The following is a 56,946-nucleotide window of genomic DNA, read 5'->3' as shown; positions in this document are numbered from 1 at the left end:
CAACCTCCTCGGCGACTACGCGGGCGGCTCCCTCTACCTGGTCGTCGGAGTCCTCGCCGCCCTGCACCACGCGCGTGCGACGGGCACGGGTCAGGTCGTGGACGCCGCGATCGTCGACGGCACCGCCCACCTCTCCTCGATGATCCACGGCATGCTCGCCGCCGGCGCCTGGCAGGACCGGCGCGGCGCCAACCTCCTCGACGGCGGCTGCCCCTTCTACGGCACCTACGAGACCGCCGACGGCCGGTACATGGCGGTCGGCGCCCTGGAGCAGCGCTTCTACACCGAGTTCATGGAGCTGCTCGGCATCCCCCGCCTGGCGTCCGCCCGCGACGACCCGGCCCGCTGGCCCGAGCTGCGCGCGGCCGTCACCGACCGGTTCGCCTCCCGCACCCGCGACGAGTGGACCTCCGTGTTCGCCGGCTCCGACGCCTGCGTGGCCCCCGTCCTCACGCTGCGCGAGGCACCGCACCACCCCCACCTCGCCGCCCGCTCCACCTTCACCGACCACGACGGCCTCACCCAGCCGGCCCCCGCACCCCGCTTCTCCGCGACCCCCACCGCCGTCCGCACCGGGCCCGTGCTGCCCGGCGCCGACACCGACGCCGTGGCCCGCGACTGGGACCTGCCCTGCGAGGGCGAACCGGCGCGTGCCGGGGAGCAGACCCGTGTCCCTCACCCGAACAGCCCTGTGAACAACCCTCAGTGAAAGGCCTGCCAGTGACCACCGAAGCGTACGTGTACGACGCGATCCGCACCCCGCGCGGACGCGGCAAGGCGAACGGCGCCCTGCACGGCACGAAGCCCGTCGACCTGGTCGTCGGCCTCATCCACGAGATCCGCGCCCGCTTCCCGGACCTGGACCCCGCCGCGGTCGACGACGTCGTCCTCGGCGTCGTCGGTCCCGTCGGCGACCAGGGCTCCGACATCGCCCGCATCGCCGCCATCGCCGCGGGGCTGCCGGACACCGTGGCCGGCGTCCAGGAGAACCGCTTCTGCGCCTCGGGCCTGGAGGCCGTCAACCTGGCCGCCGCCAAGGTGCGTTCCGGCTGGGAGGACCTGGTCCTCGCGGGCGGCGTCGAGTCCATGTCCCGGGTGCCGATGGCCTCGGACGGCGGCGCCTGGTTCAACGACCCGATGACCAACCTCGCCACCAACTTCGTGCCGCAGGGCATCGGCGCCGACCTGATCGCCACCATCGAGGGCTTCACCCGCCGCGACGTCGACGAGTACGCCGCCCTCTCGCAGGAGCGCGCGGCCGCCGCCTGGAAGGACGGCCGCTTCGAGCGCTCCGTCGTCCCCGTGCGGGACCGTGCGGGCCTCACCGTCCTCGACCACGACGAGCACCCGCGCCCCGGCACCACCGCCGACTCCCTCGCGGGCCTCAAGCCGTCCTTCGCCGACATCGGCGAACTCGGCGGTTTCGACGCCGTCGCGCTGCAGAAGTACCACTGGGTCGAGAAGATCGACCACGTCCACCACGCGGGCAACTCGTCCGGCATCGTGGACGGCGCCTCCCTGGTTGCCATCGGCTCCCAGGAGGTCGGCGACCGGTACGGCCTGCGCCCGCGCGCCCGTATCGTCTCGGCCGCCGTGTCCGGCTCCGAGCCCACCATCATGCTCACCGGCCCCGCCCCGGCCACCCGCAAGGCGCTCGCCAAGGCCGGGCTCACCATCGACGACATCGACCTGGTCGAGATCAACGAGGCGTTCGCCGCGGTGGTCCTGCGCTTCGTCAAGGACATGGGTCTCTCCCTCGACAAGGTCAACGTCAACGGCGGCGCCATCGCGCTCGGCCACCCCCTCGGCGCCACCGGCGCGATGATCCTCGGCACGCTCGTGGACGAACTGGAGCGCCAGGACAAGCGGTACGGCCTCGCCACCCTGTGCGTGGGTGGCGGCATGGGCATCGCCACGATCGTCGAGCGCGTCTGATCCCCTCCCGACGGATTCCCTGGAGCACACCCTCATGAGCACCGAGCCCACCACCATCCGCTGGGAACAGGACGACACCGGCGTCGTCACCCTCGTCCTCGACGACCCCGGCCAGTCCGCCAACACCATGAACCAGGCGTTCCGCAGGTCCCTCGCGGCTGTCACCGACCGCCTGGAGGCCGAGAAGGACTCCATCCGCGGCGTCATCGTCACCTCGGCCAAGAAGACCTTCTTCGCCGGCGGCGACCTGCGCGACCTGATCCGCGTCACCCCGGAGACCGCCCAGGAACTCTTCGACGGCGGCATGGCCATCAAGCGCGACCTGCGCCGCATCGAGACCCTCGGCAAGCCCGTCGTCGCCGCCATGAACGGCGCGGCCCTCGGCGGCGGCTACGAGATCGCCCTCGCCTGCCACCACCGCGTCGCCCTCGACGCCCCCGGCTCCAAGATCGGCTGTCCCGAGGTCACCCTCGGCCTGCTCCCCGGCGGCGGCGGAGTCGTCCGCACCGTCCGCATGCTCGGCATCACCGACGCGCTGCTCAAGGTGCTCCTCCAGGGCACCCAGTACAACCCGCGCCGCGCCCAGGAGAACGGCCTGGTCGACGAGGTCGCCGACAGCCGCGAGGACATGCTCGCCCGGGCCCGCGCCTTCATCGACGCCAACCCGGAGTCGGCCCAGCCCTGGGACAAGCCCGGCTACCGCATCCCCGGCGGCACCCCGTCGCACCCGAAGTTCGCGGCCAACCTGCCCGCCTTCCCGGCCAACCTGCGCAAGCAGACGGCCGGCGCTCCCTACCCGGCGCCGCGCAACATCATGGCCGCCGCCGTCGAGGGCTCCCAGGTCGACTTCGAGACCGCCCAGGTCGTCGAGGCCCGCTACTTCGTCGAACTGGCCGCCGGTCAGACCTCGAAGAACATGATCCAGGCGTTCTTCTTCGACCTCCAGGCCGTCAACTCCGGCGCCAACCGCCCTCGGGGCATCGAGTCCCGGAAGGTCACCAAGGTGGCCGTCCTCGGCGCCGGCATGATGGGCGCCGGCATCGCCTACTCGTGCGCACGCGCGGGCATCGACGTCGTGCTCAAGGACGTCGCGCTGGAGGCCGCCGTGAAGGGCAAGGGCTACTCCGAGAAGCTGTGCGCCAAGGCGGTCGCCAAGGGCCGCACCACCCAGGAGAAGGCCGACGCCCTGCTCGCCCGCATCACACCGACCGCCGAGGCCGCCGACCTCGCCGGGTGCGACGCGGTCATCGAGGCCGTCTTCGAGGACACCTCGCTCAAGCACAAGGTGTTCCAGGAGATCGAGAGCGTCGTGGCCCCCGACGCCCTGCTCTGCTCCAACACCTCCACGCTGCCCATCACCGCGCTGGCCGAGGGCGTCGAGCGCCAGGGCGACTTCATCGGGCTCCACTTCTTCTCGCCGGTCGACAAGATGCCGCTCGTCGAGATCATCAAGGGCGAGCGGACCGGCGACGAGGCGCTCGCGCGCGCCTTCGACCTGGTCCGGCAGATCAACAAGACGCCGATCGTCGTCAACGACTCGCGCGGCTTCTTCACCTCCCGGGTCATCGGCCACTTCATCAACGAGGGCGTGGCGATGGTCGGCGAGGGCGTCGAGCCCGCATCCGTCGAGCAGGCGGCGGCCCAGGCGGGCTACCCCGCCAAGGTGCTCTCCCTGATGGACGAGCTGACGCTCACCCTCCCGCGGAAGATCCGCAAGGAGACCAGGCGGGCCGTGGAGGAGGCCGGCGGCACCTGGACCCCGCACCCCGCCGAGGCCGTCATCGACCGCATGGTCGACGAGTTCGAGCGCCCCGGCCGCAGCGGCGGCGCCGGGTTCTACGAGTACGGCGAGGACGGCAGGCGCGCGGCCCTGTGGCCGGGCCTGCGGGAGCACTTCACGAAGCCCGGGTACGAGATCCCGTTCCGGGACATGCAGGAGCGCATGCTCTTCTCGGAGGCCCTCGACACGGTCCGGCTGCTGGAGGAGGGCGTCCTGACCTCGGTCGCCGACGCCAACATCGGCTCCATCCTCGGCATCGGCTTCCCCGGCTGGACCGGGGGCGTCCTGCAGTACGTCAACGGTTACGAAGGCGGCCTGCCCGGCTTCGTGGCACGCGCGCGCGAGCTGGCCGACCGCTACGGCGAGCGCTTCACGCCGCCCGCGCTGCTGGTGGAGAAGGCGGACAAGGGGGAGGTCTTCACCGACGGCCGCTGAGCAGCGCCTCAGTCCGGGGCGGCGCGGTCGTCCTCGGCCGGGGCGGCGGGCCAGTCCTCGCCGCCCCCGTCGATCCACTCCCGGATCTCCTCCCGCAGCGACCGCTGGAAGGTGGTCAGCAGCGCCTGCACGACGAGCGGGTGCATGTGCGCGGAAAGGGACCGCACGTCCCGCGCCCCGCTTTCGGCGACCGCGTCGCGCAGCAGTCGCGACAGGTCCCGCGCGGCGGCGCGGGAGTGCTCCAGGAGAGCGGTGCGGGCCGCGAGCACCGTCTCGGGGGAGAAGGGCACGTCGAGCAGTTCGACACCGAGCCGGAGCAGCCCGGCGTCGACCCGGTACAGATCGCCGTCCGGGACGTCCGCGTCCCGGACGACCACGTCCATCGCCGCCAGCCGGTCCACCTCCTCGTCGGTCAGCGGCCGGCCCGCGCGCCGGTCGAGTTCCCCCCGCGAGACGCTCTCCACCGTCTCCGGCGCCCAGGAGGCCACCACCGCGCGGTGCAGCGCCAGGTCGTGCTCGCTCAGGTCGGGCGGCAGCTGCGCCAGGTACCGCTCGATCGCGGCCAGGGTCATCCCCCGTTGCTGCAACTCCTCGATCAGTGCCAGCCGCGCCAGGTGCTCCCGGCCGTAGTGCCCCACCCGGCGCGCCCCGATCACCGGCGGCGGCAGCAGCCCCTTGGTGCCGTAGAAGCGGACCGTGCGCACGGTGACGCCGGCCCGCGCGGCCAGCTCGTCGATCGTGAGCGTCGGCTCCCCGGCGTCGGTCGTCGTCATGTGCAGCAGTATCGCTGTCTCACCAGTGCTGTGAACCCTCTTGCGCACCGGGTGGAGACCGCCGGTGGATCTTGTGAGAAGTCACGCTGTGTGACATGAGCCACCGCATGGCGACGCAGCGTCGTGGGAAGGTGCTGCCTTGGTCTGTGCCGCGAAGGGTGGTGCGGGCCTCGTCACTGTACGGACGACCTGGGCGTATCCCGCCCGGGCGCACCAGAGAGTGGAACCACCCGTGAGCAAGGACGCCGTCGACACGGCACAGGTCGCCGCCCATCCCCAGGCGACCGGGACCATCCCCGCGGACGCGGGCGACGCCGGATACAGCAAGGGCCTCAAGGCCCGTCACGTGAACATGATCGCGATCGGCGGCGCGATAGGCACCGGCCTCTTCCTCGGCGCCGGCGGCCGCCTGCGCGACGCGGGCCCGGCGCTTGCGATCGCCTACCTCGTCGCGGGCGTCTTCGCCTTCTTCGTCGTCAGGGCCCTCGGCGAGCTCGTGCTCTACCGGCCCTCCTCCGGGTCCTTCGTGTCGTACGCGCGCGAGTTCCTCGGTGAGAAGGGCGCCTACGTCGCCGGCTGGATGTACTTCCTGAACTGGTCGACCACCGGCATCGCCGACATCACCGCGATCGCGCTGTACACGCACTACTGGAGTATGTTCACGAGCATTCCGCAATGGGTGCTCGCCCTGATCGCCCTCGCGGTGGTCCTGGCCGTCAACCTCATCTCGGTCCGGATCTTCGGCGAGATGGAGTTCTGGTTCGCGATCATCAAGGTCGCCACCCTCGTCGGCTTCATGCTGATCGGCATCTTCCTGCTGGCCACCCAGCACGACGTGGGCGGCCAGACCCCGGGCGTCGGCATGATCACCGACCACGGCGGCATCCTCCCGCACGGCGTGATGCCCGTGGTCCTCGTCATGCAGGGCGTGATCTTCTCCTACGCGGCCCTGGAACTGGTCGGCGTCGCGGCCGGCGAGACCGCCGAGCCGGAGAAGATCGTCCCCCGCGCGGTGAACTCGATCATGTGGCGCGTCGCCCTGTTCTACGTCGGCTCGGTCGTCCTGCTGGCGCTGCTGCTCCCCAGCTCGCTCTACTCGGGCGACCAGAGCCCCTTCGTCACCGTCCTGTCGAAGATCGGCGTCCCCGCCGCCGGCGACGTGATGAACCTCGTCGTCCTCACCGCGGCGATGTCGTCCCTAAACTCCGGCCTCTACTCCACCGGCCGCATCCTGCGCTCCATGGCGATGTCCGGTTCTGCGCCCAGGTTCACCGGCGTCATGAGCCGCAGCCAGGTGCCCTACGGCGGCATCCTGCTGACCTGCGCGGTCTGCGTCCTCGGCGTCGGCCTGAACTTCCTGGTGCCGAGCAAGGCCTTCGAGATCGTGCTGAACGTCGCCTCGCTGGGCATCATCAGCACCTGGGTGATCATCATGGTCTGCCACCTGGTCTTCGTCCGCCGGGCGCGCGCCGGCCTGGTCGAGCGACCGCACTTCCGCCTGCCGGGCAGCCCGGTCACCGAGATCGTCACGATCGCCTTCCTGCTCGCCGTGATCGGCCTGATGTGGAACGACCACGAGGTCGGCCGCAAGACCGTGCTGCTCGTCCCCGTGATCGCGGTGATGCTGGTGGCGGGCTGGTTCGGCGTCCGACGCCGGGTGGCGCAGAACGCCGGACTGCAGAAGCCCGGCGGGCCCACCGGGTAGCGGAACCCACCGGGCCGGCGGCCGCTGTCGGTGGTGGCCCTTACGGTGGCGTCATGTCGGAGATCAGGTATGTCCGGGGTGACGCCACCGTTCCGTCGGTCAAGGGCGTCGTGGTGATCGCCCACGTCTGCAACGACCTCGGGGGCTGGGGCAAGGGGTTCGTCCTGGCCCTGTCCCGCCGCTGGCCGGAGCCGGAGGCGGCCTACCGCGCCTGGCACCGCGACCGCGCGTCCAACGACTTCGGGCTGGGTGCGGCCCAGTTCGTCCAGGTCGAGCGGTACGTCTGGGTGGCCAACCTGATCGGCCAGCGAGGCACGAGGACCGGCAGCAAGGGCGTCCCCGTGCGCTACGACGCGATCGACACGGCGCTCGGCCGCCTCGCCGACAAGGCGGCCGAGCTGGACGCGTCCGTGCACATGCCGCGCATCGGCTGCGGTCTGGCCGGCGGCAAGTGGTCCCGGGTCGAACCGCTCGTCACCGGCCGTCTGGCCCGGCGCGGCATACCCGTGACCGTCTACGACCACGGGGACGCCGCCTGAGGACCGTTCGCCGGCCCTGCTCGGGCCGTCAGTGGCCGTGCACGTCGTTCGTCGCGGCGATCCTGCGCCACGAACGGGGCTGCGCCGGCGTGGCCGGGGCCGGCGCGAGGGAAACCGCGCGTGCCGCCGGGGCGTCCGGCCTCGACGGCTGGAACAGCCACGTGTCGAACAGCGCGGCCAGCGGCTTGCCGGAGACCTCCTCGGCGTACCGCCGGAAGTCGGCGACCGACGCGTTGCCGTGCGCGTACCGCGCGGGCCACCCCTTCAGGACGGCGAAGAAGTCCTCGTCCCCGATCTCGTTGCGCAGCGCCTGGACGGCGAGCGCGCCCCGGTCGTAGACCGCGAGGCCGAACTGGTTCTCCGGTCCGGGGTCACCGGGCCGCACCGTCCAGAACGGGTCGTCGGCCGGGTGCGAGGCGTACGTGTAGTCGGCCAGTTCCTGCGCCGTGCCCTCGCCCTCGTGCTCGGACCACAGCCACTGGGCGTACCGCGCGAAGCCCTCGTTGATCCAGATGTCCTTCCAGCCGCGCACGGACACCAGGTCGCCGTACCACTGGTGGGCCAGCTCGTGCACGACCACGGACACGTTCGACCCGTTCGCGAACTGCCGCGGGCTGTAGAACGGCCGGGTCTGCGTCTCCAGCGCGTACCCGGTGTCCGTGTTCGGCACGTACCCGCCGAGCGCGTTGTAGGGGTAAGGCCCGAAGTAGCCGGTCAGCCAGTCCGCGATCTCCCCGGTCCGCTCCACACTGGCCCGCGCCGCGCCGTCGTCGGCGCCCAGGTCCTTGCTGTACGCGTTGACGACCGGGATCCCGCTCTCGGTGGTCCCGGTGGTGAGGTCGAATCTCCCGACCGCCAGCGTGGCGAGATACGTGGCCTGCGGCTTGTCGGAACGCCAGTTCCAGCGGGTCCAGCCGAGTCGTGAACTCGTCGACTGGAGGGTCCCGTTGGAGATCGCCTGGGTGCCGTCCGGCACCTGCACGGACACGTCGTAGGTGGCCTTGTCCCGCGGGTGGTCGTTGCTGGGGAACCACCAGGCCGCGGCCTCGGGCTCGTTCGCGGCGACGCCGCCGTCCGGGGTGCGGTGCCAGCTGGTGAAGCCGAAGGCCTTCTTCGAGGACGGCACGCCGCTGTAGCGGACGACCACGGTGAGGGCCGTCCCCTTGGCCGGCGGCTTCGCCGGGGTGATCTCCAGCTCCTGCTCGCCGGAGGTCCTGAACGACGCCTTCGCGCCGTTCACCCTTACCTCGCCGACGTCCAGCAGGAAGTCCAGGTTGAACCGCGACAGGTCCTCGGTGGTGCGGGCCAGGATCGTGGCCGTCCCCTCCAGGCGGTCCGTGGCCGGCTGGTACTTCAGGCGCAGGTCGTAGTGGGAGACGTCGTATCCGCCGTTGCCGTAGGCCGGGTAGTAGGGGTCGCCGATGCCCGGAGCGCCGGGGGAGGGGGCCGCCGCCGACGCCGGGATCGCCAGCATGAGGGAGGCGGCGCCCAGTGCGCCCGGCACGATGATTCTGCGGTGCACGAAGGCTCCAAGTCGTAGGGTCACGAAGTCCGTTCGCAGCCTATGCAGCCCCTGTGGACACCGTCATGTCCACGGCCACCCCTGTCACACGATCGCCATCCGGCCGACATGAGTCACCCGTTGCCCTCTTCTGCACGGGAGTTGACCGATGTACCGTCCGCGCATGCCGATACGCACGCGCTTCACGATCTGGAGAACGCTCGCGACGGCGGCCACGGCCGCACTCCTGGCAACCTTCCTCACGCCGGCCGCGACGGCGCACCCCGCACCGCGGCAGAGCGAACCCGTCTACTCCTACGCGAACGCCGTTCGCGAGGCCGTCTGGGTGGACACCGGGTACGACGGGGACGGCGACGGCGAGGACGACCGCGTCGCCGTCGACATCGTCCGCCCGCGCGAACCCGCCCAGCGGGGCCGGAAGATCCCCGTCATCATGGACGCCAGCCCGTACTACTCCTGCTGCGGACGCGGCAACGAGAGCCAGAAGAAGACGTACGACGCGGACGGCGACGTCGTCGGCATGCCGCTGTACTACGACAACTACTTCGTGCCCCGCGGCTACGCCTTCGTCGGCGTCGACCTGGCCGGCACCAACCGCTCGGACGGCTGCGTCGACGTCGGCGGACGTTCCGACGTCCGGTCCGCGAAGGCCGTCGTCGACTGGCTGAACGGCCGAGCGAAGGCGTACACCGGCCGCACCGGAGGCGAGCGCGCCGAGGCGACGTGGACCAACGGGAAGACCGGCATGATCGGCAAGAGCTGGGACGGCACCATCGCCAACGGCGTGGCCGCCACCGGCGTCGAGGGCCTGGAGACCATCGTCCCCATCGCCGCCATCTCCTCCTGGTACGACTACTACTTCAGCCAGGGCGCCCCGCTCTACGACTCCGGTCCCGACTGGCTCTCCGACTACGTCAACAGCCCCGACGCCCGCGCCCGCTGCGAGGCCGTCCAGCAGCGACTCGTCGCCGGCGCCCCGCGCAGCGGCGACCTGACCGGGCTGTGGACCGAGCGCGACTACGTGAAGGCCGCGAGCAAGGTGAAGGCCAGCGTGTTCCTCGTCCACGGCATGCAGGACCTCAACGTCCGCATGCAGCACGTCGGCCCGTGGTGGGACGCCCTCGCGAAGCACGGCGTCGACCGCAAGATCTGGCTCTCCCAGACCGGTCACGTCGACCCCTTCGACTTCCGCCGCGCCGACTGGGTCGACACCCTGCACCGCTGGTTCGACCACGAACTCCTCGGCCACGACAACGGCATCGACCGCGAGCCCATGGCCGACATCGAACGCGGGCCCGACCGGTGGGAGACGTCGCGGACCTGGCCGCCGCGCACCACGGCCACCACGACCCTGCGCCCGGCCGACGGCGCGCGCCCGGGTGTCGGCACCCTCGGCCTGGACCGCGACCGCGGCACCGAGACCTTCACCGACGACCCGGCGCTGAGCGAGACCGACTGGGCCGCGCACATCGACGCGTCCACACCGGCCAAGGCCGGCTTCGTCACCGGACCGCTCACCCGCGACCTGCGCCTGTCCGGCGCCTCCGAGGTCACCGTCACCGCACGGTCCAGCACCCCGACCGCCCACCTGTCCGCCGTACTCGTCGACCTCGGTCCCGACACCATCCGCGACTACGCGGCCGAGGGCGAGGGCATCACCACCCTCACCGACCGCACCTGCTGGGGGCCGCGGACCACGGGCGACAGCTCCTGCTACCTGGAGACGGCCGCGAGGACCACCGATGTGGACCACACCGTCGTCAGCCGCGGCTGGGCCGACCTCGGCAACCACGCCTCCGCGTGGCACGGCCGCCCGCTCACCCCGGGCAAGGCGTACACCATGACGCTCGACCTGGCGGCCACCGACCACGTCGTCCCGGCCGGTCACCGTCTCGCCCTGATCGTCGCGGGCACCGACAAGGGCCTCATCGACCCGCCCGCCGACACGCCGACCCTCACCCTCGACCTCTCCCGGACATCGGCCCGCGTACCGTTCGTCGGCGGCCCCGACGCCTTCGCCCGGGCGACCTCCGGCACGGCCGCCGCCACCGCGGCACCGGCTCCTCTCGACGGCGTGAACCCGCCGCCGCACACGACCCACCGCGTCCCGAAGGGAGCCCGATGAACCGGCTGCGCACCCTCACCGTGACCACCGCGGCCCTCGCCGCGTCCCTCCTCACCGCACCCGCCCACGCCACCGAGGCCGCGCACCACCCGCCCCGCACCGGCTTCGAGCGGAGCAACGGCGCCCGCTGGACCACCCAGGCGGAGGAGCAGGAACTGCTGGCCGCCGCCGACCGCGCGAGCGGCCGGGTCGACGTCGACCGCATCGGCACCACGAAGCAGGACCGGCCGCTGCGCCTCGTCACCATCGGCAGGCCCGCCGCGCCGAACACGGTGCTCCTCGTGTGCAGCCAGCACGGCGACGAGCCCTCCGGCCGCGAGGCGTGCCTGTCCACGGTCCGCGACCTCGCGTATGCCACCGACCGCCGGACCCGGCACTTCCTGGACCGCACCACCGTGCTCGTCGTGCCCACCGCCAACCCCGACGGCCGGGCCGCCGACACCCGCGGCAACAGCGACGGCGTCGACATCAACCGCGACCACCTCGCCCTGCAGACCGCCGAGGCCCGCGCCCTGGCCGCCGTCGTCCGCGACCGGCGCCCCGACGTCCTCTACGACCTGCACGAGTACGGCGCCACACCCCCGTACTACGACAAAGACCTCTTCGACCTCTGGCCCCGCAACCTCAACACCCACCCACGGGTCCACGACGAGGCCCGCACGCTGTCCGGGGCGTACGTCCGTCCCGCCGCCGGGGAAGCCGGATACTCGACCGGCACCTACGGCATCTGGACCGACCCGGTCACCGGCGACCCGGTCAAGCAGACCGCCGGCGACGGCCAGGAACGCATCCTGCGCAACATGTCCGGCGTGAAGCACTCGGCCGGCCTGCTCATCGAGAGCCGCGTGGACGCGCTCACCGACGCCGAACAGGCGGACCCCGCACTGAACAACCGGCGCCGGGTGCACTCCCAGCTCGCGGCGCTCGACGGCATGTTCCGCTTCGCGGACCGGCGGCGCGGACAGGTGGAGGCGGCCACCGACGCCGCCCGCCGGGCCGGTCTCACCGACACCGGGCCCGTGTACGTCGGCGGCGCCGACAACGACCCGGCCGAACCCGCCGAGGTGATCCAGGACCCGCCCTGCGGCTACCGGCTGACACCTGCCCAGTACAAGGACATTCGGGACGAGCTGGCCCTGCACGGTGTACAAGTGCGTTCGGCAGGGGAGAAGGGCGCCTACGTACCGCTGCGCCAGCCGCTGCGCGCCCTGGTGCCGCTGCTCCTCGACGAGCGGGCGGCGTACCGCCTGACGGTGGGTGAACCCGACGCCCACTGCTGAGGAGGTGACGTCCGCGTCGCACGTGGTAAGGGCGTGGCGGAGGACTATTCTCGGCCTCACCGACTTGAAAGGTGCCGTCTGTGACGCAGGACCCAAGTGACAAGGAACAGCACGAAAGAGGGACACTACCGGGGTCCGAGGCGGGCCTGCCGGGGCACGAGCGCAAGCCGCGGACCGACCGCGTCGTCTTCGGCGTCACCGCGGCGCTGACCCTGGCCTTCGTCGTCTGGGGCGCCGCCGGCACCGATTCGCTGGAGGACGCCTCCGGCACCATGCTCAGCGGTCTGATCCACAACGGCGGCTGGGCGTTCGTGCTGGCCGCCTCCGGATTCGTCGTCTTCGCCCTCTGGCTCGCGGCCAGCCGGTACGGCCGCATCCACCTCGGAGCCGAGGGCGAGGAACCCGAGTTCCGGACCGTGTCGTGGATCGCCATGATGTTCAGCGCGGGCATGGGCATCGGCCTGATGTTCTGGGGCGTGAGCGAGCCGCTGGCGCACTTCGACACGGCCCCGCCCGGCACCGACCCCGCCGACACCGGCGACCGCATGACGACGGCCATGGCCACCACCCTGTTCCACTGGACGCTCCATCCGTGGGCGATCTACGCGGTGGTCGGTCTCGGCATCGCCTACAGCACGTTCCGCAGGCGTCGCCGGCAGACCATAAGCGCCGTCTTCACGCCGCTCATCGGGGAGAAGCACGCCAACGGCGCGGGCGGCCGGGTCATCGACATCCTCGCCATCATCGCGACGATCTTCGGCTCCGCGGCCTCGCTCGGCCTCGGCGCGCTCCAGATCGGCTCGGGCGTGGAGCAGCTCGACTGGATGGACAAGGTCAGCACCGGACTGCTCGTCGGCATCATCGCGGTGCTGACGGTGGCGTTCGTGGCCTCCGCCATCTCCGGCGTCGAGAAGGGCATCCAGTGGCTGTCCAACATCAACATGGTGCTGGCACTGCTCCTGGCCGTGTTCGTGTTCGTGGCGGGTCCGACCATCCTCATCCTCGACCTGCTGCCGACCTCGGTCTTCGGCTACCTCGGCGACCTGCCCGCGATGGCGGGCCGCACCGAGATCAGCGGTGGCGAGGGCGTCGCGGACTGGCTGGGCAGCTGGACGGTCTTCTACTGGGCGTGGTGGATCTCCTGGACGCCCTTCGTCGGCATGTTCATCGCCCGCATCAGCCGGGGCCGGACCATCCGCCAGTTCATCGGCGGTGTCATCCTCGTCCCCAGCACGGTCAGCCTGATCTGGTTCGCGATCTTCGGCGGCTCGGCGATGCGGCTCCAGGAGCAGAACCGGCTCGGCGACGAGACGACCCCGGAGGGCAGGCTCTTCGCCGTGCTCCAGGAGTACCCCATCGCCACGGCCACCAGCCTGCTGGTGATGATCCTGGTCGCCATCTTCTTCGTCTCGGGCGCCGACGCGGCCTCCATCGTGATGGGCACCCTCTCGCAGAAGGGCGCACTCGAACCCAGCCGCTGGACGGTCGTGTTCTGGGGTGTCGTGACCGGTGCGGTCGCCGCCATCATGCTCCTGGTCGGCAGCGGCGAGGGAGACGCGCTCACAGGTCTCCAGAACCTCACGATCCTCGCGGCGGCGCCCTTCGTCATCGTGATGATCTTCATGTGCGTCGCCCTCATGCGCGACCTGCGCCGCGACCCCCTCATCGTGCGCGGTGAAATGGCCGCCGAGGCCGTCGAACTGGCCGTCATCGAGGGCCACAAGCGGTACGAGGGCGAGTACGAGATCCGCATCGGACCCGGCGCCGGTACGGACGTGGAGGGAGACCCGATCGGCGAGCACCACCACAAGTGACGGAAGGCGAGACCGAGGGCGGGCCCCGCGAAGGGGCCCGCCCCCGCCCGTGTCAGGGGGTGGCCAGCCCGGCCGCCTCCTGCGCGCAGCCCCAGGCCACGGTCACCCCGGCGCCGCCGTGACCGTAGTTGTGCACCAGCAGCCGCCCGTCCGGCAGCGTCTCGCGCTCCAGCCGTACCGCGTCCCGGGCCGGTCGCAGCCCCACCAGGTGCCCGAGCACCCGCGCCGCGGCGATCTCGGGCCGCAGCGCAGCGCACCGCCGCACGATCGCCTCCGCGATCCGCGGATCGGGATCGGTGGACCACGCGTCCTCCTCGGCCGTCCCGCCCAGCAGGAGCCGACCGGGCTGCGGCATGAAGTACGTCGTCTCCCCGGAGTCCGCGTCGGCCGAGACCAGCCAGGTGTGGATGCCGGGATTCTCCACGACGACCAGTTGCCCGCGCACCGGACGCACGGCCGGGTCCGGCACCAGCTCCCGGGCGCCGAGGCCCGTGCAGTTCACCACGACCGGGGCGTCGGCCTCGGCCAGTGAGGCCACCGGGCGCCGCTCCACCACACCGCCCGCCGCCACCAGCCGCTCCCGCAGCCACGGCAGATGAGTCGACATGTCGATGAGCGGCAGCCGCGCCCACAGCCCGGGCCCCGCGTACTCCTCGGCCCGCGCCGCGCGCAGCCCCGGCAGCCGGGCCGCCGCCCACGCGCCCACCGCCTCGGGCCGGGTCTCGCCGAGCACCCCTTCGACCATGCGTACGCCGGTCTCCGCGGGCCGCGCCGCCAGCTCCTCGTACACGTCCAGGGAGCTCAGCGCCCACGCCCGCGCCAGCGCGACCGGTTCGATCCGGTACGGCCACCACAGCCCGCCCGCGACCACCGAGGTGGTCCGCTCGACGGGGTCCCGCGTCCACAGCCGCACCCGCCTGCCGCGCTCGGCGAGTACGACGGCCGTCGTCAGCCCGGTCACCCCGCCGCCGACCACGACGACTTCGTCATCCAGTTCGGTCTCCACACGGGGACGGTAGCGGAATGCCCGATGCCGGGCTCGGAACGGTCCAGGCCCGGGAATACTCACCGCATGGCTGCCGAGTACACGCCCTTCGGTCTGGCCCCGGCGACGCGCGCCGGTGCCGTCCGCGCCGACGGCGACGTCCAGGTCCACCGCGACTTCGTGGACTTCGTCGTCGACGGACGGCCCCTGCTGTTCCGGCTCTCCGACCTGGACGCCGTCTCCCCGCTCGCCTCCGACGTGCCGCCCGCGATCTTCGCCGCACAGGTGCGCGGCCTGCTCCTGGAGACCGAGGCGCCGCTGCCCGGCGGCCGCTACGTGATCTACGGCTGCCCCGAGTGCGAGGACCTGGGCTGCGGCGCGGTGACCGCCGTCATCCTGCGGGACGGCGACGACTTCGTCTGGCGGGACTTCGCCTGGCAGACCGGCGACCACGCCGACCTGGAACGCAACTCCTACCGGGGCATCGGCCCCTACCGCTTCGCGGGCGCCGAGTACCGCGCCGCCCTCGCCGCCCTGCTCGACGGCCCCGCGCGGTCCCGCCGCCGGGTCCTGCTGATCGACGCCCGCACCGCCCTCATGGCCAGGCCCGCCGCCGCGCTGCGCGCCATCGGCATCGGCGCCGACATCGCCCAGGACGCCGGCGCCGTCCCGGCCGACGAACTGCGCACCTACGGCGCCGTCGCCTTCGGACGCGCGGTCACCGAGGAGGCGCGGGCCGCCGTGCGCCGGGCCTTCGCGGACGCCGGCGCGGACGTGGCCGAGGTCGCCGGGCTCGCCCCGATCGTCCCGCTGCTCGTCGCGCAGGTCGAACACGCCCTGGACCGCGGGCCGGCCGAGCGGCGCCGGCTGACCCGCCTGACCGCCACCCGCACCGCCGCGGACGTCGAGGTCACCTCGGCCTGCCGGGTCCGGCTCACCGCGTACCGCCTCGACCGGCTCCACCGCACCCACGTCCACGAGGTCTTCGACGGCGTCCTCGAACCGGGCGGCCACCGGCTGGCGCTGGACGCGAAGGCGGTGAAGGGCGAGGCCTTCGTGGTGGCGCGGGCCTCGGGAAACGTGCTGGTGACGGCGGTGGCGCAGCCAGAACCGGGCTGATCCGCTACCGCGCCGCCGTCAGGGCCTGTCCGGCGTTGACCGCCTGCCCCGCGACGACGGGAAACTCCGGACAGGCCCTAGGATCGTGGGCCTGATGACTGCCACCCTCGTCGCCAAGAACCTCGCCGCCGGCCACGGCGACCGCTCCCTGTTCACCGGGCTCGACCTCGTCGTCGCACCCGGCGACGTGATCGGCCTCGTCGGGGCCAACGGCGCGGGCAAGTCCACCCTCCTGCGGCTGCTCGCCGGGCTGACCGCGCCGGAACAGGGCGAACTGCGCCTGTCCCCGCCGGCCGCCACCGTCGGTCACCTCCCGCAGGAGCCGGAGCGCCGCCCCGGCGAGACGGTCCGGGGCTTCCTCTCCCGCCGCACCGGCGTCACCGAGGCCCAGCGCGCCATGGACGAGGCCACCCAGGCCCTGGTCGACGGAGCCCCCGGCGCGGACGACGCCTACGCGACCAGCCTGGAGCGCTGGCTGTCCCTCGGCGGCGCCGACCTCGACGAGCGCGCCGAGGAAACCGCCGACGCACTGGGCCTCACGGTCGGCCTCGACCAGCCGATGACCTCGCTCTCCGGCGGCCAGGCGGCCCGGGCCGGCCTCGCCTCCCTCCTCCTGTCCCGCTACGACGTCTTCCTGCTCGACGAGCCGACCAACGACCTCGACCTGGACGGCCTGGAGCGCCTCGAACGCTTCGTCACCGGCCTGCGCGCGGGCACCGTCGTCGTCAGCCACGACCGCGAGTTCCTCACCCGCACCGTCACCAAGGTCCTCGAACTCGACCTGGCCCAGCGGCAGATCAATCTCTACGGCGGCGGCTACGAGGCCTACCTGGAGGAGCGGGACGTGGCCCGGCGGCACGCCCGTGACGAGTACGAGGAGTACGCCGACAAGCGGGCCGCCCTCCAGGACCGGGCCCAGACGCAGCGCTCCTGGATGGACAAGGGCGTCAAGAACGCCCGGCGCAAGGCGGGCAGCGACAACGACAAGATCGGCCGCAAGTTCCGCAGCGAGGCCAGTGAGAAGCAGGCCGCCAAGGCCCGCCAGACCCAGCGCATGATCGAACGCCTGGAGGTGGTGGAGGAGCCGCGCAAGGAGTGGGACCTGCGCATGGAGATCGCCTCGGCGCCCCGCTCCGGCGCGGTCGTGGCCACCCTGCGCGACGCCGAGGTACGGCGCGGCGCGTTCGTCCTCGGCCCGGTCTCCCTCCAGGTCGACTGGGCCGACCGGGTGGCGGTGACCGGGGCGAACGGCGCGGGCAAGTCCACGCTGCTCGGCGCCCTCCTGGGCCGGGTCCCGCTCGACGCCGGACACGCGGCGCTCGGCTCCGGCGTCCTGCTGGGCGAGGTCGACCAGGCCCGCGAGCTGTTCCACGGGCCCGAGACCCTGCTGGACGCCTTCCGCACCGGCGTTCCCGGGACCGAGCCGGCGGACATCCGCACCCTCCTGGCCAAGTTCGGCCTCAAGGCGGACCACGTCATGCGCGCCGCGTCGACGCTCTCACCCGGCGAGCGCACCCGGGCGGCCCTCGCCCTGCTCCAGGGCCGGGGCGTCAACCTCCTGGTCCTGGACGAGCCGACCAACCACCTCGACCTGCCGGCCATCGAACAGCTGGAGTCGGCCCTCGACGCCTACGAGGGCACGCTCCTGCTGATCACCCACGATCGTCGCATGCTGGACGCGGTACGGGTGACGCGCCGCCTGGAGGTGGCGGACGGCAAGGTGACGGAGACGTCGGCCTGAGCGGCCCGCCCCCGCCACCGCGCCGGGGGCTACGCCAGCCCGGCCCGCCGCAGCGCGTCGGCCATCGCCCCGTTGGACGGAGCGGGCGCGGCCGAGGACCGGCCCTTTCCGCCGCCGCCGGAGCCCTGCCGCTGCTGCCGCTGCCTGGGCGGCCTGCCGCCCCCGCGCTCCTTCTTCTGCTCGCCCTGCGGGGCGGCCTCGTCGTCGAGCCGCATCGTCAACGAGATCCGCTTGCGCGGAATGTCGACGTCCAGCACCTTGACCTTGACGATGTCGCCGGGCTTGGCCACGTCCCGCGGGTCCTTCACGAACGTCTTCGACATCGCGGACACGTGGACCAGGCCGTCCTGGTGCACACCGACGTCCACGAACGCCCCGAACGCGGCGACGTTGGTGACGACGCCCTCCAGCACCATCCCGGACGACAGGTCGGACAGCTTCTCCACGCCCTCCTTGAAGGTGGCTGTCTTGAAGGCGGGCCGCGGGTCGCGCCCCGGCTTCTCCAGCTCCCGCAGGATGTCGGTCACCGTCGGCAGACCGAACGTCTCGTCCACGAAGTCCGCCGGCCTCAGCGACCGCAGCACCGACGTGTTGCCGACCAGGCCGGCCACCTCCTGTCCGGCGGTCTTCACCATCCGGCGCACCACCGGGTACGCCTCGGGGTGCACGCTGGACGCGTCGAGCGGGTCGCTGCCGCCGCGGATCCGCAGGAAGCCCGCGCACTGCTCGTACGCCTTGGGCCCGAGCCGCGAGACCTTCTTCAGCTCGGTCCGGGACGTGAACGGACCGTTCGCGTCGCGGTGCGAGACGATGTTCTCGGCGAGGCCGGAGGTGATGCCGGAGACGCGGGAGAGCAGCGGGGCGGACGCCGTGTTCACGTCCACGCCCACGCCGTTCACACAGTCCTCGACCACCGCGTCCAGGGAGCGTGAGAGCTTCACCTCGGACAGGTCGTGCTGGTACTGGCCGACGCCGATGGACTTCGGGTCGATCTTCACCAGCTCGGCCAGCGGGTCCTGGAGGCGGCGGGCGATCGACACGGCGCCGCGCAGTGAGACGTCCATGTCCGGCAGCTCCTGCGAGGCGAAGGCGGAGGCCGAGTACACGGAGGCGCCGGCCTCGGACACCATCACCTTGGTGAGCTTCAGCTCGGGGTGCTTGGTGATCAGCTCCCCGGCGAGCTTGTCGGTCTCGCGGGACGCCGTGCCGTTGCCGATGGCGACCAGGTCGACGGAGTGCTCCTCGGCGAGCCGGGCCAGCTTGGCGATCGCCTCGTCCCACCGGTTGGCGGGAACGTGCGGGTGGATCACGTCGGTGGCGACGACCTTGCCGGTGGCGTCGACGACGGCGACCTTCACCCCCGTACGGAAGCCGGGGTCCAGGCCCAGCGTCGCGCGGGTGCCCGCCGGGGCGGCCAGCAGCAGGTCGCGCAGGTTGGCCGCGAAGACGTTCACCGCCTCGTCCTCGGCGGCCGTGCGCAGCCGCAGTCTGAGGTCGATGCCGAGGTGCACCAGGATGCGGGTGCGCCAGGCCCAGCGGACGGTGTCGGAGAGCCACTTGTCGGCGGGCCGGCCGCGGTCGGCGATCCCGAACCGGCTCGCGACGATGCCCTCGTACGAGGACGGGCCGTCGGAGGCCTCCTCGGGTTCCAGGACGAGGTCGAGCACGTCCTCCTTCTCGCCGCGCAGCATGGCGAGGACGCGGTGCGAGGGCAGCGCGGTGAACGGTTCGGCGAAGTCGAAGTAGTCGGCGAACTTGGCGCCGGCCTCCTCCTTGCCGTCCTTGACCTTGGCGGCGAGCCGTCCGCGCCCCCACATCCGCTCACGCAGCTCACCGATCAGGTCGGCGTCCTCCGAGAACTTCTCGGTGAGGATCGACCGGGCGCCGTCGAGGGCGGCCTGGGTGTCCGCCACGCCCTTGCCGGCGTCGACGAACGCGGCGGCCGCGGCGTGCGGGTCGACGGACGGGTCACCCAGCAGGCCCTCGGCCAGCGGCTCCAGACCCGCCTCCCGCGCGATCTGCGCCTTGGTGCGCCGCTTCGGCTTGAACGGCAGGTAGACGTCCTCCAGGCGGGCCTTGGTCTCCGCCGTGCGGATGCGCGCCTCCAGCTCCTCGGTGAGCTTGCCCTGCTCGCGCACCGAGTCGAGGATCGCGGTCCGCCGCTCCTCCAGCTCCCGCAGATAGCGCAGCCGCTCCTCGAGCGTGCGCAACTGCGCGTCGTCGAGCATCTCGGTCGCTTCCTTGCGGTAGCGGGCGATGAAGGGCACCGTCGAGCCGCCGTCGAGCAGCTCCACCGCGGCCTTCACCTGCCGCTCCCGTACGCCGAGCTCCTCGGCGATCCTGCTCTCGATGGACCCTACTGCCATGGACCCGCTGGACCCGGGTGTCGTCACGATCCCGTACCGCCTTCTCACTGAGGTTGCGCGGCAATTGTGGCAGGTGGCGCCGACAATCGGGGATCAGGGCGCCGTCCCGGCCGGTCGGAACCGCCCGCCACCGGGGGCGCGGCTCAGGCCTTCCGGCCGCGGGCGGTGGACGACGCCCCGCCGAAGAGCCGGGCCAGGGCCCGGAAGGGAAGCGTCACCACGGTGGCGACTGCGCCACCGATCTGGCGCAGCACGTCTGCGATGGCACGGAACACGAGAAGCCCCTTTCGTCTCCCGGCCCCTGCGGCCGGGAGGTACGGGTACCTCCGGACCGGCCCGCCATGCCTGTGCGCGCGCCCGGGCGTGTCCTCAGCCCTTGCCGAAGAGATCCGCGGGGTAGGCACCCGCGCCGAGTGCCGCGCGCGCGAAGGGCGTTGCGAGTTCCGTCAGACGCGCCACGCCCTCCTCGCCGAGGTGCGCGTAGGGCGCGGTGTCGAGCCGGTCCGTCTCCCGCTCGATCTCGTCGCGCAGCTCCGCTCCCCGCCCGGTCAGCTCGCCGGCGTCGTCGATCAGCCCACGCCCGCGCAGCCGCTCCCGCGCCGCGTCCCACTCCTCCTGGGTCCAGCCGCGGGTGGACAGGACCCACTTCGGGGCCATGCCGCGACCGGTCGCGGTGTGCGTGACCAGCGCCTCCAGACCGTCCAGGTCCGCGGCCATCAGCGCGGCCAGGTGGCCGTCGCCCCGGTACTCGCGCAGCAGGGTCGCCGCGTGCCAGAACGCCAGGTGCGGCGCGTCGGGCACCGGCAGGTCCGCGTGCGCCGAGTAGAGCGGACGGCCGCCGCGCGAGCAGCCCTCGGCGGCACGCAGGGCCAGTTCGGCCGCCTCCGCCATCTCCGCCGAGGCCAGGACCGCCTCGCCCAGCAGGCGGCGCAGCGTCGCGTCGACGGCACGCGAGCGCGCCGCCAGGGCCTGCTCCGGCGTGACCGTCGCCCAGACGGCGGGCACGTGCCGGGCGACCAGCTCGTACTTGTAGTTGTAGAAGGCGGCCGTCACCGCGCCGGCCCCGGCCGCGCCCAGCGCGGCGGCGCGCACCGCGAAGTTGACGGCCCGGGGGTCGGTGACCCCGAGGGCCGCCAGTTCCCGGCCGGTGTCGGGCGAGAAGTAGTGCGTCGAGTGCAGCGAGTTGAGCGTGTTGTGGCAGCGGCGTGCGGCACGGGTGTCGATGGCGGCAGTTGTCATGCCACGCACGTTACCAACCGCTCAGTACGGTCTCCACGGGTGAGCGTGGATGGCAGGAAAGGTGGGATCCTCGTCATTGCGGCCATCGCGAGGTGGGCGAAGAATCGGGGCATGGCGCAGCGAACCGTCCTCGTCGTCCTCTTCGACCAGGTACAGAGCCTCGATGTCACCGGCCCCGTGGAGGTCTTCGCGGGCGCCGAGCGGCACACCCCGGGGACGTACCGCATCAGCACCGCCTCGCTGGACGGCGCTCCCGTGCGCACGTCCAGCGGTCTCACCGTCGTACCGGACCGCTCGCTCGCCGACGTGCCGGACCCGGACACCCTGGTCGTGCCGGGCGGACAGGGCACCCGGAGTCCCGACCCCCGGCTGACCGACTGGCTGCGCGCACACGGACCGCACGTCCGGCGCCTGGTCTCCGTCTGCACCGGGGCGGCCCTGCTCGCCGGGGCGGGCCTCCTGGACGGCCGCCGCGCCACCACCCACTGGGCCTACTGCGACCGGCTCGCCCGCGAGCACCCGGCGGTGGACGTCGACCCCGACCCGATCTACGTCCGCGACGGCCACGTCGCTACGTCCGCCGGCGTCACCTCCGGCATCGACCTCGCCCTCGCCCTGGTGGAGGAGGACCTGGGCCGGGACACCGCCCTGACCATCGCCCGCCATCTGGTGGTGTTCCTGCGCCGCCCGGGCAACCAGGCCCAGTTCAGCGCCCAGCTCGCCGCCCAGACCGCGTGCCGGGAACCGCTGCGGGAACTCCAGCGGTGGATCACCGAACACCCCGGCGCCGATCTGGGCGTGGAGACCCTCGCCGCCCGGGCCGGCCTCTCGCCGCGCCACTTCGCCCGCGCCTTCCGGGCGGAGACCGGCACGACGCCCGGCCGCTACGTCGACCGCGTCCGGCTGGAACACGCCCGCAGGCTCCTCGAGGACACCGGCGACGGAGTCGAGCAGGTCTCCCGGGCCAGCGGCTACGGCACCCCGGAGGCCATGCGCCGTGCCTTCGTCAAAAGCCTCGGCACCTCACCGGCGGAGTACCGCCGCCGCTTCCGTCCCGCGCCGGCCCACTGAGGCCCCAGCGCCCCGGCACCCGCCGACCGACCGCGAAAGGAACCCCGTGCAGATCGCCATCGTCCTCTTCGACCGCTTCACCGCCCTGGACGCCGTGGGCCCGTACGAGACCCTGGGCCGCCTCCCCGACGCGGAGACCGTCTTCGTCGCCGAACGGACCGGCCCCGTGCGCAACGAGAGCGGCAACCTCGCGCTCACCGCCGACCGCGCCCTCGCCGACGTACCGAGCCCCGACATCGTCGTCGTCCCCGGCGGCCCCGGACAGACCCCGCAGATGGAGAACGAGACCCTCCTGGCCTGGCTGCGCACCGCCGACGCCACCAGCACCTGGACCACCTCCGTGTGCACGGGCTCCCTGCTGCTGGCCGCCGCCGGGCTGCTGCGCGGGCGCCGCGCCACCTCGCACTGGCTGGCCCTGGACCACCTCACGCGCTTCGGCGCCGAGCCGACCGGGGAGCGGGTGGTCACCGACGGCAAGTACGTCACCGCGGCCGGTGTGTCCTCCGGCATCGACATGGGTCTGACACTGCTCGGCCGGATCGCCGGCGACGACCACGCGCGCGCGGTCCAGCTGCTGACCGAGTACGACCCCCAGCCGCCCTACGACGCCGGGTCGCCGGAGAAGGCGCCCGCGCATCTCGTCGAGGAGTTCCGCGGCCGGAGCCGGTTCATCCTGACGTAGGCCCGTTCCAGCCGAACCGCGGCGGCCGGCGCTCCAGGAAGGCGGCGACCCCCTCGGCGGTGTCGCCGCTGCCGCGTGCCTGCTCGGCCCAGTGGGCGTCCCGGTCCGTGCGGCCGTTCGCGAACTCCTTCGCCGCGGCCTGCGTCAGCAGCGAGCGGGACGCCAGCACCCGGGTGAACTCCGCGACCCGCTTGTCCAGCTCGCCCTCCGGCAGCACCTCGTCGACCAGGCCGCTGCGCAGGGCCCGCGCCGCGTCGATCAACTCCCCGCTGAACAGCAGGTACTTCGCGGCCGCCGGACCCGTCAGCGCGACGAGCCGCCGGGTCGCGGACGCCGGATACACCACGCCGAGCTTGGCCGGGGTCACACCGAACAGCGCCGACTCCTCGGCGAAGCGCAGGTCGCAGGCGGCCGCCAACTGGGCCCCGCCGCCCACGCAGTGACCGCGGACCGCCGCGAGCGTCGGCTTGGGGAACGCGGCGAGCGCCTCCTCGGCGAGCACCGCCAGCCGCTGCGCCCGCTCCGGCGACTCCCGCAGCGTCGAGATGTCGGCGCCCGCGCAGAACGTCCCGCCCTCACCGGTGAGCACCAGCACCCGTACCGCAGGATCCGCGGCCAGGTCGTCCAGCAGCGGCGGCAGCGCGCGCCACATCGCGGCCGTCATGGCGTTGCGCTTGGCCGGGTGGTGGACGACGACGGTGGCGACCGAGTCGGCGACCCCGTGCAGCAACTGCGGCTCCATGGGCCGGATGCTATCCGGCGACTCTCCCGGTCCGAGCAGGCGGGCAAGCGGGGACAGGAACGGTCCCAGGAGCGACCGTGTCTTCCGCAGGCGGTCAGAACCGCTCGATACCTGCTGACTTGTGTTCAGTTCTCCGGTGCGGAGCGACGCGTTGCCAACACTCGGGGTGTGGTGACTATCGAGCCCAAGGGTGGCGACCGGACGATGGACGAGACCGGGCCCGCCGGGCCGCTGCCGTACGAAGGGGTCTGGCGGTTCACCGCCCCCGCGGTGGACGCCTCCGTGCCGCAGGCCCGGCACGCCGTGCGGGACCTTCTCGTGCGCCAGGGCGTGCCGGTCTCCGAAGACGTGGCCCAGGCGCTGCTGCTGATCGTCTCGGAGCTGGTCACGAACGCCGTCCGGCACGCGGCGGTGCTGTCCCCGGTGCTCGCCGTCGAGGTCGCCGTCGGGCCCGAATGGGTGCGGGTGGCCGTGGAGGACGACCACCCCTACCGCCCGACCGCCCTGGAGACCGACCACGCGCGGACGGGCGGGCGCGGACTGCTGCTGGTCCGCGAGCTGACCCGGGAGTCGGGCGGAGCCTGCGACGTGGTCCACACGACGACCGGCGGCAAGGTGATCTGGGCCGCGCTGCCGCTCAAGCACGCCCTGCCGTAGGGCTCACCAGCCGGCCGACGGGCCCGTCAGCTCGCGGACGGCCGGACGGGCGGCGTCCAGCACGGTCATGAACCACGCCGAATAGGTGTCCCGCCCGTGCCGCTCGGACAGCTCGGCGGGCGAGACGAAGGCCGTCCCGGCGACCTCCTCGGGGTCGGGCCGCAGCTCCGCCTGGACCAGGCCGACGAAGAGGTGGTTGTACTCCTGCTCGACCAGCCCGGAGGCGGGGTCGGGGTGGTTGTAGCGCACCGTGCCGGCCTCCGCGAGCAGGGACGGCGAGACGCCCAGCTCCTCGTACGTCCGCCGGGCCGCCGCCGCGAACGGCGCCTCTCCGGGGTAGGGGTGGCCGCAGCACGTGTTGGACCACACACCGGGGGAGTGGTACTTGCCGAGCGCTCGCTGCTGGATCAGCAGCCGGCCCCGCTCGTCGAAGAGGAACACGGAGAAGGCGCGGTGCAGCTGCCCAGGTGGCTGGTGCGCGGAGAGCTTCTCCGCGGTGCCGATCGTCACGCCGTTCTCGTCGACCAGTTCCAGCAAAATCGCGTCTGCGGTGCCGCTCGACGAACTGTGCGTCGCGGTGGCAGGAGTGATCGGCATACCCATCCTTCACATCGGTCCTCGCGCCCCAAGTGTGCCGTACGAATACGGCGCTCCCGGGACTTACCGGCGTACCCGCATGTCCCACGCGCCGCCGTGGGAGGGGCCCGATGGGTGATCGTGCCCGGCAGCGCCGTCCGGGAACCTCCGCGGCGGGGCCACGAGGGGTGGCACGGGGGTACCGGGAGCGACCGCACGGCGGATCGGGGCCCTCGACGGCGCGCTTCCGCCCGCACGCGCCCCCCCGGATCCTCAGCGTGCCCTCAGTGGCACAGGCGCGCCTCGTGCTCGGCGTGCCCGCCGGGTTCCAGCTGGAAGGTGCAGTGCTCCACGTCGAAGTGGTCGCCGAGGCAGCCCTGCAACTCGTGCAGCATCTTCTCGTGGCCGATCGCGCTCAGCGTCTCGCCGCTCACCACCACGTGCGCCGACAGCACCGGCAGACCCGAGGTGATCGTCCAGGCGTGCAGGTCGTGCACGTCCTCGACGCCGTCCAGCGCCAGTATGTGGGCGCGCACCTCGGCGATGTCCACGCCCTTGGGGGCCGCCTCCAGGAGCACGTCCAGGGTCTCGCGCAACAGCCGCAGCGTGCGCGGCACGATCATCAGACCGATGACCAGCGACGCGATCGGGTCGGCCGGCTGCCAGCCCGTGGCCAGGATCACCAGCGCCGAGACGATCACCGCGAGGGACCCCAGCGCGTCGGCCGCCACCTCCAGGAAGGCGCCGCGCACGTTGAGGCTGTCCTTCTGGCCGCGCATCAGCAGCGACAGCGACACCATGTTCGCCACCAGGCCGATCGCGCCGAAGACGACGGTCAGTCCGCCCTGGGTGCCGGCGGGTGTGACGAACCGCTCGATCGCCTCGTACAGCACGTACCCGCCCACGCCGAGCAGCAGCAGACAGTTGGCCAGGGCGGCGAGGATCTCGGCGCGGGCGTAGCCGAAGGTGCGCCGGTCGCTGGCCGGGCGGCTCGCGAAGTGCACGGCGAGCAGCGCCATGCCCAGGCCCAGGGCGTCCGTCGCCATGTGCGCCGCGTCGGCGATCAGGGCCAGCGAGTCGGCCAGCACCCCGCCGACGATCTCGACGACCATGACGGTCAGGGTGATCCCCAGCGCCACCCGCAGCCTGCCGCGGTATGCGGCCGTCGCCGTCCCGCCGGCCGGCGCCCCGTGCGCGTGCCCGTGATCGTGCCCAGCCCCCATGAGAAAGCCGCCTCCCTGTCTCTCCGTCGTCCGGCGCCCGGCGTCCGAACCACAGTCAACTACGGGTAGGGGGTATCCGGCAACGCGGCACTGAACACCGTTGTCATGTGCCCTGACCTGCGGAAACGTTGTGCAGGTCAGAGGGCGGGCGAGGCCCGGGAGCCCCGTCTGCGCCAGTTGGCCGAACAGTGACCGGGCGGGCCGGTCTGACCCTCCGCGAACACCCGCGGACGCTGAGCGATGTCCGTGATGCCCGGTCTGGGTGCGCGGTTTGTGAGCGGGCCCCCGGATCCACGATGATGATCGCGGCAAAGGCGGGTGCAAGCGGCGCCGACCGACTGTGAAACGGGCGGTGAACACGGCGTTCCCGGCATCCGATAGCCTCTGCCGACACGCCGCCCGGGTGCCACCGGCACGGGCGTCCCACCATGCACAGGCCCGGCGTTCCAGGCACCGGGCACCAGGGAGTGAGTTCGGTTGCCGACCGCCATCCTCACCGGTCAGCCGGTCCCCGGTTCGTCGATCGAGAGCGAACTGCGGTCCCTGGGCTTCGACGTGCAGCACGCCTCCGGCGCCGCCGACACCGAGACGCTGCTGGCCCGCGTCCCGGCCGCGGAACGGGTCGCCGTCGTCGACGCCCGCTTCGTGGGCCACCCGCACGCCCTGCGCCTCGGCCTCACCGACCCGCGCTTCCCGCTGGCCGCCGTCCCGGGTGCGGTGACCGCCCGCCCCGACGGACGCCAGGCGCTGACCCGGGCCATGGCCCGCGAGAATTCCGCGGGCGGCGGAACGGCCCTCGCCGTCGACAGCCTCGCCGACCGGATCACCGCCGCCCTCGACGCCGACGGCGCCGCCGTGCACCGCCCCGAACTGGGCAGCCTCGTCGCCGCCGTCCCCGCCGACCCGCAGGCCCGCAACGAGGCCCGGCAGGCGGTCGCCGCCGTCGACGACGAGGCCGTGCGCCTGAAGTCGGCGGTCAAGGCCCGTGACGGCTTCGTCACCACCTTCGCCATCAGCCCCTACTCCCGCTACATCGCCCGCTGGTGCGCCCGGCGCGGACTGACCCCCAACCAGGTCACCACCGCCTCACTGCTCACCGCGCTGATAGCGGCCGGCTGCGCGGCCACCGGCACCCGCGGCGGCTTCGTCGCCGCCGGCGTCCTGCTGATCGCGTCCTTCGTCCTCGACTGCACCGACGGGCAGCTCGCCCGCTACTCCCTGCAGTACTCCACGCTCGGCGCCTGGCTCGACGCCACCTTCGACCGCGCCAAGGAGTACGCCTACTACGCGGGCCTGGCCCTCGGAGCCGCCCGCGGCGGCGACGACGTGTGGGCCCTCGCGCTCGGCGCGATGGTCCTCCAGACCTGCCGGCACGTCGTGGACTTCTCCTTCAACGAGGCCAATCACGACGCCGCCGCCAACACCAGTCCCACCGCGGCCCTCTCCGACCGGCTCGACAGCGTCGGCTGGACGGTCTGGCTCCGCCGCATGATCGTCCTGCCCATCGGCGAACGCTGGGCCATGATCGCCGTCCTGACCGCGGTCGCCACCCCCCGCATCACCTTCTACGTGCTGCTGATCGGCTGCGCCTTCGCCGCGACGTACACCACGGCGGGCCGTGTCCTGCGCTCGCTGACCAGGAAGGCGACGCGGACCGACCGGGCCGCGAAGGCACTGGCCGACCTCGCCGACTCCGGCCCGCTCGCTGAGGCCGGCGCCAGGAGCCTCGCCGGGACCGCGCGACGCCTGCCCGGCTTCGCCGCCCCCGCCGTGGCCCTGCTCGGCGGCGCCGCCGTCGTCGCTACGGCCGCGCTCACCGACTTCGGCGGCCCGTGGCCGCTCGTCGCCGCGGCCGTCTACGTCCTGACCTCCGCCCTCGCCGTCGCCCGCCCCCTCAAGGGCGCCCTCGACTGGCTCGTCCCGCCGTTCTTCCGGGCCGCCGAGTACCTCACGGTCCTGGCACTGGCGGCGAAAGCCGACGTGAACGGGGCCCTTCCGGCGGCTTTCGGGCTGGTGGCCGCGGTCGCCTACCATCACTACGACACGGTCTACCGCATCCGCGGCGACGCGGGCGCGCCGCCGCAGTGGCTGGTGCGGACGGCCGGGGGGCACGAGGGCCGCACGCTGGTGATCACCGCGCTGGCCGTGCTGCTCACCGCCACACAGTTCAAGGTCGCGCTCACGGTACTCGCCGTGGCCGTGGCACTCGTGGTGCTCGTGGAGAGCATCCGCTTCTGGGTCGCCGCCCACAAGGTCGGCGCACCCGCCGTACACGACGAAGGAGAACCCGCATGATCGGCCTCGTGCTGGCGGCCGGCGCCGGACGCCGTCTGCGCCCCTACACCGACACCCTGCCCAAGGCACTGGTCCCGGTCGGCCCCGAGGGTGCGGAGGACAGCATCACGGTGCTGGACCTGACGCTGGCGAACTTCGCCGAGGTCGGCCTGACCGAGGTCGGGATCATCGTCGGCTACCGCAAGGAAGCCGTGTACGACCGCAAGGAGGCGCTGGAGCAGAAGTACGGCGTCAAGCTCACCCTCATCGACAACGACAAGGCCGAGGAGTGGAACAACGCCTACTCCCTGTGGTGCGGCCGTGACGCCCTCAAGGACGGCGTGATCCTCGCCAACGGCGACACCGTGCACCCGGTCTCCGTCGAGAAGACCCTGCTCGCCGCCCGCGGCGACGGCAAGAAGATCATCCTCGCCCTCGACACGGTGAAGAACCTCGCCGAGGAGGAGATGAAGGTCGTCGTCGACCCCGACAAGGGCGTCCAGCGCATCACCAAGCTCATGGACCCGGCCGAGGCGACCGGCGAGTACATCGGCGTCACCCTCATCGAGGGCGATGCCGCCGCCGACCTGGCCGACGCGCTGAAGGCCACCTTCGAGCGCGACCCGCAGCTGTACTACGAGGACGGCTACCAGGAGCTGGTCAACCGCGGCTTCAAGATCGACGTGGCGCCGATCGGCGACCTCAAGTGGGTCGAGATCGACAACCACGACGACCTCGCCAAGGGTCGGGAGATCGCGTGCCAGTACTGACGAGGCTCATCCCGTCGCCGGTCGTCGTGGACATCCGCGCGGGTGCCCTCGACGACCTGGGAGCCGTGCTCGCCGACGAGCGCATCTCCCACTCGGGCAAGCTCGCCGTCGCCGTCAGCGGCGGTTCCGGCGCCCGGCTGCGTGAGCGCGTCACTCCCTCCCTGCCCGGCGCCGACTGGTTCGAGGTCGGCGGCGGCACCCTGGACGACGCGATCAACCTGGCCGGCTCCATGAAGGGCGGCCACTACGACGCGGTCGTGGGCCTCGGCGGCGGCAAGATCATCGACTGTGCCAAGTTCGCCGCGGCGCGCATCGGCCTCCCGCTGGTGGCCGTGCCCACGAACCTCGCGCACGACGGTCTGTGCTCGCCGGTCGCCACCCTGGACAACGACGCCGGCCGCGGTTCCTACGGCGTGCCGAACCCGATCGCGGTCGTCATCGACCTGGACGTCATCCGCGCGGCCCCGGCCCGCTTCGTGCGCGCCGGCATCGGCGACGCCGTCTCCAACGTCTCCGCGATCGCGGACTGGGAGCTGGCGAACCGGGTCAAGGGCGAGCGGATCGACGGCCTGGCCGCCGCCATGGCCCGCCAGGCGGGCGAGGCCGTGCTCCGGCACCCGGGCGGCATCGGGGACAACGAGTTCCTCCAGGTGCTGGCCGAGGCGCTGGTGCTCAGCGGCATCGCCATGTCGGTGTCGGGCGACTCCCGGCCGTCCTCGGGCGCCTGCCACGAGATCAACCACGCCCTCGACCTGCTCTTCCCCACCCGCGCGGCCGCCCACGGCGAGCAGTGCGGACTGGGCGCGGCCTTCGCGATGTACCTGCGCGGGGCCCACGAGGAGTCCGCCCACATGGCCGAGGTGCTGCGCCGGCACGGGCTGCCGGTGCTGCCGGAGGAGATCGGCTTCACACCCCAGGAGTTCTTCCGGGCCGTGGAGTACGCCCCCCAGACCCGGCCCGGCCGCTACACGATCCTCGAGCACCTCGACCTGAAAACCGACCAGATCAAGGACCTGTACGCCGACTATGTCAAGGCCATCGGTAGCTGAACTACGTCCGGTCGTCCATCCCGCGGGGGTCAAGGACCGGCGCAGCGGTGAGCACTGGGCGGGACGCCTCTACATGCGCGAGGTCTCGCTGCGGATCGACCGCTACCTGGTGAACACCAGGATCACGCCCAACCAGCTCACGTACCTGATGACCGTCTGCGGCGTGCTCGCGGCCCCGGCCCTGCTGGTGCCGGGGATCACTGGCGCCGTGCTCGGCGTCGTCGCGGTCCAGCTCTACCTGCTGCTGGACTGCGTCGACGGCGAGATCGCCCGCTGGCGCAAGCAGTACTCGCTGGCCGGCGTCTACCTGGACCGGGTCGGTGCCTACCTGACCGACGCCGCGGTCCTGGTCGGCCTCGGCCTGCGCGCCGCCGACGTGTTCGGCACCGGGCGGATCGACTGGCTGTGGGCCTTCCTCGGCACCCTGGCCGCTCTCGGCGCCATCCTGATCAAGGCCGAGACCGACCTCGTCGGGGTCGCCCGGCACCAGACGGGCAAGGAGCCGGTCCAGGAGTCCGCCTCCGAGCCCCGCTCCTCCGGCATGGCGCTGGCCCGCCGGGCCGCCGGGGCGCTCAAGTTCCACCGGCTGATCCTCGGCATCGAGGCGTCCCTGCTGATCCTCGTCCTCGCGATCGTCGACGAGAGCCGCGGCGACCTCTTCTTCACCCGCCTCGGCACCGCCGTACTCGCCGGCATCGCGCTGCTGCAGACCCTGCTGCACCTGGTGTCCATCCTCGCCTCCAGCAGGCTGAAGTGAGCGCGCCCATGAAGGTCGGTGCCGTCATCATCACGATGGGCAACCGCCCCGAGGAGCTGCGGGCCCTGATCGACTCGGTCGCCAAGCAGGACGGCGAGCCGGTCCAGGTCGTCGTCGTCGGCAACGGCTCGCCCGTCCCGGAGGTGCCGGACGGCGTGCGCACCGTCGAGCTGCCCGAGAACCTGGGCATCCCCGGCGGCCGCAACGTCGGCATCGAGGCCTTCGGACCGGGCGGGAGCGACGTCGACGTCCTGCTCTTCCTCGACGACGACGGCCTGCTCGCCCGCACCGACACCGCCGAGCTGTGCCGCCAGGCGTTCGCGGCCGACGACGAGCTGGGCATCATCAGCTTCCGCATCGCCGACCCGGACACCGGCGAGACCCAGCGGCGGCACGTCCCCCGGCTGCGCGCCTCCGACCCGATGCGCTCCTCCCGGGTGACCACCTTCCTCGGCGGCGCCAACGCCGTGCGCACCCGTGTCCTCACCCAGGTCGGCGGCCTCCCGGACGCGTTCTTCTACGCCCACGAGGAGACCGACCTGGCCTGGCGGGCGCTCGACGCGGGCTGGATGATCGACTACCGGTCCGACATGGTGCTCAACCACCCCACGACCGCCCCCTCCCGGCACGCGGTCTACCACCGCATGGTCGCCCGCAACCGCGTCTGGCTCGCCCGCCGCAACCTGCCCGCGCTCCTGGTCCCGGTCTACCTGGGCGTCTGGATGCTGCTCACCCTGCTGCGCCGCCCGTCGCGACCTGCGCTGAAGGCCTGGTTCGGCGGTTTCCGGGAGGGCTGGGCGACCCCGTGCGGTCCCCGCCGGCCCATGCGGTGGCGTACGGTGTGGCGCCTGACCCGGCTGGGCCGCCCCCCGGTGATCTGACAAGCTCGTACCCGAGAGCGTTCCGGCCCCGACCGGGGTCAACAGGTCCGTGCCAGGCCCGCGCGGCCGAGCATTCCGAAGACGAAAGTATCCACCAGTGAGTGAGACAACGCACGACGGCACGGTCGCCATGACCAAGCCCGTGGCGCCCGACGAGGGCCTCCCACCGGCCCGGCTGGCCGCCAAGTACGGGCTGTCCGTGAGCGGTGCCCGGCCGTCCCTCGTGGAGTACGTCCGTCAGCTCTGGGGCCGGCGGCACTTCATCCTCGCCTTCTCCCAGGCGAAGCTGACCGCCCAGTACAGCCAGGCCAAGCTCGGCCAGCTGTGGCAGGTGGCCACTCCGCTGCTCAACGCGCTCGTCTACTTCCTGATCTTCGGCCTGATCCTGAACGCGGGCAAGGGCATGCCGAAGGACGTGTACATCCCGTTCCTGGTGACGGGTGTGTTCGTCTTCACCTTCACCCAGTCCTCGGCCATGGCGGGCGTCCGCGCGATCTCCGGCAACCTCGGCCTGGTGCGCGCGCTGCACTTCCCGCGCGCCTCGCTGCCGATCTCGTTCGCGCTCCAGCAGCTCCAGCAGCTGCTGGCCTCGATGATCGTCATGTTCGCGGTGGTGATCGGGTTCGGCAGCTACCCGAAGCTGTCCTGGCTGCTGGTCGTGCCGACGCTCGTCCTGCAGTTCCTCTTCAACGTGGGCCTGGCGCTGATCGTGGCGCGCATGGGGGCCAAGACCCCGGACCTGGCCCAGCTGATGCCGTTCATCATGCGGACGTGGATGTACGCGTCGGGCGTCATGTTCTCCATCCCGATCATGCTGGGGGAGCACCCGTCCTGGATCTCGGACGTCCTCCAGTGGAACCCGGCCGCGATCTACATGGACCTGATGCGCTTCGCGCTCATCGACGGGTACGGCTCCGAGAACCTGCCGCCGCACGTCTGGGCTGTCGGGCTCGGCTGGGCCGTGGCCCTCGCCGTGGGCGGCTTCGTGTACTTCTGGAAGGCGGAGGAGAGGTACGGCCGTGGCTGAGCAGCAGCAGGGCGAGCGGGTGCCGACGGTCATCGCGGACGAGCTGCACATCGTCTACCGGGTCAACGGCGCCAAGACCGGCAAGGGCAGCGCGACCGCCGCCCTGAGCAGGATCATCAAGCGCGGCGAGGAACGGGGCGTGCGCAAGGTGCACGCCGTGCGGGGCGTCTCCTTCACCGCCTACCGGGGCGAGGCCATCGGCCTCATCGGGTCCAACGGCTCCGGCAAGTCGACGCTGCTGCGGGCCATCGCCGGCCTGCTGCCCGCCGAGCGCGGCAAGGTCTACACCGACGGCCAGCCCTCGCTGCTCGGCGTGAACGCGGCCCTGATGAACGACCTGACCGGCGAGCGGAACGTCATCCTCGGCGGCCTCGCCATGGGGATGACCCGCGAGCAGATCAAGGAGCGCTACCAGGACATCGTCGACTTCTCCGGGATCAACGAGAAGGGCGACTTCATCACCCTGCCGATGCGCACCTACTCGTCCGGCATGTCGGCCCGGCTGCGCTTCTCCATCGCCGCCGCCAAGGACCACGACGTCCTGATGATCGACGAGGCGCTGGCCACCGGCGACCGCAAGTTCCAGACCCGCTCCGAGGAGCGCATCCGGGAGCTGAAGAAGGAGGCGGGCACCGTCTTCCTGGTCAGCCACAACAACAAGTCCATCCGCGACACCTGCAATCGCGTCCTGTGGCTGGAGCGCGGCGAACTGCGCATGGACGGCCCGACGGACGAGGTGCTCAAGGAGTACGAGAAGTTCACGGGCAAGTAGGCCGGCACGCCGGGGCCCCGCCGTCTTCCGGCGGGGCCCCCGCGTGTGCAAAGGAACCGTCAACTCCTGGTGTTCTCAGGAATCTTGAAGTGAATCGGTGTGTTGTTGTGATGCGCCGAGCACCCCGCGGGAAGTCCGTGAGTTGTACAACGTAAGCTGGACCGGTCCTGAATCGCGGCACATGGGGCGATAATGCCCGACACCCTCCACCGGGCCTGCCCGCGGGCGGCCGGGCGGCGTGTCCGAAATAGTGTGTATTGGGTCGGCAGTGTAGAACGGGAGATGTGACGGCAATGGCTACGGAAACTCCCCGGCTCCCCGAAGCGTGCGCCGTCGACGCGGAGCGCGGCACCCTGGCCAAGGCCGCCGGCGAGAACTTCCCCGTCGCCCCCTTCTTCCTGCCGCGCGACTGGCGCACCGACCTCATGGCCGTGTACGGCTTCGCCCGCCTCGTCGACGACATCGGCGACGGCGACCTCGCGCCGGGCGGCGCCGACGCCCGTCTCCTCGGCGTCCCCGGCGACCGCGCCGACGACCGCGTGCTGATGCTGGACGCCTTCGAGGAGGACCTGCACCGGGTCTTCGACGGCACCCCCCGCCACCCGCTGCTGCGCCGCCTGCGGCCCACCGTCCGCCGCCGCTCGCTGACCCCGGCGCCCTTCCTCGGCCTGATCGCCGCCAACCGTCAGGACCAGCTCGTCCGGCGGTACGAGACCTACGACGACCTCCTCGCCTACTGCGAGCTGTCCGCCAACCCGGTCGGCCACCTCGTCCTCGCCGTCACCGGCACCGCGACGCCCGAGCGGATCCGCCGCTCCGACGCCGTCTGCACCGCCCTGCAGATCGTCGAGCACCTGCAGGACGTCGCCGAGGACCTCGGCCGGGACCGGATCTACCTGCCCGCCGAGGACATGAAGCGCTTCCACGTCCAGGAGGCGGACCTCGCCGCGCCCACCGCCAACGCGTCGGTGCGCGCCCTGCTCGCGTACGAGGCCCGGCGCGCCCACGACCTGCTGGACGAGGGCGCCCCTCTGGTCGGCAGCGTCCACGGCCGGCTGCGTCTGCTGCTCGCGGGGTTCGTGGCGGGGGGAAGGGCCGCGCTGCGGGCGATCGCCGACGCGGACCACGACGTACTTCCCGGCCCGCCCAAGCCCGGCAAGCTCCGGTTGCTGCGCGAGACGGGCCTGGCCCTGCGAGGAGAGGGGTGATCGGGACCGTGGACCCGTCACCGAACATGCCGGCGCCGGTGCTCGCCGCCTACAGCTACTGCGAGGCCGTCACCGGTCAGCAGGCACGCAACTTCGCCTACGGCATCCGGCTGCTGCCCACGCCGAAGCGACGGGCCATGTCGGCGCTGTACGCGTTCTCGCGCCGCGTCGACGACATCGGCGACGGGGCGCTGGCGGACGACGTCAAGGTCGCCCGGCTGGACGAGACCCGGTCGGTGCTCGCCCGGATCCACGACGGCGCGGTCGACGAGGACGACACCGACCCGGTCGCCGTCGCCCTCGCCCACGCCGCGCGGGCCTTCCCGATCCCGCTCGGCGGCCTCGACGAACTGATCGACGGCGTCCAGATGGACGTACGCGGCGAGACCTACGAGACCTGGGACGACCTGCGGACCTACTGCCGCTGCGTCGCGGGCGCCATCGGGCGCCTCTCCCTGGGCGTGTTCGGCACCGAGCCGGGGGCGCACGGAGCCGACCGCGCGCCCGAGTACGCCGACACGCTCGGCCTCGCACTCCAGCTCACCAACATCCTGCGGGACGTCCGCGAGGACGCCGAGGGCGGACGCACCTACCTGCCCGCCGACGACCTCGCCAAGTTCGGCTGCTCGGCCGGATTCAACGGGCCGACGCCTCCCGCGGGCTCCGACTTCGCGGGCCTCGTCCACTTCGAGGTGCGCCGGGCCCGCGCCCTGTTCGCCGAGGGCTACCGGCTGCTCCCCATGCTCGACCGGCGCAGCGGGGCCTGCGTGGCCGCCATGGCCGGCATCTACCGCCGGCTCCTCGACCGCATCGAGCGCGACCCGGAGGCCGTGCTGCGCGGCCGCGTCTCGCTCCCCGGCCGCGAGAAGGCGTACGTCGCCGTGCGCGGCCTGTCCGGCCTCGACACCCGGCACGTCACCCGCCGGACCGTCAGGAGGCGCGCCTGATGGACACACCCGGCACACGCGCCACGCCGGCCCCGGACCGGCCCACCGTCGTGCACCGGTGGGCAACCCTCCGGTGGCGGTCGGCGTCCCTGACTGAGACGGTCGGCCGTACGCCGTTCAAACACCACGGCGACCGGACAGGGAAGGGCGCACCATGACGCACGCCAACGGCACGCGTGACGGGGGGCAGGTCGCGGACGTCACCGCCCTCCGTCCCGGCGCGCACGCCGTGGTGGTCGGCGGCGGCCTCGCGGGGGTGACCTCCGCGCTCGCGCTCGCCGACGCCGGCGTGCGCGTCACCCTGCTCGAAGGACGGCCCCGCCTGGGCGGGCTGGCCTTCTCCTTCCGGCGCGGCGACCTCACCGTCGACAACGGCCAGCACGTCTACCTGCGCTGCTGCACCGCCTACCGCTGGTTCCTCGACCGCATCGGCGGCACCGCGCTCGCTCCCGTGCAGGACCGCCTCGACGTGCCCGTCCTCGACGTGGCGAGGCCAGAGGGACGCCGGCTCGGCAGACTGCGCCGCGACGCGCTGCCCGTCCCCCTGCACCTGGGGCGCAGCCTCGCGACGTACCCCCATCTCTCGCTCGCCGAGCGCGCCGCGGTCGGCCGGGCCGCGCTCGCGCTCAAGGGGCTCGACCTCGCCGATCCAGACCTGGACACCCAGGACTTCGGCAGCTGGCTGGCCGCGCACGGTCAGTCGGCGCGGGCCGTCGAGGCCCTCTGGGACCTGGTCGGGGTAGCCACCCTCAACGCGGTCGCGGGCGACGCCTCGCTGGGGCTCGCCGCGATGGTGTTCAAGACCGGTCTGCTGTCCGACCCGGGCGCGGCCGACATCGGCTGGGCCCGCGTCCCGCTGGGTGAACTGCACGACCGGCTGGCCCGCAGGGCGCTCGACGCCGCGGGCGTGCGCACCGAGGTGCGTACCCGCGTCACCTCCCTCCGGGCGAAGGAGGACGGCGGCTGGAGCGTCCAGGTACCCGACGAGACGCTCGACGCCGACACGGTCGTCCTCGCCGTACCCCAGCGCGAGGCGTACGACCTGCTGCCGGACGGCGCCCTCGACGCCCAGGAGAACCTGCTGGAGATCGGCACCGCGCCGATCCTCAACATCCACGTGATCTACGACCGCAAGGTGCTCGCCACGCCGTTCCTCACGGCGCTCGGCACCCCGGTGCAGTGGGTGTTCGACCGTACCGAGGCCTCCGGGCTGAAGGAGGGTCAGTACCTGGCGCTGTCGCAGTCGACCGCGCAGGACGAGATCGACGAGCCCGTGGCCGCGTTGCGCGAGCGGTACCTGCCCGAACTGGAGCGGCTGCTGCCGCGCAGCCGCGGTGCCGGGGTGAAGGACTTCTTCGTGACCAGGGAGCGCACCGCGACGTTCGCCCCGGCCCCCGGCGTCGGCCGCCTCCGGCCCGGCGCCCGCACCAAGGCACCCGGCCTCTACCTGGCCGGAGCGTGGACCGCCACCGGGTGGCCCGCGACCATGGAGAGTGCGGTTCGCAGCGGTGTCGGAGCGGCGGGCGCCGCTCTGGGCGCCCTGGGCCGGTCCCGCGGACTCCTTCCCGATTTCTTCGAGGAGGCGGCATGAGAGCCGACCCGCGCGGGGCCGACTCCCGCACTCCCGGTACCGCAACTGGAGGAAAGACTGTGCCCACCGCGCCCCCCGGCCCGAAGGCCGCTCCGAGGACCACGGTGGACGTGACCGCGCTGCTGGAGCGCGGCCGGACCCTGGCCACGCCGGTCCTGCGGGCGGCCGTCGACCGCCTCGCGCCTCCCATGGACACCGTCGCCGCCTACCACTTCGGCTGGATCGACGCCCAGGGCAACCCCGCGGACGGCGACGGCGGCAAGGCCGTCCGCCCCGCGCTCGCCGTGCTCTCCGCCGAGGTCACCGGCGCCGCGCCCGAGGTCGGCGTGCCCGGCGCGGTGGCCGTGGAGCTGGTGCACAACTTCTCCCTGCTGCACGACGACCTGATGGACGGCGACGAGCAGCGCCGCCACCGCGACACCGTCTGGAAGGTGCACGGCCCCGCCCAGGCCATCCTGGTCGGCGACGCCCTCTTCGCCCTCGCCAACGAGGTGCTGCTCGAACTGGGCACCGTCGAGGCCGGCCGCGCCACCCGCCGCCTCACCAGCGCCACCCGCGCCCTGATCGACGGCCAGGCCCAGGACATCTCCTACGAGCACCGCGACCGCGTCAGCGTCGAGGAGTGCCTGGAGATGGAGGGCAACAAGACCGGCGCCCTCCTCGCCTCCGCCAGCTCCATCGGCGCGGTGCTCGGCGGCGCGGACGAGCGCACCGCCGACACCCTGGAGAAGTACGGCTACCACCTGGGCCTCGCCTTCCAGGCCGTCGACGACCTGCTCGGTATCTGGGGCGACCCGGAGGCGACCGGCAAGCAGACCTGGAGCGACCTGCGCCAGCGCAAGAAGTCCCTCCCGGTCGTCGCCGCCCTCGCCGCGGGCGGCCCGGCCTCCGAACGGCTCGGCGAGATCCTCGCGGCCGACGCCAAGGCCAGTGACTTCGCGAACTTCTCCGAGGAGGAGTTCGCGGCCCGCGCCGCCCTCATCGAGGAGGCGGGCGGGCGCGAGTGGACCGCCGACGAGGCGCGCCGCCAGCACACCATCGCCATCGAAGCCCTCGACGCCGTCGACATGCCCGAGCGGGTGCGGGACAGGTTCGCGGCGCTCGCCGACTTCGTCGTCGTACGAAAGAGATGATCACTATCGGTCGAATAGCCCTCGCGTAGTCGCCGGCCGGTGTCCTCGACGGACAGGCACCGGCCGACGGCGGACCCAAGCAGAGCACCGTATGCACACTGCACGAAGGGGAAGCCATGACAGCGACGACCGACGGAAGCACCGGGGCGGCCCTGAAGCCCCTCGCGCCCTCGGCCAGCGAAACCGACATCACCGTCCCCGCCGCGGCGGCCGGGGTACCAGAAGCCGCCGCCCACGCCGTCCTGCGCGCCACGGACTTCCTGCTCTCCCGGCAGGACGCCCAGGGCTGGTGGAAGGGCGACCTCGAAACCAACGTCACGATGGACGCCGAGGACCTGCTGCTGCGTCAGTTCCTCGGTATCCAGGACGAGGAGACTACTCGCGCCGCCGCCCTGTTCATCCGCGGCGAGCAGCGCGAGGACGGCGCCTGGGCCACCTTCTACGGCGGCCCCGGCGACCTGTCCGCCACCATCGAGGCCTACGTCGCCCTCCGCCTGGCCGGCGACGACCCCGACGCGCCGCACATGGCGAAGGCGTCGGAGTGGGTGCGCGGCCGCGGCGGCATCGCGGCCTCCCGCGTCTTCACCCGGATCTGGCTCGCCCTGTTCGGCTGGTGGAAGTGGGACGACCTGCCGGAGCTCCCGCCGGAACTCATCTACTTCCCCACCTGGGTACCGCTCAACATCTACGACTTCGGCTGCTGGGCCCGGCAGACCATCGTGCCGCTCACGATCGTCTCGGCGAAGCGGCCGGTACGTCCCGCCCCCTTCCCGCTGGACGAACTGCACACCGACCCCGCCCTGCCCAACCCCCCGCGGCCCCTGGCCCCGGCGGCGAGCTGGGACGGCGCCTTCCAGCGCATCGACAAGGCGCTGCACACGTACCGCAAGGTCGCCCCGCGCCGGCTGCGCAGGGCCGCCATGAACACCGCCGCCCGCTGGATCATCGAGCGCCAGGAGAACGACGGCTGCTGGGGCGGCATCCAGCCGCCGGCCGTGTACTCGGTCATCGCGCTGTACCTGCTCGGCTACGACCTCGAACACCCCGTGATGCGCGCCGGCCTGGAGTCGCTGGACCGTTTCGCCGTGTGGCGCGAGGACGGCGCCCGGATGATCGAGGCCTGCCAGTCCCCGGTGTGGGACACCTGCCTGGCCACCATCGCGCTCGCCGACGCGGGCGTGCCCGCCGACCACCCGCAGCTGGTGAAGGCCGCCGACTGGATGCTCGGCGAGCAGATCGTCCGCCCCGGCGACTGGTCGGTGAAGCGGCCCGGCCTGCCGCCCGGCGGGTGGGCCTTCGAGTTCCACAACGACAACTACCCCGACATCGACGACACCGCCGAGGTGGTCCTCGCGCTGCGCCGCGTCAGCCACCACGATCCGGAACGGGTGGAGAAGGCCATCGGCCGCGGGGTGCGCTGGAACCTCGGTATGCAGTCGAAGAACGGCGCCTGGGGCGCGTTCGACGTCGACAACACCAGCTCCTTCCCCAACCGCCTGCCGTTCTGCGACTTCGGCGAGGTCATCGACCCGCCGTCGGCGGACGTCACCGCGCACGTCGTCGAGAGCCTCGCCGTCGAGGGGCTCGCCCACGACCCGCGCACCCGGCGCGGCATCCAGTGGCTGCTCGCCGAACAGGAGCAGGACGGCTCGTGGTTCGGCCGCTGGGGCGTCAACTACGTCTACGGCACCGGCTCCGTCGTCCCCGCCCTCACCGCCGCCGGCATCCCCGTCTCGCACCCGGCGATCCGCCGCGCCGTGTCCTGGCTGGAGTCCGTCCAGAACGACGACGGCGGCTGGGGCGAGGACCTGCGCTCCTACCGGTACGTCAAGGAGTGGAGCGGCCGGGGCGCCTCGACCGCCTCGCAGACGGCGTGGGCGCTGATGGCCCTGCTCGCGGCGGGGGAGCGGGAGTCCGGCGCGGTGGAACGCGGCGTCGCCTGGCTCGCCGCCACCCAGCGCGAGGACGGCTCCTGGGACGAGCCGTACTTCACCGGCACCGGCTTCCCCTGGGACTTCTCCATCAACTACCACCTCTACCGCCAGGTCTTCCCGCTCACCGCCCTCGGCCGGTACGTCCACGGGGAGCCCTTCGCAGAGAAACCACGCCCGGCCCCCGTGGCCGGGCGGTCCGCGGACGCGACGTCCACGGCCGAGGTGAAGGGCGGCTGATGAACCCGCAGCCCGGCCCGTCCTCCCCGCTGCTGATCGCCTGCGCGCTCGGCATCGAGCACCTCGCCCTGCGCACCGGCGACCGCGGTGGCGCGGGCGGGCCGGTCACCGTCCTGCGTACCGGCATGGGACCCCGGGCCGCCGAGCGTTCGGTCGCCCGGGTCCTGGCCGACCCGGCGCTCGGCTCCGCCGCCGTGCTCGCCACGGGCTTCTGCGCGGGACTCGCGCCCGGCATGCACCCAGGCGACCTGGTCGTCGCCGAGGAGACCCGGGACCCGCGCTCCACCGTCGCCTGCGTCGGCACCGACCGGCTCGTCAAGGAACTCGCGCGAGCCGTGCCGGGGCGCACCGTCCACACCGGGCCGCTGACCGGCTCGGACCACGTCGTCCGCGGCCCCGAACGCGCCGATCTGCTCGCGACCGGCGCCATCGCCGTCGACATGGAGTCCGCGGCCACGCTCCTGAGCGCCGTACGGGCGGGCGAGCGCCCCGTTGCGGCCGTTCGTGTGGTCGTGGACGCTCCGGAACACGAACTCGTCCGGATCGGCACCGTGCGCGGAGGAATATCGGCCTTCCGCGTTCTTCGATCCGTTCTTCCCGCATTTTTCGAATGGCACCGTTCTTTGCTGCTCCCCCGGAGGTGAGCCCAGATGGCCATGCCGCTGCGCCAGTCCGTCAAGGTCGCTACATACCTGGCCGAACAGAAGATCCGCCGGCGGGACAAGTTCCCGCTCATCGTGGAACTGGAGCCGCTCTTCGCCTGCAACCTCAAGTGCGAGGGATGCGGGAAGATCCAGCACCCAGCCGGGGTGCTCAAGCAGCGCATGCCGGTCGCACAGGCCGTCGGGGCGGTGCTCGAATCCGGAGCGCCGATGGTCTCCATCGCCGGCGGCGAACCCCTGATGCACCCGCAGATCGACGAGATCGTGCGGCAGCTGGTGGCCAAGCGGAAGTACGTCTTCCTCTGCACCAACGCGCTGCTCATGCGCAAGAAGATGGACAAGTTCAAGCCCTCTCCCTACTTCGCCTTCGCGGTCCACATCGACGGCCTGCGCGAGCGGCACGACGAGTCCGTGGCGAAGGAGGGCGTGTTCGACGAGGCCGTGGAGGCCATCAAGGAGGCCAAGCGGCGCGGCTTCCGGGTCACCACCAACTCGACCTTCTTCAACACCGACACCCCGCAGACCATCGTCGAGGTGCTCAACTTCCTCAACGACGACCTCAAGGTCGACGAGATGATGATCTCGCCCGCCTACGCCTACGAGAAGGCGCCCGACCAGGAGCACTTCCTGGGCGTGGAGCAGACCCGCGAGCTGTTCAAGAAGGCATTCTCGGGCGGCAACCGGGCCCGCTGGCGGCTCAACCACTCGCCGCTGTTCCTCGACTTCCTGGAGGGGAAGGTCGACTTCCCCTGCACCGCCTGGGCGATCCCGAACTACTCCCTCTTCGGCTGGCAGCGCCCCTGCTACCTGATGAGCGACGGATACGTGCCCACGTACCGGGAGCTGATCGAGGAGACCGACTGGGACAAGTACGGCCGCGGCAAGGACCCGCGCTGCGCCAACTGCATGGCGCACTGCGGCTACGAGCCGACCGCCGTCCTGGCCACCATGGGGTCCCTCAAGGAGTCCCTGCGCGCCATGCGCGAGACCGTCTCCTCGAACCGGGAGTGACGTCGTGACCGCCATCTCCCTCGGGGTCCCCGGGGTACCGGTCCGGCCGATCGCCGAGCGGCGCGTGTCGCGGCGGATCCAGGTCGGGCCGGTGGCCGTCGGGGGCGGCGCCCCGGTCTCCGTGCAGTCGATGACGACGACGCGTACGTCGGACATCGGTGCGACGCTCCAGCAGATCGCCGAGCTGACCGCGTCCGGCTGCGAGATCGTCCGGGTGGCCTGTCCCACCCAGGACGACGCGGACGCCCTCTCGGTGATCGCGCGGAAGTCGCAGATCCCGGTGATCGCCGACATCCACTTCCAGCCCAAGTACGTGTTCGCCGCGATCGAGGCGGGCTGCGCGGCGGTCCGCGTGAACCCGGGCAACATCAAGCAGTTCGACGACAAGGTCAAGGAGATCGCCAAGGCGGCGAAGGACCACGGCACCCCGATCCGCATCGGCGTGAACGCGGGCTCCCTGGACCGCCGTCTGCTCCGGAAGTACGGCAAGGCGACCCCCGAGGCGCTCGCCGAGTCCGCGCTGTGGGAGGCGTCGCTCTTCGAGGAGCACGACTTCCGGGACATCAAGATCTCGGTGAAGCACAACGACCCGGTCGTGATGGTCGAGGCCTACCGCCGGCTTGCCGCCCAGTGCGACTACCCGCTGCACCTCGGCGTGACCGAGGCCGGCCCCGCCTTCCAGGGCACCATCAAGTCGGCGGTCGCCTTCGGCGCGCTGCTCTCCCAGGGCATCGGCGACACCATCCGCGTCTCCCTCTCCGCCCCGCCGGTCGAGGAGATCAAGGTCGGCATCCAGATCCTCCAGTCGCTGGGGCTGCGGGAACGCCGGCTGGAGATCGTCTCGTGCCCGTCCTGCGGCCGCGCCCAGGTCGACGTGTACAAGCTGGCCGAGGAGGTCACCGCCGGTCTCGACGGCATGGAGGTGCCGCTGCGCGTGGCCGTCATGGGCTGCGTCGTCAACGGCCCCGGCGAGGCCCGCGAGGCCGACCTCGGCGTCGCCTCCGGCAACGGCAAGGGGCAGATCTTCGTCAAGGGCGAGGTCGTCAAGACCGTCCCCGAGCCGAAGATCGTGGAGACCCTCATCGAGGAGGCGATGAGGATCGCCGAGCAGATGGAGAAGGACGGCGCGTCGGGGGAGCCGGCCGTCACCGTGAGCTGAATCAGCACGGACCGAAGGGGGCCCGAGCGTGACGATTCTGGAGAACATCCGGGGACCACGCGACCTGAAGGCGCTGTCCGAGGCGGAACTCGGTGAACTGTCCGACGAGATACGTGACTTCCTGGTGCACGCGGTCGCCCGCACCGGCGGTCACCTCGGACCCAACCTGGGGGTGGTGGAACTCACCGTCGCCCTGCACCGGGTCTTCGAGTCGCCGGCCGACCGCATCCTGTGGGACACCGGACACCAGAGCTACGTGCACAAACTCCTGACCGGGCGTCAGGACTTCTCCAAACTGCGGAGCAAGGGCGGCCTGTCCGGCTACCCCTCCCGCGAGGAGTCCGAGCACGACGTCATCGAGAACAGCCACGCATCCACCGTGCTCGGCTGGGCCGACGGCCTCGCCAAGGCACGCGACGTGCGCGGAGAGCGCGGCCACGTGGTCGCCGTCATCGGCGACGGCGCGCTCACCGGCGGCATGGCCTGGGAGGCCCTGAACAACATCGCGGCCGTCAGGGACCGGCCGCTCATCGTCGTGGTCAACGACAACGAACGCTCGTACGCCCCGACCATCGGCGGTCTCGCCAACCACCTCGCGACGCTGCGCACCACCGACGGCTACGAGCGGATGCTGGCCTGGGGCAAGGACGTGCTCCACCGGACCCCGGTGGTCGGCCACACCGTCTACGAGGCCCTGCACGGTGCCAAGAAGGGGTTCAAGGACGCCTTCGCCCCGCAGGGACTCTTCGAGGACCTGGGGCTGAAGTACCTCGGCCCGATCGACGGACACGACCTCGGGGCCGTCGAGTCGGCGCTGCGGCGCGCGAAACGCTTCCACGGGCCGGTGCTGGTGCACTGCCTCACGGAGAAGGGCCGGGGCTACGAACCCGCCCTGCGCGACGAGGAGGACCACTTCCACACCGTCGGCGCGATGGACCCGCTCACCTGCGCACCGCTCAGCCCCGCGGGAGGGCCGTCCTGGACCTCCGTGTTCGGCGAGGAGATGCTGCGGATCGGAGCGGAGCGCGACGACGTCGTGGCGATCACCGCCGCCATGCTGCACCCGGTCGGCCTGGCACCCTTCGCCGAACGGTTCCCCGACCGGGTCTGGGACGTCGGCATCGCCGAACAGCACGCCGCCGTGTCCGCCGCCGGCCTCGCCACGGGCGGACTCCACCCCGTCGTCGCCGTCTACGCCACCTTCCTCAACCGCGCCTTCGACCAACTGCTGATGGACGTCGCGCTGCACCGCTGCGGGGTCACCTTCGTCCTGGACCGGGCCGGCGTCACCGGAACCGACGGGCCCTCGCACAACGGCATGTGGGACATGTCCGTCCTCCAGGTCGTCCCCGGGCTGCGCATCGCCGCCCCGCGCGACGCCACCCAGTTGCGTGCGCAGCTGCGCGAGGCGGTCGCCGTCGACGACGCGCCGACCCTGGTGCGCTTCCCGAAGGAGTCCGTCGGCCCCGACGTACCCGCCGTGGGCCGGGTCGGCGGCATGGACGTCCTGCATGCCGCCGACCGGCCCGAGGTGCTGCTGGTGGCCGTCGGCGTGATGGCGCCCGTCTGCCTCGGGGCCGCGGAGCTGCTCGAAGCGCGCGGCATCGGCTGCACAGTCGTAGACCCGCGCTGGGTCAAACCCGTCGACCCGGAGCTGGCCCCGCTGGCCGCACGGCACCGCCTGGTCGCCGTCGTCGAGGACAACAGCAGGGCGGCCGGGGTCGGTTCGGCGGTGGCACTGGCACTCGGCGACGCCGACACCGACGTGCCCGTGCGCCGCTTCGGCATCCCCGACCAGTTCCTCGCCCACGCCAAGCGCGCCGAGGTGCTCGCGGACATCGGCCTCACCCCGGTCGACATCGCCGGCCGGATCGGCGCGAGCCTGGCCGTCGGGCGACGAGCGGTCGAAACCCCCGGGGACGGACGGAACGTCATGCCTGCGCAAGGAGAGAACTGAATGACCAAGGAGTTCGACCTCGCCGCGCTCTTGGCCGAGCGCGGGGCCGAGCGGTACGAGCTGCACGCCAGGCACCTCAACCACCAGCTGCCGCGCATGCTGCACACCATCGGCTTCGACAAGGTCTACGAGCGGGCCGAGGGCGCGCACTTCTGGGACGCCGAGGGCAACGACTACCTGGACATGCTCGCCGGGTTCGCGGTGATGGGCCTGGGCCGCCACCACCCGGTCGTCCGCAAGGCGCTGCACGACGTCCTGGACGCCTCGCTCGCCGACCTGACCCGCTTCGACTGCCCGCCGCTGCCCGGGCTCCTGGCCGAGCGGCTGCTCTCCTACAGCCCGCACCTGGACCGGGTCTTCTTCGGCAACAGCGGGACCGAGGCGGTGGAGACCGCGCTCAAGTTCGCCCGCTACGCGACCGGCAGGCCGCGGATCCTCTACTGCACGCACGCCTTCCACGGACTGACCACCGGCTCGCTCTCCGTCAACGGCGAGGACGGCTTCCGCAAGGGTTTCGCGCCGCTGCTGCCCGACACCGCGGTCCCGCTCGGCGATCTGGACGCCCTGGCGCGCGAGCTGCGGCAGGGAGACGTGGCCGCGCTCATCGTGGAGCCGATCCAGGGCAAGGGCGTGCACGAGGCCCCGCCCGGCTATCTGCGGGCCGCGCAGGACCTGCTGCACCGGCACAAGGCACTGCTGATCGCCGACGAGGTGCAGACGGGCCTGGGCAGGACCGGGAAGTTCTACGCCTTCCAGCACGAGGACGGCGTCGAGCCCGACCTGGTCTGCGTGGCCAAGGCGCTGTCCGGCGGCTACGTACCGGTGGGCGCCACCCTGGGCAAGGACTGGATCTTCCAGAAGGTGTACTCCTCGATGGACCGCGTGCAGGTCCACTCGGCGAGCTTCGGGTCCAACGCGCAGGCCATGGCGGCCGGACTCGCCGTGCTCTCGGTGATGGAGAACGAGGAGGTCGTGGCGAACGCCGCCGCGGTGGGGGAGCGGCTGAAGTCCCGGCTGACGGCGCTGGTGGACCGCTACGAACTGCTCGCCGACGTCCGGGGCCGCGGGCTGATGATCGGCATCGAGTTCGGCCGGCCGCGGTCCCTGAAGCTGCGCAGCCGCTGGACCATGCTGCAGGCCGCCCGGAAGGGCCTCTTCGCGCAGATGGTGGTGGTGCCGCTGCTGCAGCGGCACCGGATCCTCACCCAGGTCTCCGGAGACCACCTGGAGGTGATCAAACTGATCCCGCCCCTGATCATCGACACCGCGGACGCGGACCGGTTCGTCGACGCCTTCACCGAGGTGATGGACGACGCGCACAATGGCGGTGGCCTGATGTGGGACTTCGGCAAGACCCTGGTCAAACAGGCGGTGGCGCACCGCTGAGTCCGTCCCCGGCCGCCCGGCGCCGGATCGCTTCGGAGATTTGCCTCAGAGGCAAGAAATTTGCCTGACGGGCAAGGCTCGGGCTGAATGGAGCCATGAGCATGAGCTCCTCCGAGACCGGACCGGCCGACGGGTCGGTCGCCGCCGTCGCGCCCCAGCTGCGTGAGCTGCGGCGGCGGGCCGCCCTGACCCTGGAGGCGGCGGCCCGCGCGGCCGGGCTGTCGCCGGCCCACCTCTCCCGCCTGGAGACCGGGCAGCGCCAGCCCTCGCTGCCGATGCTGCTCGCCCTCGCCCGCGTCTACGGTACGACCGTCGCCGGGCTGCTGGGGGAGGCGCCCGCGGACCCGGACGCGGTGATCCGCGCCGCCGAGATGGAGCCCACCGCCGCGGGCGGCTGGACGTACCGGCGGGCGGGGGCGCCGGGCCGGGGCATGCAGGCCCTGCGCGTCGAGGTGCCGTACGGGTCGCAGGGCGACATCGTGCGGGTGCACCCCGGCGAGGAGTGGCTGCACGTGCTCAGGGGCCGCCTGCGGCTGCGCCTCGGGGACACCGAGCATCGGCTCGGCGTGGGGGACGGCGCCCACTTCGACTCGCTGACCCCGCACCGGATCGCCGCACAGGACCCCGAAGGGGTCGAGCTGCTCTTCGTCCACACCCTGCTGCAGAGCCCGACGGCAGCGCTGTGCCTCGGCCCGACGACCCCTGGGGAGATGTCGTGAGTTCCATGGAGGAGAAGTTCCCGCGTGCCCTGTGGGTGCGGCTGCTCATCTACATCGCCCTGGGGCACGTCTTCGGCGGCTTCCTCTACCTGCTCTTCGAGGTGGGCGCCGGCCGATAGCGGTCGTGCGGACCGGTGCCGTGCCGGATCAGTCCAGCATCCGCTCGCGCAGCCGCTCCCGGGTCGCCGGGGTGAGGTGCAGGCCCTGCTCCAGGTAGGCGTCGACGCCGCCCCAGGTCTCCTCGACGGTGTCGAAGGCCGCCGCCAGGTACTCGGCGCGCGCGTCGAACAGGGGGCTCAGCAGCTCCATGACCTCGGGGGAGTAGGCCGAGGCGGCGGAGCTGCCGCGGCGCACCTTGTAGCGGCGGTGCGTGGCGTTCGACTTGAGGTAGTCGTCGAGGACTGCGTCGCGCTCGACGCCGAGCGCGAGCAGCGTGACCGCGATCGACAGGCCCGCGCGGTCCTTGCCCGCCGCGCAGTGCATCAGGGCGGGGACGCTGTCCTCGGCGAGCGCGTGCAGCACCCGGGAGTGCTCCGCCGTGCGCTCCGTGATGATCGTGCGGTAGGACGCGATCATCCGCTGGGCGCCCTTGCCGTCGGCCAGGATCGCGTGCAGCTGGTCGAGGTCGCCGTCGCGGACCATCTTCCAGAACTCGGCGCCGTCCGCCGGGTCGCTCAGCGGCAGGTTCACATTGCGCACGCCCGGCAGCTCGACGTCGGGGCCTTCCAGCTTCTGGTCGGCCGCGTTGCGGAAGTCGAAAATGGTGTGCAGGCCGAGGGTGGCCAGGAAGGCGGCGTCCTCCCCGGTGGCGTGCGCCAGGTGGCCGCTGCGGAACAGCACGCCGTGCCGCACCCGTCGCCCGTCCGCGGCCGGCAGTCCGCCGACGTCCCGGAAATTGCGCACACCGGTCAGCTCGGGTTCGGTCGACGGGACCTGCTGCGTCACGGGGACTCCTCCCACTCCGCCCCGCCGACGCTGCTCGGCGGCGGGCTCGCCTCGACGATACGGCATCCCCTGTCTGCGCCAATGAGTTGTCCACAGGGCATTAAGGACGGCATCGCGCCTTCTGTCCGAATTGATGCCTTAATTCCAACTGACGCTGAATTGCGAAAGGGTGGAGAAGTGGCGCGTGAGCAGCGTCATATCCGTAACCGTGCGTCGTCCGTCATGTTCACGTAATCAAGCCGGTTTTCAAGGATGTTCGCGCGAAATGCCATTCCCCGAATCGACGGAGTGTGACCGGATATTCCCGTAAAGGATCAATCGGAACGCCTTCTGGTGGAACCCTTCGCTTGTCCGGGTGCGTCTTGGTCCCTTACGTTCACCACCGATCCGGACGGACGCCTAATCCTGCCGCCGACCGGAGCCCACTCTCATCCACCACCCGTACCGGCAGGAGCGGGGGACCCACAGGTACGAATGCCTGTTCCGGTTCCCGGAACGGCTTGGGGTGAAGCCGCGTTTCGGCGCGGCCGGGCATCTCCAGCCCGAACCCGACAGCTCACCTCGCAGGCGCCGGAGAGGAATTCGCCATGCCCGCGAAGGGTAAGCACCGCCGTACCAGGGCCATGCGCCTGACCCGCACCATCGCCGTCGCCGGAACCGGTGGCGCCGCGCTCGCGCTCCCGCTGATCGGGGCCGCCGGCGCCAACGCCGCCCCCGCGCACTCCGTTTCCGAGCAGTCCGTCCAGTCCATTGCGGCGACGGCGAAGAAGGCCGCCGCGAGTGGCGCCGAGAAGAACTCGGACGCGCGGACCTACACCGTCAAGAGCGGCGACTACCTCTCCCGGATCGCCGACGAGCAGAACGTCGACGGCGGCTGGAAGAAGCTGTACGAGGACAACCGCCAGGCCATCGGTTCGGACCCGTCACTGATCCACCCCGGCCTGAAGCTCTCGGTCGGCGCCAAGGCCGCCCAGTCGGAGAAGCCCGCCGCCGAGAAGCCGGCCGCCGAGAAGCCCGCCGCGGAGAAGCCGGCCGAGGCGGAGAAGCCCGCCGCCAAGCCCGCCGAGAAGTCCACGGACGCCGAGAAGGCCTCCACCTCGGACGCCGGCACCAGCAGCGGCTACACCTCTCCCGTCGCGGGCGGCACCGTCGGTACCCCGTACCACCAGTCCGGCAGCATGTGGTCCAGCGGCTACCACACCGGCACGGACTTCGTCGTCCCGACCGGCACCCCGCTCAAGGCCGTCGGCGCGGGCACCGTCGTCTCCGCCGGCCCCGGCGGTGCGTACGGCAACCAGGTCGTCATCCAGCTCGCCGACGGCCACTACGCCCAGTACGCCCACCTCTCCTCCCTCTCCGTCTCCGCCGGCCAGTCGGTGACGGCGGGTCAGCAGGTCGGCCTCTCGGGTGCCACCGGCAACGTGACCGGTCCGCACCTGCACTTCGAGATCCGCACCACGCCGGACTACGGGTCGGACATCGACCCGGTCGCGTTCCTGCGCTCGCACGGCGTCTCTCTCTGACGCACGGCCAGGGCGCAGCCCCCACGCCACCGAAGGCCGGACCCCGATCCCCGGGTCCGGCCTTCGGTGTATTCCGCAATTGACCAAGCCTTTAGGCGTGGCCTTTCTCACCGACCGTCAACCCCTGCCTACGGTCGCGTAGGTCACATTCCAAGGTGAATCATGGCCCGATGTGGCAGACGATTCGAAGAATGACAGCAGAGCAGTGATCGGGTCGTACGTGGCGCTGGGGGACAGCTTCACCGAGGGCGTCGGCGACCGCGGCCCCGACGGGGCGTTCGTCGGCTGGGCCGACCGATTCGCCGTACTGCTCGCAGACCGGCGCCCCGAGGGCGACTTCACCTACGCGAACCTCGCCGTGCGCGGCAGACTGCTCGACCAGATCGCGGCAGAACAGGTCCCCCGAGTCGCCGCACTCGCACCGGACCTCGTCTCGCTCGCGGCCGGCGGCAACGACATCCTCCGGCCCGGCACCGACCCCGACGAGGTGGCCGAGCGGTTCGAGCGGGCGGTGGCCGCGCTGGCCGAAGCGGCCGGCACCGTCCTCGTGACGACCGGGTTCGACACCCGCGGCGTGCCCGTGCTCAAGCATCTGCGCGGCAAGATCGCCACATACAACGGACACGTCCGCGCCATCGCCGACCGGTACGGCTGCCCGGTGCTCGACCTGTGGTCGCTGCGCAGCGTCCAGGACCGCAGGGCGTGGGACGCCGACCGCCTGCACCTGTCGCCGGAGGGCCACACGCGGGTGGCGCTGCGCGCCGGACAGGCGCTCGGCCTGCCCGTGCCGGCCGACCCGGACCAGCCCTGGCCGCCGCTGCCCTATCGCGCCGCGCTGGACGTACGCCGGGACGACGTGCACTGGGCCCGCGAGTACCTGGTGCCGTGGATCGGACGCCGGCTGCGCGGCCAGTCCTCGGGCGACCACGTGACCGCCAAGGGGGCGCTGTCGCCGCACGACATCAAGACGCGGATCGCCTCGGTGGCGTGACGGTGTCGTGCGGGCGGGCCGGTTGCGGAGGCCGGTTGTGGGCGGGGCACGGCGAAGCCGACGGCGGATCAGCGGCGGGGGGTGCCCAACGCCTCCCGCGGGAGGCCCAGTTCGCGGGCGAGGGCCTCGTCCGTCCACTCCCGCGCCCGGGCCCGCGACACCGTGCCCGAGTACGACGTCAGTTGCACGGCCAGCCCGTCGAGGAGCGCGGTCAGCCGCAGGGCCGCGCCCTCGGGGTCCGGGCAGGGGAACTCCCCGGCGGCCACCCCCTCGGCGATGACCTCGGCGATCGCGGCCTTCCACCGCCGGTCCAGGTCCCGCGTGACGTCCCGCAGCACGGGCTCGCGCAGCGCAGCCGCCCAGCCCTCGATCCACAGCCGCCAGCCCTTGGCCTGCCCCGTCGGGGCGTACCAGCGCACGGCGGCCCGCAGGCGGCGCAGCGCCGACGTACGACGGCCGAGCAGTCCGCGCAGATGAGCCAGGTCGTCCTCGGCGGCACGGGCGAAGGCGGCGGCGACCAGCTTCTCCTTCGTGGAGAAGTGGTAGAGCACCAACGCGTTGCTCACCCCGAGCGCGGACGCCACGTCGGCGATCCGCAACGCCGCGACACCCCGCGCCGAAATCTGCTCGACGGCCGCGCGCAGCAGTTCCTCGCGCCGCTCGGCCACACTCAACCGGACTCTCGCCACGCCCCGTCCCCCCAAGCTCCGGACACGATCAGTCGGTGTCACACGAGACGACCATAATGAGAGCCTGACCTACTCCACCTGGAGGTTACCGTGGCCGGATTCCGTTCCCCGAGCTCCGGGCTCCGTACGCCCTGGCCCGCGGCCTTCGGCGCGGACCCGTCCGGTGAGCGCATGGCGCGCATCCGCAGATCGCCGCACTTCCGTGACGGCGTCTTCCAGAACCCCGGCGGCACCGCACGGACCCGGCCCTCCGGATCGGCCCGTGAGTTCGCCAAGATCTACTTCGACCGGGAGTCCCGGCTCCGCCGCGCTCCCCGGGGCCCGATCCCGGTGCACGCCACCACCCTCGCCGACCTCGCCCGGCCGCCCGCCACCGGACTCAGGCTGACCTGGATGGGGCACTCCAGCGTGCTCGCCGAGATCGACGGGCGGCGGGTGCTCTTCGACCCCGTGTGGGGTGAGCGCTGCTCCCCGTTCCCGTTCGCCGGGCCCAAGCGGCTGCACCCCGTCCCGGTCCCCCTGGCCGCCCTCGGCCCGGTCGACGTCGTCGTGATCTCCCACGACCACTACGACCACCTGGACATGCCCACGATCAAGGCGCTGGCCGGCACGGACACCCTGTTCGCCGTGCCGCTCGGGGTCGGCGCCCACCTCGAACACTGGGGCGTGCCCGCCGACCGGCTGCGGGAGCTTGACTGGCACGAGTCGACGCGCGTCGCCGGCCTCACCCTGACCGCGACGCCGGCCCGCCACTTCTGCGGGCGGGGACTGCGCAACACCCAGCACACCCTCTGGGCGTCGTGGGTCGTCGCCGGGGAGGAGCACCGCGTCTACCACAGCGGGGACACGGGTTACTTCGACGGCTTCCGGGACATCGGCGCCGCGCACGGCCCCTTCGACGCGACGATGATCCAGCTGGGCGCGTACTCCCACTTCTGGCCGGACATCCACATGACGCCCGCAGAGGGGTTGCGGGCCCATCTGGACCTCCAGGGAGGCGCTCCGGCCGGGGTGCTGCTGCCGATCCACTGGGGGTCCTTCAATCTCGCGCCGCACGCGTGGGCGGAGCCGGGGGAGTGGACGAAGGACGTGGCGGAGGAGGCCGGGCAGGCGGTGGCGTTCCCGCGGCCGGGTGAGCCGTTCGAGCCGGCGGGGAAGGTGCCGGTGGAGGCGTGGTGGCGGGCGGTGTCGGAGCCGGTCGCGCACGCGTGGCGGCGTCCGGGGAGTGCTGAGGGCGTGGCGGGGACGAGCAGGGGGGATCTCGACCTCGCGGGTGAGCGGTGACGTCGGTCGGGGACGAACTGGTGGAGACAGTCCGGATGCCGGGGTGTCTCCCGACTGGGGCGCGTGAGGGTGTGGTGCGGGCCTCGGTGGGGCGATCGGTTCCAGTCCGCCCGGGATGCGGCGTGCGGTCAAGGCTCGTGGCCGCTTCCCGTGCGGGGCCGTCGCCTTGAAGGGCCTCTACATGGCCTTCATGAGCCTGGACCCACGTGCAAGAGCCGGGCTCACGTCGTCATCCTGCGGGTGGTGGAACGGTGTGCGGTGGATACGGTGATCGTGTTCGCGCCGACGATGACGAGGACGGCAAGCCAGGCGAGGACATCCAGTCGCTGCCCGAGGAGGACGAGACCGGTGATGGCCGCGAAGACCGGGTTCACACTCATGAACACGCCGAAGAAGTGTGCCGGGACGCGGCGCAGCGCCAGCAGGTCGGCCAGGAACGGCACAGCTGAGGAGAGCAGCCCGGCGGCCAGCGCGCAGCCGAGTGCCGCGGCGGTGGGCGGGTGGTGCCACAGCACCCACACACCGACGGGAAGGTAGAGGGCGCCGGAGACGGCCGCCGCGGCGGCCGAACCCTCCAGGCCGGGCAGCCGGGCTCCGACGGTTCGGTTGAGCAGGATGTAGCCGGCCCAGCACGCCGCAGCCAGCAGAGCCAGGCCGATGCCCGGATAGTCGGTGGAGGGCGTGGGACGCGCGAGGACCACCACCGCTGCGGCGGCCGCCACCGCGGCGAGCAGGTCGAGGCGGCGCCGGGAGCCGGCCAGGGCAACGGTCAGCGGGCCGAGGAACTCCAGCGTGACGGCCAGCCCGAGCCCGATCCGCTCGATCGCCGCGTACAGGGACAGGTTCATGACCGCGAACACCAGCGCCAGGCACAGCACGGGACGCCATTGCGCCGCGGTGAAGTGCCGCAGCCGCGGTCGGCCGAGTGCCCCGAGCATCACGGCCGCCACCCACTGGCGCACCGCCACCACCCCGACCGGCCCGAGCACCGGGAACGCCAGCGCCGCGATCGACGCCCCCGTCTGGTTGGACAGGCCACTGCCCAGCATCAGCGCCACGCCGGTTCCACGCCGCGTTCCGTGGGGCGAGGCGGTTCCGTCGGCTGCGGTGCCCCGGGGCGACGCGATGGGGGAGGAATCGAGCTTCATGTCCTCGACGATGAGCGCACGGCGCGCATGCGCAAAATGCATCTTCTTGCTCAGCTATACGCTGGACGCATGGACGAGATGTGGAAGGGGGCGGCGCTGGAGCTGAGGCACCTGCGGTGCCTGGTGGCCATCGTCGACACCGGCAGTTTCACGGACGCCGGCATCGAACTGGGCATCTCCCAGGCCGCGGTCTCCCGGAACCTGCTCGCCCTGGAAAGGATCCTCGGAGTGCGCCTGCTGCACCGCACCAGCCGCACGATCACGCCCACCACCGCGGGCGTACAGGCACTGGCCCGCGCACGCCCGCTGCTTGCCGGCGCCGAGGAACTCTTCATTGAAGCCTCCTCGGGCCACAACCGCCTGCACATCGGTCACGCCTGGTCCGCCTTCGGCCGCCACACCACCGAGTTCCAGCGTCGCTGGCACCAAAGCCACCCCGAGACCGAGCTCCGGCTCATCCGCCACAACTCCTCCACCGGCGGGCTTGCCGAGGGCCTCTGCGACCTCGCGGTCATCCGGGCCCCTCTCGACCTCAAGCCCTGGTCACACGCCGTCGTCGGCCACGAGAACCGCTACGTGGCTCTCGCCTCCGACGACCCCTGGGCCCGCCGCCGCAGTATCCACATGGGAGAGATCCCCGACCGTGCCCTCGCCATCGACCGCAGAACCGGCACCACCACCCTGGACCTGTGGCCCGAGGACGAACGGCCCGCCGTCGAGTACACCCACGACATCGACGACTGGCTCGCCGCCATCGCCACCGGCCGCTGCATCGGCATCACCCCTCAGGCCACCGCGGTCCAGTACCGGCGCGACGGCATCACCTACCGGCCCTTGCGTGGGACTGAACCCGTCCCCGTCCACTTCATCTGGCGCAGGCACGACCCCCACCCCGCCACTCACGCCGCTGTCGCTCTCGCCATCGACCTCTACCACGAGAATCGTCAGCGCCCGGGAAGCCTGGACAAGTGACTGACTCGTATACCGGCCGGATCCAGGAAGGGCCGCCGTCAGGACTGCGTGATCAGGTAGGCGGGGCCCTCGCCGCGCCGGGCTCGTTCGATGGCGTCCAGACGAGCGAAAGCGCCCGGTGCCATCAGTTCCTGCCAGGTCGCGAGGTCGTGGACGGCCCACATGTCGTGTTCCGTGGGGTCGAGGCGGATCCGGCCGAGCTCTTCGGCGGTCAGCCGCCCTCCGTCGAAGACGAGCCCCACCTTGTTCAGCGGCTGGCGCGGCCCGGCGTGCAGGAAGTGCGTGAGGAGGAGTGGCGGCGCTTCCTGCGCGAGGTCGAGTCCGGTCTCCTCGACCGCCTCGCGCCGGGCAGTCTGGAGCGGGTCCTCGCCGGGGGCGTCCAGGTTGCCGCCCGGGAACTGCCAGAGTCGCGAGCCGTAGACCGAGCGGAGCTGGATCGGCCGGTCGTGCGCGTCACGGATGTACAGGCAGCCGTACACCGTGTGGTGGGGAACGGTCTGCGCGTAGTCCCGGGCCGTCATCGGCAGGGGACGGCCGGGCCGGGCAGGACGGTGGTCGAATGCGAGGGCGAGCACGCCGAGGGTTTCCTCGGCCGGCGGGTAGATGCCGCGGAGGTCGGCCAGCAGCTCTCCGGGCGGCGCGTCCGAGTCGATGCGTGCGGCGTCCTCCGAGCGGATCAAGTCCTCGAAGGAGGGGTACGGGGTGATCCGCCGCACGATGACGTCGAGATCCCGCCCGGTGTCCCGGTCGTGGAAGACGAGCGTGTCGCCGACGCCGATGGTGCGCTCGACCGGGGTGGCCACCCTCACCTCGATCGTCTTGCGCCCCGCTTCCACCTGGCGGTAGTACCGCCCGAGCAGGTGCAAGTGGTGCTCGGGCGGTGTCTCTCCGGCCCATGGGCTCGGGACGGCCGGGGCCGTCTGCTGGGTGTCGTCGGGCATACGTGCCTCCGTAGGGGCGAGTGGTGGGGAAGTGGACGAGTCCGGCGGAGCGCTAGGGGAGTTCGATCGGTCCGTACCGCGCGTATGGCTCCTGGCGCATCAGCGCGTCGTATCGGTCCGCTGCCGAGAAGTGCCAGAACTCGGTTCCGTAGTTCGTGAAGCCCGCGCCCTGCATGGCGTCGAGGAGCAGGGCGCGGTGGTGGCGTGCCCGGTCGCTGATGTTCGCGGCGTGTGTGAAACAGGCTCCGTCGCTCTCCTCCGGGGAGGCGTTGACGCGGGTGCCGAGGTCGAGCTCGTGGCCGTCCTGGTCGGCGAGGGTCATGTCCACGGCCGCGCCCGCGCAGTGCGGCGCGATCTCCGGCGGTGACACGTACCGGCTGGCGGCCTGGTACAGCTGCTCAGGTGTCCAGTCGGGGTTGTCGGCGGCCAGCTGGTCGCGGTACCCGGTGAAGTAGCGCTGCTGGAGGGAGAGCGGCCGGTAGCCCTCGATGAACAGCAGGTCGGTGCCGGCGGGCAGGAGCGAGCGGGCGTGCGTCAGCCGGGCGAGGACGCCTTCACGGACGTGGGCGAACGCGCCCCGCGGGTCGTGCTTGCGCGGGTCGACGCGGAAGTCGTGGTCGCGCATGTCGACGAGCGGCTCTCCGCACTCGCGCACCGGAATCGCGGCGAC

The 56,946-nt window shown here is 72.2% G+C and carries 51 protein-coding genes and 1 riboswitch (2 of these 52 running past the window's edge); of the genes, 37 read left to right on the top strand and 14 right to left on the bottom strand.

Going from position 1 to position 56,946, the window contains the following annotated elements:
- The 3 genes in view from ACGF3J_RS29735 to ACGF3J_RS29725 are tightly spaced (at most 34 nt apart) and all read left to right on the top strand, a layout consistent with a single transcriptional unit that may run on beyond the window.
- A protein-coding gene (locus ACGF3J_RS29735) for a CaiB/BaiF CoA transferase family protein (protein WP_393855147.1) crosses the window boundary here: on the top strand, window positions 1-709 show its 3' portion. Its footprint begins 494 nt before the window's first position; only the last 709 of its 1,203 coding nucleotides appear in the window; its start codon lies off the left edge, out of view; its stop codon occupies window positions 707-709.
- Between the two features lie 11 nt (window positions 710-720).
- Window positions 721-1,935, top strand: coding sequence for an acetyl-CoA C-acetyltransferase (locus ACGF3J_RS29730; RefSeq protein ID WP_361367910.1), 1,215 nt, complete (start codon window positions 721-723; stop codon window positions 1,933-1,935).
- A gap of 34 nt (window positions 1,936-1,969) precedes the next feature.
- On the top strand, window positions 1,970-4,150 hold the full coding sequence (locus ACGF3J_RS29725; protein ID WP_161328353.1) for a 3-hydroxyacyl-CoA dehydrogenase NAD-binding domain-containing protein: 2,181 nt from the start codon (window positions 1,970-1,972) through the stop codon (window positions 4,148-4,150).
- Between the two features lie 8 nt (window positions 4,151-4,158).
- Here ACGF3J_RS29725 and ACGF3J_RS29720 read toward each other — a convergent pair whose 3' ends face one another.
- Entirely contained in the window at window positions 4,159-4,923 is a 765-nt protein-coding gene (locus ACGF3J_RS29720) for a MerR family transcriptional regulator (RefSeq protein WP_202557979.1), read from the bottom strand.
- A 232-nt stretch (window positions 4,924-5,155) separates the two neighbouring features.
- Between ACGF3J_RS29720 and ACGF3J_RS29715 the strand changes: the two genes are divergently transcribed.
- Together ACGF3J_RS29715 and ACGF3J_RS29710 are read left to right on the top strand one after the other, a co-directional pair.
- Complete coding sequence (locus tag ACGF3J_RS29715) at window positions 5,156-6,628, top strand: amino acid permease (protein ID WP_161328351.1); 1,473 nt, start codon at window positions 5,156-5,158, stop codon at window positions 6,626-6,628.
- A gap of 53 nt (window positions 6,629-6,681) precedes the next feature.
- A complete protein-coding gene (locus tag ACGF3J_RS29710) occupies window positions 6,682-7,167 on the top strand; it encodes a macro domain-containing protein (protein WP_161328350.1) in 486 nt (161 codons plus the stop codon).
- 28 nt (window positions 7,168-7,195) lie between these two features.
- Here the strand turns inward: ACGF3J_RS29710 and ACGF3J_RS29705 are convergent, their stop codons facing one another.
- Window positions 7,196-8,689 carry a M1 family metallopeptidase gene (locus ACGF3J_RS29705; protein WP_393855146.1) on the bottom strand — a complete coding sequence of 498 codons (1,494 nt, stop codon included), beginning with the start codon at window positions 8,687-8,689 and terminating at the stop codon, window positions 7,196-7,198.
- A 163-nt stretch (window positions 8,690-8,852) separates the two neighbouring features.
- Between ACGF3J_RS29705 and ACGF3J_RS29700 the strand changes: the two genes are divergently transcribed.
- From ACGF3J_RS29700 to ACGF3J_RS29690, 3 genes are all read left to right on the top strand, one after another.
- Entirely contained in the window at window positions 8,853-10,814 is a 1,962-nt protein-coding gene (locus ACGF3J_RS29700) for a Xaa-Pro dipeptidyl-peptidase (RefSeq protein WP_393855145.1), read from the top strand.
- On the top strand, window positions 10,811-12,094 hold the full coding sequence (locus ACGF3J_RS29695) for a M14 family metallocarboxypeptidase (protein ID WP_161328347.1): 1,284 nt from the start codon (window positions 10,811-10,813) through the stop codon (window positions 12,092-12,094). Before ACGF3J_RS29700 ends, ACGF3J_RS29695 begins: the two co-directional genes overlap by 4 nt.
- Before the next feature lie 80 nt (window positions 12,095-12,174).
- Window positions 12,175-13,908: a BCCT family transporter gene (locus ACGF3J_RS29690; RefSeq protein WP_393855144.1), complete on the top strand. Its 1,734-nt coding sequence runs from the start codon at window positions 12,175-12,177 to the stop codon at window positions 13,906-13,908.
- Window positions 13,909-13,960: 52 nt separating this feature from the next.
- Here ACGF3J_RS29690 and ACGF3J_RS29685 read toward each other — a convergent pair whose 3' ends face one another.
- Window positions 13,961-14,914, bottom strand: a complete 954-nt coding sequence (locus ACGF3J_RS29685; protein WP_393855143.1) for an FAD-dependent oxidoreductase — start codon at window positions 14,912-14,914, stop codon at window positions 13,961-13,963.
- Window positions 14,915-14,980: 66 nt separating this feature from the next.
- Here ACGF3J_RS29685 and ACGF3J_RS29680 point away from each other — a divergent pair, with 66 nt between their 5' ends.
- Both ACGF3J_RS29680 and ACGF3J_RS29675 read left to right on the top strand, forming a co-directional pair.
- On the top strand, window positions 14,981-16,012 hold the full coding sequence (locus ACGF3J_RS29680; RefSeq protein ID WP_393855142.1) for an oxidoreductase: 1,032 nt from the start codon (window positions 14,981-14,983) through the stop codon (window positions 16,010-16,012).
- A 94-nt stretch (window positions 16,013-16,106) separates the two neighbouring features.
- Window positions 16,107-17,753, top strand: a complete 1,647-nt coding sequence (locus ACGF3J_RS29675; protein WP_393855141.1) for an ABC-F family ATP-binding cassette domain-containing protein — start codon at window positions 16,107-16,109, stop codon at window positions 17,751-17,753.
- 29 nt (window positions 17,754-17,782) lie between these two features.
- Here ACGF3J_RS29675 and ACGF3J_RS29670 read toward each other — a convergent pair whose 3' ends face one another.
- From ACGF3J_RS29670 to ACGF3J_RS29660, 3 genes are all read right to left on the bottom strand, one after another.
- Window positions 17,783-20,119 carry a Tex family protein gene (locus ACGF3J_RS29670; RefSeq protein ID WP_393855140.1) on the bottom strand — a complete coding sequence of 779 codons (2,337 nt, stop codon included), beginning with the start codon at window positions 20,117-20,119 and terminating at the stop codon, window positions 17,783-17,785.
- A 143-nt stretch (window positions 20,120-20,262) separates the two neighbouring features.
- Window positions 20,263-20,394 (bottom strand): LPFR motif small protein, encoded by a 132-nt coding sequence (locus tag ACGF3J_RS29665; protein ID WP_346346251.1) that lies wholly within the window; start codon window positions 20,392-20,394, stop codon window positions 20,263-20,265.
- Between the two features lie 94 nt (window positions 20,395-20,488).
- Window positions 20,489-21,358 carry a hypothetical protein gene (locus tag ACGF3J_RS29660; protein WP_161331138.1) on the bottom strand — a complete coding sequence of 290 codons (870 nt, stop codon included), beginning with the start codon at window positions 21,356-21,358 and terminating at the stop codon, window positions 20,489-20,491.
- A gap of 111 nt (window positions 21,359-21,469) precedes the next feature.
- On the opposite strand from ACGF3J_RS29660, the gene ACGF3J_RS29655 reads away from it, so the two are divergent.
- Both ACGF3J_RS29655 and ACGF3J_RS29650 read left to right on the top strand, forming a co-directional pair.
- Window positions 21,470-22,429 (top strand): GlxA family transcriptional regulator, encoded by a 960-nt coding sequence (locus ACGF3J_RS29655; protein ID WP_393855139.1) that lies wholly within the window; start codon window positions 21,470-21,472, stop codon window positions 22,427-22,429.
- Window positions 22,430-22,475: 46 nt separating this feature from the next.
- On the top strand, window positions 22,476-23,111 hold the full coding sequence (locus ACGF3J_RS29650) for a DJ-1/PfpI family protein (RefSeq protein WP_161331136.1): 636 nt from the start codon (window positions 22,476-22,478) through the stop codon (window positions 23,109-23,111).
- On the opposite strand, the gene ACGF3J_RS29645 is transcribed toward ACGF3J_RS29650, so the two are convergent.
- On the bottom strand, window positions 23,098-23,853 hold the full coding sequence (locus ACGF3J_RS29645) for an enoyl-CoA hydratase/isomerase family protein (RefSeq protein WP_393855138.1): 756 nt from the start codon (window positions 23,851-23,853) through the stop codon (window positions 23,098-23,100). The two genes, ACGF3J_RS29650 and ACGF3J_RS29645, sit on opposite strands and share 14 nt — an antisense overlap.
- Before the next feature lie 204 nt (window positions 23,854-24,057).
- Between ACGF3J_RS29645 and ACGF3J_RS29640 the strand changes: the two genes are divergently transcribed.
- Window positions 24,058-24,510, top strand: coding sequence for an ATP-binding protein (locus ACGF3J_RS29640; RefSeq protein WP_161331141.1), 453 nt, complete (start codon window positions 24,058-24,060; stop codon window positions 24,508-24,510).
- A gap of 3 nt (window positions 24,511-24,513) precedes the next feature.
- On the opposite strand, the gene idi is transcribed toward ACGF3J_RS29640, so the two are convergent.
- Entirely contained in the window at window positions 24,514-25,107 is a 594-nt protein-coding gene (gene idi / locus ACGF3J_RS29635; protein ID WP_393855137.1) for an isopentenyl-diphosphate Delta-isomerase, read from the bottom strand.
- 263 nt (window positions 25,108-25,370) lie between these two features.
- On the bottom strand, window positions 25,371-26,309 hold the full coding sequence (locus ACGF3J_RS29630; RefSeq protein WP_161331133.1) for a cation diffusion facilitator family transporter: 939 nt from the start codon (window positions 26,307-26,309) through the stop codon (window positions 25,371-25,373).
- 477 nt (window positions 26,310-26,786) lie between these two features.
- Here ACGF3J_RS29630 and ACGF3J_RS29625 point away from each other — a divergent pair, with 477 nt between their 5' ends.
- The 20 genes from ACGF3J_RS29625 (at window position 26,787) to ACGF3J_RS29530 (ending at window position 47,902) form a co-directional block, all read left to right on the top strand.
- Window positions 26,787-28,604, top strand: a complete 1,818-nt coding sequence (locus ACGF3J_RS29625) for a DUF5941 domain-containing protein (protein ID WP_393855136.1) — start codon at window positions 26,787-26,789, stop codon at window positions 28,602-28,604.
- Window positions 28,601-29,353, top strand: coding sequence for a sugar phosphate nucleotidyltransferase (locus ACGF3J_RS29620; RefSeq protein ID WP_122620666.1), 753 nt, complete (start codon window positions 28,601-28,603; stop codon window positions 29,351-29,353). Before ACGF3J_RS29625 ends, ACGF3J_RS29620 begins: the two co-directional genes overlap by 4 nt.
- Window positions 29,341-30,402: an iron-containing alcohol dehydrogenase family protein gene (locus tag ACGF3J_RS29615; RefSeq protein WP_161331131.1), complete on the top strand. Its 1,062-nt coding sequence runs from the start codon at window positions 29,341-29,343 to the stop codon at window positions 30,400-30,402. The genes ACGF3J_RS29620 and ACGF3J_RS29615 overlap by 13 nt, the downstream gene beginning before the upstream one ends.
- Entirely contained in the window at window positions 30,380-31,159 is a 780-nt protein-coding gene (locus ACGF3J_RS29610) for a CDP-alcohol phosphatidyltransferase family protein (protein WP_161331130.1), read from the top strand. The genes ACGF3J_RS29615 and ACGF3J_RS29610 overlap by 23 nt, the downstream gene beginning before the upstream one ends.
- Window positions 31,160-31,167: 8 nt before the next feature.
- Window positions 31,168-32,040 (top strand): glycosyltransferase family 2 protein, encoded by an 873-nt coding sequence (locus ACGF3J_RS29605; protein ID WP_161331129.1) that lies wholly within the window; start codon window positions 31,168-31,170, stop codon window positions 32,038-32,040.
- Between the two features lie 97 nt (window positions 32,041-32,137).
- Window positions 32,138-33,067, top strand: a complete 930-nt coding sequence (locus ACGF3J_RS29600; protein WP_161331128.1) for an ABC transporter permease — start codon at window positions 32,138-32,140, stop codon at window positions 33,065-33,067.
- Window positions 33,060-33,839 carry an ABC transporter ATP-binding protein gene (locus tag ACGF3J_RS29595; RefSeq protein ID WP_161331127.1) on the top strand — a complete coding sequence of 260 codons (780 nt, stop codon included), beginning with the start codon at window positions 33,060-33,062 and terminating at the stop codon, window positions 33,837-33,839. Before ACGF3J_RS29600 ends, ACGF3J_RS29595 begins: the two co-directional genes overlap by 8 nt.
- Before the next feature lie 293 nt (window positions 33,840-34,132).
- Window positions 34,133-35,047, top strand: coding sequence for a squalene synthase HpnC (gene hpnC / locus ACGF3J_RS29590; RefSeq protein ID WP_161327267.1), 915 nt, complete (start codon window positions 34,133-34,135; stop codon window positions 35,045-35,047).
- On the top strand, window positions 35,044-35,994 hold the full coding sequence (gene hpnD / locus ACGF3J_RS29585; protein WP_393855135.1) for a presqualene diphosphate synthase HpnD: 951 nt from the start codon (window positions 35,044-35,046) through the stop codon (window positions 35,992-35,994). Before hpnC ends, hpnD begins: the two co-directional genes overlap by 4 nt.
- On the top strand, window positions 35,994-36,152 hold the full coding sequence (locus ACGF3J_RS29580; RefSeq protein ID WP_237552374.1) for a DUF6380 family protein: 159 nt from the start codon (window positions 35,994-35,996) through the stop codon (window positions 36,150-36,152). Before hpnD ends, ACGF3J_RS29580 begins: the two co-directional genes overlap by 1 nt.
- The gene (gene hpnE / locus ACGF3J_RS29575; RefSeq protein WP_393855134.1) at window positions 36,149-37,585 is read left to right on the top strand and encodes a hydroxysqualene dehydroxylase HpnE; all 1,437 of its coding nucleotides are present in this window, start codon (window positions 36,149-36,151) and stop codon (window positions 37,583-37,585) included. The genes ACGF3J_RS29580 and hpnE overlap by 4 nt, the downstream gene beginning before the upstream one ends.
- On the top strand, window positions 37,582-38,718 hold the full coding sequence (locus ACGF3J_RS29570) for a polyprenyl synthetase family protein (RefSeq protein ID WP_202557693.1): 1,137 nt from the start codon (window positions 37,582-37,584) through the stop codon (window positions 38,716-38,718). The genes hpnE and ACGF3J_RS29570 overlap by 4 nt, the downstream gene beginning before the upstream one ends.
- A 116-nt stretch (window positions 38,719-38,834) precedes the next feature.
- Entirely contained in the window at window positions 38,835-40,889 is a 2,055-nt protein-coding gene (gene shc, locus ACGF3J_RS29565) for a squalene--hopene cyclase (RefSeq protein WP_393855133.1), read from the top strand.
- Window positions 40,889-41,533, top strand: coding sequence for a 1-hydroxy-2-methyl-2-butenyl 4-diphosphate reductase (locus tag ACGF3J_RS29560; RefSeq protein ID WP_161327271.1), 645 nt, complete (start codon window positions 40,889-40,891; stop codon window positions 41,531-41,533). The genes shc and ACGF3J_RS29560 overlap by 1 nt, the downstream gene beginning before the upstream one ends.
- A 6-nt stretch (window positions 41,534-41,539) precedes the next feature.
- Complete coding sequence (hpnH, locus tag ACGF3J_RS29555) at window positions 41,540-42,562, top strand: adenosyl-hopene transferase HpnH (protein WP_073728153.1); 1,023 nt, start codon at window positions 41,540-41,542, stop codon at window positions 42,560-42,562.
- Between the two features lie 4 nt (window positions 42,563-42,566).
- Window positions 42,567-43,721 carry a flavodoxin-dependent (E)-4-hydroxy-3-methylbut-2-enyl-diphosphate synthase gene (ispG, locus tag ACGF3J_RS29550; RefSeq protein WP_393855132.1) on the top strand — a complete coding sequence of 385 codons (1,155 nt, stop codon included), beginning with the start codon at window positions 42,567-42,569 and terminating at the stop codon, window positions 43,719-43,721.
- A 28-nt stretch (window positions 43,722-43,749) separates the two neighbouring features.
- Complete coding sequence (dxs, locus tag ACGF3J_RS29545; protein WP_393855131.1) at window positions 43,750-45,678, top strand: 1-deoxy-D-xylulose-5-phosphate synthase; 1,929 nt, start codon at window positions 43,750-43,752, stop codon at window positions 45,676-45,678.
- Window positions 45,679-47,064, top strand: coding sequence for an aspartate aminotransferase family protein (locus tag ACGF3J_RS29540; RefSeq protein WP_161328159.1), 1,386 nt, complete (start codon window positions 45,679-45,681; stop codon window positions 47,062-47,064).
- A 101-nt stretch (window positions 47,065-47,165) separates the two neighbouring features.
- Window positions 47,166-47,783, top strand: coding sequence for a helix-turn-helix domain-containing protein (locus tag ACGF3J_RS29535; protein ID WP_393855130.1), 618 nt, complete (start codon window positions 47,166-47,168; stop codon window positions 47,781-47,783).
- Window positions 47,780-47,902, top strand: coding sequence for a DUF6126 family protein (locus tag ACGF3J_RS29530; RefSeq protein ID WP_161330493.1), 123 nt, complete (start codon window positions 47,780-47,782; stop codon window positions 47,900-47,902). Before ACGF3J_RS29535 ends, ACGF3J_RS29530 begins: the two co-directional genes overlap by 4 nt.
- A gap of 28 nt (window positions 47,903-47,930) precedes the next feature.
- Here ACGF3J_RS29530 and ACGF3J_RS29525 read toward each other — a convergent pair whose 3' ends face one another.
- The gene (locus ACGF3J_RS29525; RefSeq protein WP_393855129.1) at window positions 47,931-48,728 is read right to left on the bottom strand and encodes a tyrosine-protein phosphatase; all 798 of its coding nucleotides are present in this window, start codon (window positions 48,726-48,728) and stop codon (window positions 47,931-47,933) included.
- Between the two features lie 426 nt (window positions 48,729-49,154).
- A riboswitch (cyclic di-AMP (ydaO/yuaA leader) is annotated at window positions 49,155-49,311 on the top strand.
- 4 nt (window positions 49,312-49,315) lie between these two features.
- Between ACGF3J_RS29525 and ACGF3J_RS29520 the strand changes: the two genes are divergently transcribed.
- Both ACGF3J_RS29520 and ACGF3J_RS29515 read left to right on the top strand, forming a co-directional pair.
- On the top strand, window positions 49,316-50,251 hold the full coding sequence (locus ACGF3J_RS29520) for a peptidoglycan DD-metalloendopeptidase family protein (protein ID WP_393855128.1): 936 nt from the start codon (window positions 49,316-49,318) through the stop codon (window positions 50,249-50,251).
- A 205-nt stretch (window positions 50,252-50,456) separates the two neighbouring features.
- Window positions 50,457-51,242 carry an SGNH/GDSL hydrolase family protein gene (locus ACGF3J_RS29515; protein ID WP_393855223.1) on the top strand — a complete coding sequence of 262 codons (786 nt, stop codon included), beginning with the start codon at window positions 50,457-50,459 and terminating at the stop codon, window positions 51,240-51,242.
- 68 nt (window positions 51,243-51,310) lie between these two features.
- On the opposite strand, the gene ACGF3J_RS29510 is transcribed toward ACGF3J_RS29515, so the two are convergent.
- Entirely contained in the window at window positions 51,311-51,931 is a 621-nt protein-coding gene (locus tag ACGF3J_RS29510) for a TetR/AcrR family transcriptional regulator (protein WP_161330496.1), read from the bottom strand.
- Window positions 51,932-52,021: 90 nt separating this feature from the next.
- Here ACGF3J_RS29510 and ACGF3J_RS29505 point away from each other — a divergent pair, with 90 nt between their 5' ends.
- Window positions 52,022-53,215, top strand: a complete 1,194-nt coding sequence (locus ACGF3J_RS29505) for an MBL fold metallo-hydrolase (protein ID WP_393855127.1) — start codon at window positions 52,022-52,024, stop codon at window positions 53,213-53,215.
- Window positions 53,216-53,436: 221 nt separating this feature from the next.
- Here the strand turns inward: ACGF3J_RS29505 and ACGF3J_RS29500 are convergent, their stop codons facing one another.
- Complete coding sequence (locus ACGF3J_RS29500; protein ID WP_393855222.1) at window positions 53,437-54,264, bottom strand: DMT family transporter; 828 nt, start codon at window positions 54,262-54,264, stop codon at window positions 53,437-53,439.
- A 168-nt stretch (window positions 54,265-54,432) separates the two neighbouring features.
- On the opposite strand from ACGF3J_RS29500, the gene ACGF3J_RS29495 reads away from it, so the two are divergent.
- Window positions 54,433-55,335, top strand: coding sequence for a LysR family transcriptional regulator (locus tag ACGF3J_RS29495; RefSeq protein WP_393855126.1), 903 nt, complete (start codon window positions 54,433-54,435; stop codon window positions 55,333-55,335).
- Between the two features lie 38 nt (window positions 55,336-55,373).
- On the opposite strand, the gene ACGF3J_RS29490 is transcribed toward ACGF3J_RS29495, so the two are convergent.
- Window positions 55,374-56,276, bottom strand: coding sequence for an NUDIX domain-containing protein (locus ACGF3J_RS29490; protein ID WP_393855125.1), 903 nt, complete (start codon window positions 56,274-56,276; stop codon window positions 55,374-55,376).
- 52 nt (window positions 56,277-56,328) lie between these two features.
- A protein-coding gene (locus ACGF3J_RS29485; RefSeq protein ID WP_393855124.1) for a M15 family metallopeptidase crosses the window boundary here: on the bottom strand, window positions 56,329-56,946 show its 3' end. It continues 648 nt past the right edge of the window; 618 of the gene's 1,266 nt are visible here — the last part of the coding sequence; the start codon falls outside the window, past its right edge; its stop codon occupies window positions 56,329-56,331.

The organism is Streptomyces sp. NPDC048171, assembly GCF_043202655.1.
Classification (GTDB): Bacteria; Actinomycetota; Actinomycetes; order Streptomycetales; family Streptomycetaceae; genus Streptomyces.
The sequence above is the reverse complement of the archived record's forward strand: the minus strand, read 5'-3'. Positions and strand labels throughout refer to the sequence as shown.

Excerpts from the sequence above, each read along its gene's own strand:
- ACGF3J_RS29725 (WP_161328353.1), top strand. The coding sequence starts at position 1,970 with ATGAGCACCGAGCCCACCACCATCCGCTGGGAACAGGACGACACCGGC.
- ACGF3J_RS29720 (WP_202557979.1), bottom strand. The coding sequence starts at position 4,923 with ATGACGACGACCGACGCCGGGGAGCCGACGCTCACGATCGACGAGCTG.
- ACGF3J_RS29710 (WP_161328350.1), top strand. The coding sequence starts at position 6,682 with ATGTCGGAGATCAGGTATGTCCGGGGTGACGCCACCGTTCCGTCGGTC.
- ACGF3J_RS29700 (WP_393855145.1), top strand. The coding sequence starts at position 8,853 with ATGCCGATACGCACGCGCTTCACGATCTGGAGAACGCTCGCGACGGCG.
- ACGF3J_RS29695 (WP_161328347.1), top strand. The coding sequence starts at position 10,811 with ATGAACCGGCTGCGCACCCTCACCGTGACCACCGCGGCCCTCGCCGCG.
- ACGF3J_RS29680 (WP_393855142.1), top strand. The coding sequence starts at position 14,981 with ATGGCTGCCGAGTACACGCCCTTCGGTCTGGCCCCGGCGACGCGCGCC.
- ACGF3J_RS29675 (WP_393855141.1), top strand. The coding sequence starts at position 16,107 with ATGACTGCCACCCTCGTCGCCAAGAACCTCGCCGCCGGCCACGGCGAC.
- ACGF3J_RS29670 (WP_393855140.1), bottom strand. The coding sequence starts at position 20,119 with ATGGCAGTAGGGTCCATCGAGAGCAGGATCGCCGAGGAGCTCGGCGTA.
- ACGF3J_RS29660 (WP_161331138.1), bottom strand. The coding sequence starts at position 21,358 with ATGACAACTGCCGCCATCGACACCCGTGCCGCACGCCGCTGCCACAAC.
- ACGF3J_RS29655 (WP_393855139.1), top strand. The coding sequence starts at position 21,470 with ATGGCGCAGCGAACCGTCCTCGTCGTCCTCTTCGACCAGGTACAGAGC.
- ACGF3J_RS29645 (WP_393855138.1), bottom strand. The coding sequence starts at position 23,853 with ATGGAGCCGCAGTTGCTGCACGGGGTCGCCGACTCGGTCGCCACCGTC.
- ACGF3J_RS29640 (WP_161331141.1), top strand. The coding sequence starts at position 24,058 with ATGGACGAGACCGGGCCCGCCGGGCCGCTGCCGTACGAAGGGGTCTGG.
- idi (WP_393855137.1), bottom strand. The coding sequence starts at position 25,107 with ATGCCGATCACTCCTGCCACCGCGACGCACAGTTCGTCGAGCGGCACC.
- ACGF3J_RS29630 (WP_161331133.1), bottom strand. The coding sequence starts at position 26,309 with ATGGGGGCTGGGCACGATCACGGGCACGCGCACGGGGCGCCGGCCGGC.
- ACGF3J_RS29620 (WP_122620666.1), top strand. The coding sequence starts at position 28,601 with ATGATCGGCCTCGTGCTGGCGGCCGGCGCCGGACGCCGTCTGCGCCCC.
- ACGF3J_RS29610 (WP_161331130.1), top strand. The coding sequence starts at position 30,380 with ATGTCAAGGCCATCGGTAGCTGAACTACGTCCGGTCGTCCATCCCGCG.
- ACGF3J_RS29605 (WP_161331129.1), top strand. The coding sequence starts at position 31,168 with ATGAAGGTCGGTGCCGTCATCATCACGATGGGCAACCGCCCCGAGGAG.
- hpnC (WP_161327267.1), top strand. The coding sequence starts at position 34,133 with ATGGCTACGGAAACTCCCCGGCTCCCCGAAGCGTGCGCCGTCGACGCG.
- ACGF3J_RS29580 (WP_237552374.1), top strand. The coding sequence starts at position 35,994 with ATGGACACACCCGGCACACGCGCCACGCCGGCCCCGGACCGGCCCACC.
- hpnE (WP_393855134.1), top strand. The coding sequence starts at position 36,149 with ATGACGCACGCCAACGGCACGCGTGACGGGGGGCAGGTCGCGGACGTC.
- ACGF3J_RS29570 (WP_202557693.1), top strand. The coding sequence starts at position 37,582 with ATGAGAGCCGACCCGCGCGGGGCCGACTCCCGCACTCCCGGTACCGCA.
- shc (WP_393855133.1), top strand. The coding sequence starts at position 38,835 with ATGACAGCGACGACCGACGGAAGCACCGGGGCGGCCCTGAAGCCCCTC.
- ACGF3J_RS29560 (WP_161327271.1), top strand. The coding sequence starts at position 40,889 with ATGAACCCGCAGCCCGGCCCGTCCTCCCCGCTGCTGATCGCCTGCGCG.
- hpnH (WP_073728153.1), top strand. The coding sequence starts at position 41,540 with ATGGCCATGCCGCTGCGCCAGTCCGTCAAGGTCGCTACATACCTGGCC.
- ACGF3J_RS29540 (WP_161328159.1), top strand. The coding sequence starts at position 45,679 with ATGACCAAGGAGTTCGACCTCGCCGCGCTCTTGGCCGAGCGCGGGGCC.
- ACGF3J_RS29535 (WP_393855130.1), top strand. The coding sequence starts at position 47,166 with ATGAGCTCCTCCGAGACCGGACCGGCCGACGGGTCGGTCGCCGCCGTC.
- ACGF3J_RS29520 (WP_393855128.1), top strand. The coding sequence starts at position 49,316 with ATGCCCGCGAAGGGTAAGCACCGCCGTACCAGGGCCATGCGCCTGACC.
- ACGF3J_RS29500 (WP_393855222.1), bottom strand. The coding sequence starts at position 54,264 with ATGCTGGGCAGTGGCCTGTCCAACCAGACGGGGGCGTCGATCGCGGCG.
- ACGF3J_RS29495 (WP_393855126.1), top strand. The coding sequence starts at position 54,433 with ATGGACGAGATGTGGAAGGGGGCGGCGCTGGAGCTGAGGCACCTGCGG.
- ACGF3J_RS29490 (WP_393855125.1), bottom strand. The coding sequence starts at position 56,276 with ATGCCCGACGACACCCAGCAGACGGCCCCGGCCGTCCCGAGCCCATGG.